The 57,671-nt window shown below is 64.3% G+C and carries 44 protein-coding genes and 1 riboswitch (2 of these 45 cut by a window edge); of the genes, 25 read left to right on the forward strand and 19 right to left on the reverse strand.

Features of this window, described 5'->3' with window-relative positions; all coding sequences use genetic code 11:
- From aceB to ACIQLF_RS08135, 3 genes are all read right to left on the reverse strand, one after another.
- Positions 1 to 1,235, reverse strand: the 5' portion of a protein-coding gene (aceB, locus tag ACIQLF_RS08125; RefSeq protein WP_400296622.1) for a malate synthase A. Its footprint begins 403 nt before the window's first position; 1,235 of the gene's 1,638 nt are visible here — the first part of the coding sequence; the start codon lies at positions 1,233 to 1,235; its stop codon lies off the left edge, out of view.
- A gap of 136 nt (positions 1,236 to 1,371) precedes the next feature.
- On the reverse strand, positions 1,372 to 2,673 hold the full coding sequence (gene aceA, locus ACIQLF_RS08130; RefSeq protein WP_400296625.1) for an isocitrate lyase: 1,302 nt from the start codon (positions 2,671 to 2,673) through the stop codon (positions 1,372 to 1,374).
- Between the two features lie 406 nt (positions 2,674 to 3,079).
- A complete protein-coding gene (locus tag ACIQLF_RS08135; protein WP_400296628.1) occupies positions 3,080 to 3,703 on the reverse strand; it encodes a dTMP kinase in 624 nt (207 codons plus the stop codon).
- A 544-nt stretch (positions 3,704 to 4,247) separates the two neighbouring features.
- A riboswitch (glycine riboswitch) is annotated at positions 4,248 to 4,345 on the forward strand.
- Positions 4,346 to 4,506: 161 nt separating this feature from the next.
- Between ACIQLF_RS08135 and ACIQLF_RS08140 the strand changes: the two genes are divergently transcribed.
- From ACIQLF_RS08140 to ACIQLF_RS08185, 10 genes are all read left to right on the forward strand, one after another.
- The gene (locus ACIQLF_RS08140; RefSeq protein WP_400296631.1) at positions 4,507 to 4,710 is read left to right on the forward strand and encodes a hypothetical protein; all 204 of its coding nucleotides are present in this window, start codon (positions 4,507 to 4,509) and stop codon (positions 4,708 to 4,710) included.
- A gap of 55 nt (positions 4,711 to 4,765) precedes the next feature.
- The gene (cycA, locus tag ACIQLF_RS08145) at positions 4,766 to 6,250 is read left to right on the forward strand and encodes a D-serine/D-alanine/glycine transporter (protein WP_400296634.1); all 1,485 of its coding nucleotides are present in this window, start codon (positions 4,766 to 4,768) and stop codon (positions 6,248 to 6,250) included.
- 578 nt (positions 6,251 to 6,828) lie between these two features.
- Positions 6,829 to 8,328 (forward strand): helix-turn-helix domain-containing protein, encoded by a 1,500-nt coding sequence (locus tag ACIQLF_RS08150; RefSeq protein WP_400296636.1) that lies wholly within the window; start codon positions 6,829 to 6,831, stop codon positions 8,326 to 8,328.
- 124 nt (positions 8,329 to 8,452) lie between these two features.
- Positions 8,453 to 9,349: a universal stress protein gene (locus ACIQLF_RS08155; RefSeq protein ID WP_400296638.1), complete on the forward strand. Its 897-nt coding sequence runs from the start codon at positions 8,453 to 8,455 to the stop codon at positions 9,347 to 9,349.
- A gap of 18 nt (positions 9,350 to 9,367) precedes the next feature.
- Positions 9,368 to 10,876, forward strand: coding sequence for a PLP-dependent aminotransferase family protein (locus tag ACIQLF_RS08160; protein WP_400296641.1), 1,509 nt, complete (start codon positions 9,368 to 9,370; stop codon positions 10,874 to 10,876).
- Positions 10,877 to 11,051: 175 nt separating this feature from the next.
- Complete coding sequence (alr, locus tag ACIQLF_RS08165) at positions 11,052 to 12,233, forward strand: alanine racemase (RefSeq protein ID WP_400296644.1); 1,182 nt, start codon at positions 11,052 to 11,054, stop codon at positions 12,231 to 12,233.
- Positions 12,234 to 12,392: 159 nt separating this feature from the next.
- The gene (locus ACIQLF_RS08170) at positions 12,393 to 13,784 is read left to right on the forward strand and encodes an aspartate aminotransferase family protein (RefSeq protein ID WP_400296647.1); all 1,392 of its coding nucleotides are present in this window, start codon (positions 12,393 to 12,395) and stop codon (positions 13,782 to 13,784) included.
- A 21-nt stretch (positions 13,785 to 13,805) separates the two neighbouring features.
- A complete protein-coding gene (locus ACIQLF_RS08175; protein WP_400296649.1) occupies positions 13,806 to 14,819 on the forward strand; it encodes a phosphotransacetylase in 1,014 nt (337 codons plus the stop codon).
- Positions 14,820 to 14,894: 75 nt separating this feature from the next.
- On the forward strand, positions 14,895 to 16,454 hold the full coding sequence (locus tag ACIQLF_RS08180) for an APC family permease (protein ID WP_400296652.1): 1,560 nt from the start codon (positions 14,895 to 14,897) through the stop codon (positions 16,452 to 16,454).
- Between the two features lie 368 nt (positions 16,455 to 16,822).
- Positions 16,823 to 17,122: a hypothetical protein gene (locus ACIQLF_RS08185; protein ID WP_400296655.1), complete on the forward strand. Its 300-nt coding sequence runs from the start codon at positions 16,823 to 16,825 to the stop codon at positions 17,120 to 17,122.
- Positions 17,123 to 17,170: 48 nt separating this feature from the next.
- Here ACIQLF_RS08185 and ACIQLF_RS08190 read toward each other — a convergent pair whose 3' ends face one another.
- Genes ACIQLF_RS08190 through ACIQLF_RS08200 form a run of 3 tightly spaced genes read right to left on the reverse strand, consistent with a single transcriptional unit; the run spans position 17,171 to position 20,724 of the window.
- The gene (locus tag ACIQLF_RS08190; RefSeq protein WP_400296658.1) at positions 17,171 to 18,898 is read right to left on the reverse strand and encodes a cobalt chelatase; all 1,728 of its coding nucleotides are present in this window, start codon (positions 18,896 to 18,898) and stop codon (positions 17,171 to 17,173) included.
- A 4-nt stretch (positions 18,899 to 18,902) separates the two neighbouring features.
- The gene (locus tag ACIQLF_RS08195; RefSeq protein ID WP_400296661.1) at positions 18,903 to 19,880 is read right to left on the reverse strand and encodes an AAA family ATPase; all 978 of its coding nucleotides are present in this window, start codon (positions 19,878 to 19,880) and stop codon (positions 18,903 to 18,905) included.
- A 4-nt stretch (positions 19,881 to 19,884) separates the two neighbouring features.
- Complete coding sequence (locus tag ACIQLF_RS08200; protein WP_400296662.1) at positions 19,885 to 20,724, reverse strand: IclR family transcriptional regulator; 840 nt, start codon at positions 20,722 to 20,724, stop codon at positions 19,885 to 19,887.
- Positions 20,725 to 20,916: 192 nt separating this feature from the next.
- Between ACIQLF_RS08200 and xsc the strand changes: the two genes are divergently transcribed.
- Entirely contained in the window at positions 20,917 to 22,722 is a 1,806-nt protein-coding gene (gene xsc, locus ACIQLF_RS08205) for a sulfoacetaldehyde acetyltransferase (RefSeq protein ID WP_400296665.1), read from the forward strand.
- A 25-nt stretch (positions 22,723 to 22,747) separates the two neighbouring features.
- Positions 22,748 to 24,217: an FAD-dependent oxidoreductase gene (locus tag ACIQLF_RS08210; RefSeq protein ID WP_400296667.1), complete on the forward strand. Its 1,470-nt coding sequence runs from the start codon at positions 22,748 to 22,750 to the stop codon at positions 24,215 to 24,217.
- A 406-nt stretch (positions 24,218 to 24,623) separates the two neighbouring features.
- On the opposite strand, the gene ACIQLF_RS08215 is transcribed toward ACIQLF_RS08210, so the two are convergent.
- The gene (locus tag ACIQLF_RS08215) at positions 24,624 to 25,838 is read right to left on the reverse strand and encodes a M20 family metallopeptidase (protein ID WP_400296670.1); all 1,215 of its coding nucleotides are present in this window, start codon (positions 25,836 to 25,838) and stop codon (positions 24,624 to 24,626) included.
- A complete protein-coding gene (locus tag ACIQLF_RS08220; protein WP_400296673.1) occupies positions 25,835 to 27,256 on the reverse strand; it encodes an MFS transporter in 1,422 nt (473 codons plus the stop codon). The genes ACIQLF_RS08215 and ACIQLF_RS08220 overlap by 4 nt, the downstream gene beginning before the upstream one ends.
- 127 nt (positions 27,257 to 27,383) lie before the next feature.
- Between ACIQLF_RS08220 and ACIQLF_RS08225 the strand changes: the two genes are divergently transcribed.
- The 3 genes from ACIQLF_RS08225 (at position 27,384) to ACIQLF_RS08235 (ending at position 30,712) form a co-directional block, all read left to right on the forward strand.
- Positions 27,384 to 28,385: an AsnC family transcriptional regulator gene (locus tag ACIQLF_RS08225; RefSeq protein WP_400296675.1), complete on the forward strand. Its 1,002-nt coding sequence runs from the start codon at positions 27,384 to 27,386 to the stop codon at positions 28,383 to 28,385.
- Positions 28,386 to 28,494: 109 nt separating this feature from the next.
- Positions 28,495 to 30,093 carry an exo-alpha-sialidase gene (locus ACIQLF_RS08230; RefSeq protein WP_400296677.1) on the forward strand — a complete coding sequence of 533 codons (1,599 nt, stop codon included), beginning with the start codon at positions 28,495 to 28,497 and terminating at the stop codon, positions 30,091 to 30,093.
- Between the two features lie 55 nt (positions 30,094 to 30,148).
- Positions 30,149 to 30,712 carry a histidine phosphatase family protein gene (locus ACIQLF_RS08235; protein ID WP_400296680.1) on the forward strand — a complete coding sequence of 188 codons (564 nt, stop codon included), beginning with the start codon at positions 30,149 to 30,151 and terminating at the stop codon, positions 30,710 to 30,712.
- 25 nt (positions 30,713 to 30,737) lie between these two features.
- Here ACIQLF_RS08235 and ACIQLF_RS08240 read toward each other — a convergent pair whose 3' ends face one another.
- Complete coding sequence (locus ACIQLF_RS08240; protein WP_400296682.1) at positions 30,738 to 33,149, reverse strand: TOTE conflict system archaeo-eukaryotic primase domain-containing protein; 2,412 nt, start codon at positions 33,147 to 33,149, stop codon at positions 30,738 to 30,740.
- A gap of 258 nt (positions 33,150 to 33,407) precedes the next feature.
- Here ACIQLF_RS08240 and ACIQLF_RS08245 point away from each other — a divergent pair, with 258 nt between their 5' ends.
- Positions 33,408 to 35,096, forward strand: a complete 1,689-nt coding sequence (locus tag ACIQLF_RS08245; RefSeq protein WP_400296685.1) for a long-chain-fatty-acid--CoA ligase — start codon at positions 33,408 to 33,410, stop codon at positions 35,094 to 35,096.
- A gap of 22 nt (positions 35,097 to 35,118) precedes the next feature.
- Here ACIQLF_RS08245 and ACIQLF_RS08250 read toward each other — a convergent pair whose 3' ends face one another.
- Entirely contained in the window at positions 35,119 to 35,784 is a 666-nt protein-coding gene (locus tag ACIQLF_RS08250) for an alpha/beta family hydrolase (RefSeq protein ID WP_400296688.1), read from the reverse strand.
- A gap of 165 nt (positions 35,785 to 35,949) precedes the next feature.
- Here ACIQLF_RS08250 and ACIQLF_RS08255 point away from each other — a divergent pair, with 165 nt between their 5' ends.
- Positions 35,950 to 37,389, forward strand: coding sequence for a glycosyltransferase family 2 protein (locus ACIQLF_RS08255; RefSeq protein ID WP_400296690.1), 1,440 nt, complete (start codon positions 35,950 to 35,952; stop codon positions 37,387 to 37,389).
- Entirely contained in the window at positions 37,386 to 37,601 is a 216-nt protein-coding gene (locus ACIQLF_RS08260) for a hypothetical protein (protein ID WP_400296692.1), read from the forward strand. The genes ACIQLF_RS08255 and ACIQLF_RS08260 overlap by 4 nt, the downstream gene beginning before the upstream one ends.
- 59 nt (positions 37,602 to 37,660) lie before the next feature.
- Here ACIQLF_RS08260 and ACIQLF_RS08265 read toward each other — a convergent pair whose 3' ends face one another.
- The 3 genes from ACIQLF_RS08265 to ACIQLF_RS08275 all read right to left on the reverse strand — a co-directional run bounded on the left by ACIQLF_RS08265 (position 37,661) and on the right by ACIQLF_RS08275 (position 41,168).
- Positions 37,661 to 39,187, reverse strand: a complete 1,527-nt coding sequence (locus ACIQLF_RS08265) for a putative bifunctional diguanylate cyclase/phosphodiesterase (RefSeq protein ID WP_400296694.1) — start codon at positions 39,185 to 39,187, stop codon at positions 37,661 to 37,663.
- Positions 39,180 to 39,632, reverse strand: coding sequence for a hypothetical protein (locus ACIQLF_RS08270; RefSeq protein WP_400296696.1), 453 nt, complete (start codon positions 39,630 to 39,632; stop codon positions 39,180 to 39,182). Before ACIQLF_RS08270 ends, ACIQLF_RS08265 begins: the two co-directional genes overlap by 8 nt.
- 543 nt (positions 39,633 to 40,175) lie before the next feature.
- Positions 40,176 to 41,168 (reverse strand): hypothetical protein, encoded by a 993-nt coding sequence (locus tag ACIQLF_RS08275; RefSeq protein ID WP_400296698.1) that lies wholly within the window; start codon positions 41,166 to 41,168, stop codon positions 40,176 to 40,178.
- 249 nt (positions 41,169 to 41,417) lie between these two features.
- On the opposite strand from ACIQLF_RS08275, the gene ACIQLF_RS08280 reads away from it, so the two are divergent.
- Entirely contained in the window at positions 41,418 to 41,573 is a 156-nt protein-coding gene (locus ACIQLF_RS08280; RefSeq protein ID WP_400296701.1) for a hypothetical protein, read from the forward strand.
- 293 nt (positions 41,574 to 41,866) lie between these two features.
- On the opposite strand, the gene ACIQLF_RS08285 is transcribed toward ACIQLF_RS08280, so the two are convergent.
- The 5 genes from ACIQLF_RS08285 to ACIQLF_RS08305 form a co-directional block, all read right to left on the reverse strand.
- Complete coding sequence (locus ACIQLF_RS08285; RefSeq protein WP_400296703.1) at positions 41,867 to 42,160, reverse strand: hypothetical protein; 294 nt, start codon at positions 42,158 to 42,160, stop codon at positions 41,867 to 41,869.
- A gap of 327 nt (positions 42,161 to 42,487) precedes the next feature.
- On the reverse strand, positions 42,488 to 43,939 hold the full coding sequence (locus ACIQLF_RS08290) for a PepSY-associated TM helix domain-containing protein (RefSeq protein WP_400296706.1): 1,452 nt from the start codon (positions 43,937 to 43,939) through the stop codon (positions 42,488 to 42,490).
- A 487-nt stretch (positions 43,940 to 44,426) separates the two neighbouring features.
- The gene (locus tag ACIQLF_RS08295; RefSeq protein WP_400296708.1) at positions 44,427 to 45,188 is read right to left on the reverse strand and encodes a hypothetical protein; all 762 of its coding nucleotides are present in this window, start codon (positions 45,186 to 45,188) and stop codon (positions 44,427 to 44,429) included.
- A 46-nt stretch (positions 45,189 to 45,234) separates the two neighbouring features.
- The gene (locus ACIQLF_RS08300) at positions 45,235 to 46,254 is read right to left on the reverse strand and encodes an alpha/beta hydrolase (RefSeq protein WP_400296710.1); all 1,020 of its coding nucleotides are present in this window, start codon (positions 46,252 to 46,254) and stop codon (positions 45,235 to 45,237) included.
- A 140-nt stretch (positions 46,255 to 46,394) separates the two neighbouring features.
- On the reverse strand, positions 46,395 to 47,633 hold the full coding sequence (locus tag ACIQLF_RS08305; RefSeq protein ID WP_400296712.1) for a hypothetical protein: 1,239 nt from the start codon (positions 47,631 to 47,633) through the stop codon (positions 46,395 to 46,397).
- A 389-nt stretch (positions 47,634 to 48,022) separates the two neighbouring features.
- On the opposite strand from ACIQLF_RS08305, the gene ACIQLF_RS08310 reads away from it, so the two are divergent.
- From ACIQLF_RS08310 to ACIQLF_RS08335, 6 genes are all read left to right on the forward strand, one after another.
- Positions 48,023 to 48,937: a LysR family transcriptional regulator gene (locus tag ACIQLF_RS08310; protein ID WP_400296713.1), complete on the forward strand. Its 915-nt coding sequence runs from the start codon at positions 48,023 to 48,025 to the stop codon at positions 48,935 to 48,937.
- A gap of 161 nt (positions 48,938 to 49,098) precedes the next feature.
- A complete protein-coding gene (locus tag ACIQLF_RS08315) occupies positions 49,099 to 50,430 on the forward strand; it encodes an MFS transporter (RefSeq protein ID WP_400296715.1) in 1,332 nt (443 codons plus the stop codon).
- A 54-nt stretch (positions 50,431 to 50,484) separates the two neighbouring features.
- Positions 50,485 to 51,762 (forward strand): M20 family metallo-hydrolase, encoded by a 1,278-nt coding sequence (locus tag ACIQLF_RS08320; protein WP_400296718.1) that lies wholly within the window; start codon positions 50,485 to 50,487, stop codon positions 51,760 to 51,762.
- Positions 51,759 to 53,219, forward strand: coding sequence for an amidase (locus ACIQLF_RS08325; protein ID WP_400296721.1), 1,461 nt, complete (start codon positions 51,759 to 51,761; stop codon positions 53,217 to 53,219). Before ACIQLF_RS08320 ends, ACIQLF_RS08325 begins: the two co-directional genes overlap by 4 nt.
- Before the next feature lie 100 nt (positions 53,220 to 53,319).
- Positions 53,320 to 54,567 carry an APC family permease gene (locus ACIQLF_RS08330; protein ID WP_400296723.1) on the forward strand — a complete coding sequence of 416 codons (1,248 nt, stop codon included), beginning with the start codon at positions 53,320 to 53,322 and terminating at the stop codon, positions 54,565 to 54,567.
- Positions 54,568 to 54,805: 238 nt separating this feature from the next.
- Positions 54,806 to 56,350, forward strand: a complete 1,545-nt coding sequence (locus ACIQLF_RS08335; protein ID WP_400296726.1) for an alkaline phosphatase family protein — start codon at positions 54,806 to 54,808, stop codon at positions 56,348 to 56,350.
- A 78-nt stretch (positions 56,351 to 56,428) separates the two neighbouring features.
- Here the strand turns inward: ACIQLF_RS08335 and ACIQLF_RS08340 are convergent, their stop codons facing one another.
- Positions 56,429 to 57,671, reverse strand: partial view of a BCCT family transporter gene (locus ACIQLF_RS08340; RefSeq protein ID WP_400296728.1) — the 3' portion only. The gene runs 503 nt beyond the window's last position; 1,243 of the gene's 1,746 nt are visible here — the last part of the coding sequence; its start codon lies off the right edge, out of view; it ends in the stop codon at positions 56,429 to 56,431.

Genomic DNA, 57,671 nt, shown 5'->3' on the forward strand with positions numbered 1-57,671 from the left:
TTCAGCAGTTCCTTGTCGTCCGGGGTGACGTCCTCACGGGTGCGGTCGCGCTGGTTCGGCTTGTCGCCCAGGACGGCGTCGAAGACCTCGCGGGCCACCGGAACCAGGTCCGGGTGCGCAACCCAGGAGCCGTCGAAGCCGTCGTTGGCCTCGCGGGTCTTGTCGGCGCGGACCTTCTCGAAGGCCACGGTGTTGATGGCCTGGTCCTTGCGGTTGGGGATGAAGGCGGCCATGCCGCCGATGGCCATGGCCCCGCGACGGTGGCATGCACGCACCAGCTGCTCGGTGTAGGAACGCATGAACGGTGCGGTCATGGTCACCAGTGCGCGGTCCGGAAGGACGAAGCGCGGGCCGCGGGAACGGAAGTTCTTGATGATGGAGAAGATGTAGTCCCAACGGCCGGCGTTCAGGCCCGCTGCGTGTTCGCGCAGTTCGTAGAGGATTTCCTCCATCTCGAAAGCCGCGGTGATGGTTTCGATCAGCACGGTGGCACGGATGGTGCCCTGCGGGATGCCCACCAGGTCCTGTGCCAGGACGAAGACGTCGTTCCAGAGGCGGGCCTCGAGGTGGTTTTCGATCTTCGGCAGGTAGAAGTAGGGACCGCGGCCCTGCGAGATCAGGCGCTGGGCGTTGTGGTAGAAGTACAGGCCGAAGTCGACCAATGCGCCGGACATCGGCTTGCCGGCAACCAACAGGTTCTTTTCCGGCAGGTGCCAGCCGCGGGGGCGGACAACGATGGTCGGCAGGTCGGTGAGCTTCTCGCCGGTGAGCTTGTATTCCTTGCCCTCCGGGGAGGTGAAGTCGATGTTGCGGTCCAGCACGGAGCGCAGGTTCAGCTGACCGTTGATGACGTTGGACCAGCTCGGGGTGGAGGAGTCCTCCATGTCGGCGAGCCAGACCTTGGCGCCGGAGTTCAGGGCGTTGATGGTCATCTTGCGGTCGGTGGGGCCGGTGATCTCAACGCGGCGGTCCTCCAGACCCGGCGCGATGGGTGCGACCTGCCAGGTACTATCCTCGCGGATCGATTTGGTCTCCGGGCGGAACTTCGGATCGGCGCCATTGGCGATCCGGGCGCGGTTCAGCTGACGGGTCTGCATCAGTTCTGCGCGACGTCCGTCGAATGCCTTGTGAAGCTGGGCCAGGAAGTCCAGCGCCTGAGGGGTGAGCACCTCCTCCTGCCGGCGAACCGGCGCAGCGACCAAAGTAATACCGTTCAGGGTGATGGGATCGTTCATGGCTGGACTCCTTCGAAAATCAAGATTTGTGGGTGGCGGTTTGCCTGGATGCTGCTGGAAAAGCGTGTAACCCTGTGGGGCCGGCTGTGTTCAACCGGCCCCACAGGACACTGAAGCGGAAACCGCCGCGGTGTGTTTAGTGGAACTGGCCGGCTTCGGTGGATCCCGCCAAAGCCAGGGTGGATGCGTTCGGGTTGAGAACGGTGGCGATGTCGTCGAAGTAGCCGGTGCCCACTTCGCGCTGGTGCTTGGTTGCGGTGTAGCCGCGTGCCTCGGAGGCGAATTCCGCTTCCTGGAGCTCGACGTATGCGCTCATGCCTTCACGGGCGTAGCCGTGGGCCAGGTCGAACATCGAGTGGTTCAGGGCGTGGAAGCCGGCGAGGGTGATGAACTGGAATGTGAAGCCCATCGCTCCGAGTTCGCGCTGGAACTTGGCGATGGTTGCATCGTCCAGGTGCTTCTTCCAGTTGAAGGAAGGGGAGCAGTTGTAGGAGAGCATCTGGTCCGGGAAGTCCTTCTTGACTGCCTCGGCGAACTTGCGGGCAAGTTCCAGGTCCGGGGTTCCGGTTTCCATCCAGATGAGGTCGGAGTACGGGGCGTAGGCCTTGGCGCGGGCGATGCATGGTTCGATGCCGTTGCGGACCTTGTAGAAGCCTTCGGCGGTGCGCTCGCCGGTGACGAACGGCTTGTCACGATCGTCGACGTCCGAGGTGATCAGGGTTGCTGCCTCGGCGTCGGTGCGGGCGATGACGACGGACGGGGTGCCCGCGACGTCGGCTGCCAGGCGGGCTGCGTTCAGGGTGCGAACGTGCTGCTGGGTCGGGATCAGGACCTTGCCGCCGAGGTGGCCGCACTTCTTTTCCGAAGCGAGCTGGTCTTCCCAGTGAACGCCAGAGGCGCCGGAGGAGATCATCGACTTCATCAGTTCGTAGGCGTTCAGCGGGCCGCCGAAGCCGGCCTCGGCGTCTGCCACGATCGGCACGAGCCAATCCTCAACGGTCTTGATGCCTTCCGCGTGCTCGATCTGGTCTGCGCGGAGGAGGGCGTTGTTGATGCGGCGGACAACCTGCGGAACCGAGTTGGCCGGGTAGAGCGACTGGTCCGGGTAAGTCTGGCCCGAAAGGTTTGCATCGGCGGCGACCTGCCAGCCGGAAAGGTAGATGGCGCGGAGGCCGGCCTTGACCTGCTGTACTGCCTGGTTGCCGGTCAGGGCGCCAAGGGCGTTGGTGTATCCACCGGTCGGGGCTTCTTCGGTGAGCTGCTTCCAAAGCTTCTCGGAACCACGCCTTGCCAGCGTGTGCTCTTCCTGTACGGAGCCCTGCAACTTCACAACGTCTGCTGCCGAGTAATCACGAGTGACGCCGTTCCAACGTGGGTTCGTTGCCCAGTCCTGCTCGATTGAAGCGATGCGGTTCTCGGTCGAATTCTGCTCGGTCATTGCCTTCTCCTTGCTGGTTGCCGGTGCCGGTCCGAGATCAACTTCATCGTTGAACCTGGTGGGTTGTTCCGGCGTTCTTTCTGCGTAGGACCTACATTTCCGCACTTTGACAGCGCTATCTAGGGTCATTTCACGGAAAGATTTGCATTTCTTCGCGTTTTCGAAAATTATGCTCACTCCGGCCAGGATTCGGCAGGCAAAACCGAAAATTGGCGGATCGAGTCTGGGAAGGGCCGAAGAAGCAGGGGATATTTCTCAGGGCTGAAGAATCCCGGATCTGCACATATCCAAGTCGGCACCGCAACCGAGGGTGGCGGCGATGGTCGGGCCTGGGTACGATGCGCTCACGCATCGGTCAGGGGCGTTGCCATGGGCAAGGGGACCGGGGAACCAGCCACCTCACGTCTCAGGCGTTATGCGAAGCGGCCTGCAGGGTTTTGAGCGCGACGTTTTCCGGTGTTTCGGAGCCGTCAATGACATGCCAGCCCTTGGATGCGGCAATCTCCAGATATGCCTCACGTGCCGAGGCCAAATAGGACAGCGTTTCGCTGTCTTCCCCGCGTGCAACGATCCGGGCATACGCAATTTCGGCGGGAAGGTCGATCAAGATGACGGCATCGGGACGGGGGAGCCGGGCCATGAGCCATGGCAGAAGGCGTCCGCGCGGCAAGCCGCGGACCGAGCGCAAGACCAGCTGGCAAGCCACGTGCCGATCCATGACGGTGGTGCCGGGAAATGTGGCGGCTCGGGCATGGGCGAGAAGGACATTGACGCATCGAACCACGGACTCCAGCCGATTGGCCCAGACCGGCGGCAATGCGGTGCCGAATCGTGCAGCCACGCGTGACATCCAGCGCCGTCCGGCCGGATTACGCAGCAGCTGGGCCCGAATCCCGGTGGCGCGGACGCCGGCAACAAGAGCGGTCGCGGCAGTTGTCTTGCCGGCCCCATCGATACCCAGCAACACAATCGTCCGGCGGCGCGACGGAACATCTGATCGGGTAGTGGCGCGCCCGGTACTTGGTGGCATGACGACTTCCTCGGAAGGTGTTGCATGGGCTGAAGGCAAAGGGCTCCGTTTGTTGGCTAAATAGGTTTTCTACAAGTTCCAACGAACAAGCGGGGCAATTCGATGCAGGAGCGACATCGTGCGTTTTCAGCGAACCGCGCTGGGCGCACTCGCACGGCGCGGGAACCGGCACCCGGGGACGTGGAAAGAGGGACGCTGCGAGAGCGCGCGGACATCGGCCTTTCCCGTGAATCCACGGCGGACCTGTCCGGGCCGCTGAACCACGGGTCCAGCTTCGCGTCGAGCTCGGAGGTTGCAGAGGTCTTCACGGCGAACGCCGGGAGCCCGGAATACGGCAACCGCCAGATCGGGAACATGGGCGGAAACGGGAACTCTGCTCGGACGTCTTCATGCCCCCCCTGGAGAATGTGACGCAACCGCATGGCGCATTTCACCGCATGTCAGCGGGCTGTTTCATGGACCACTGCGCCAGCGGGCGCTCCCCGAGTTGCGCCATGCGCGCGTCGGGCGTAAATTGTGACTGCAATCACATACGTATCGCCGTTTACACGTGGCGGGAGAGCCCCGTCCAATCCATGGACGGGCGCCGTAGGAGCAATTCCTCCCCAGGAAACTCTCAGGCCCCCGTACCGCCACGAAGAGGCGAATCTGGAAAGCAGCACGGTGGAATCCGTGCTCACCGAAGGAGCAAGTCCCACACCCCCTTGCGGGCAGGGATGGAAACTCTCAGGTACGTAAACAGATCGGGGAGGACTCAAGAAAAGCGCGGCATCGCCCGCGCGCTATTCGGAAGTTCCTCCAAGATGCTAACCACCCACGCCACTGCCCGGTTGCCCATCGGCGCGCCCGCTGGCCTGCTCCACGATCCCGTTCAGCGGGATCCGGAGTTCGCCGCGCGCTTCGCCTCGGGTCTCTCCTGCAAGCGCAACGGCATGGGAATGGTTGCCTCGGAGAACAATGCGCAGGACTCGATTCAGAACCTAGCCCCCGTCGGCGACTACAGCTAGGGAATCGTCCATGTCACGCCACCGAAGCACCAGCACCCATCTGGAAGGCAACAGCATGAGCAACAACAGTTCCGCACCCCACCTTGAGCGTGGGCTCTCCAACCGCCATATCCAACTGATCGCGATCGGCGGGGCCATTGGCACCGGCCTGTTCATGGGCTCGGGCAAGACCATCTCTGTCGCCGGGCCGTCAGTGATCTTCGTGTACATGATCATCGGCTTCATGCTCTTCTTCGTGATGCGCGCGATGGGCGAATTGCTGCTGAGCAACACCAACTACAAGAACTTCTCCGACTTCGCGGGGGACATTCTTGGCCCGTGGGCGGCATTCTTCACCGGCTGGACCTATTGGTTCTGCTGGGTGGTAACCGGCATCGCCGACGTCGTGGCGATCTCCCACTACGTGGCGTACTGGTGGAAGGACCTGCCGCTGTGGATCCCGGCCGTGGCCTGCATCCTGTTGCTGGTGGCGCTTAACCTGCCGAGCGTGAAGAACTTCGGCGAGACCGAGTTCTGGTTCGCCCTGGTCAAGATCGTCGCCATCGGCGCACTGATCGTCATCGGCCTGGTCATGGTCATCACGGGCTTCGAGCACAACGGCGTCACTGCCTCCTTCACGAACCTCTGGAGCGACGGCGGGATGTTCCCGACAGGCTTCATGGGCTTCGTCGCCGGCTTCCAGATCGCGGTGTTCGCGTTCGTCGGCATCGAGCTGGTCGGTACCACCGCCGCCGAGACCAAGGACCCGGAAACGACCCTGCCGCGTGCGATCAACTCCATCCCGATCCGCATCCTGTTCTTCTACGTCGGCGCATTGGTCATCCTCATGGCGGTCCAGCCGTGGAACCTGTTCAGCGCCGAGGAATCCCCGTTCGTGGGCATGTTCGCCCTGGCTGGCCTTGCCGGGGCCGCCGGCATCGTGAACTTCGTGGTGCTCACCTCGGCAACCTCCAGTGCAAACTCCGGCATCTACTCGACGTCCCGCATGATCCACGGACTGGCCGAGGAGGGCGACGCTCCCAAGGCCTTCGCGAAGCTCTCCCGGACCAAGGTCCCGCGCAATGCACTGCTGTTCTCCTGCATGTTCCTGCTCGCCGGCGTGGCACTGCTCTACGCCGAGGGCAGCGTGGCCGAAGCCTTCACCCTGGTCACCACCGTTTCGGCCCTGTGCTTCATGTTCGTGTGGTCGATCATCCTGATCAGCTACATCGTCTACCGCAAGCGTCGCCCGCAGCTGCACTCGGAAAGCAAGTTCAAGATGCCCGGCGGAACGTTCATGCCCTACGTGGTGCTGGCCTTCTTCGGCTTCATCCTCTGGGCGCTGACCACGCAGGCCGACACCCTGTCGGCGCTGCTCTTCACCCCGATCTGGTTCGTTGCACTGGGCATCGGCTACGTGCTGCTTCGCCGCCGCCCGCAGCACGCAGCGCTGCGGACCCTGCACGCGGCAAAGGTCATTGAGGAACACAAGAGCGCCGCTGAGTTCAACGCCGGCCATGTAATCGAGGAACAGGAACTCCGGGAGCCGGCCGCGAAGTAGCGATCGGCGCCACCTGAAGCGAAACGCGGCGCGGGCAGCCATGGATGTGGCTGCCCGCGCCGCGTTTCGCGTTGAATGGCGGCCGGTTCTCCTGGGCGGTCGTATTTGAGAGCCTGTCAATGCCTAAAGACCCGAGCAAGGAAGCGGCGAATCGCGCTTCGGGAACCCAAGTGGCCTTCCAGCTCCCACGGGTCCGCCGCGGCGTCCGTCAGGCGGCCGTTTTCGCCGTAGAGCAAATGCCCTGTTCCCGGGCCCGGGATTTGGGCGCCGGCCAGATTCGGAAGACCAGGGCTGGATGCCGATCCATGCAGTGCGGCAGGCCCCACTCTGGAGGTCTTCGCTGCGGAGTTTTCTGTGGGGGAATGGGTGTTTTTCATCGTACTCACCGGTCCTTCGTGCCGTACCTCAATTCTAGATTCGCGGGCTTGAACGGAGCGCTGAATCCGGTTATCAGTTTTAGGTCCGGCGTGAGCAGAATGCCGGTTCTTTTACCGAAAAACGCATATGGAGCACTTCTGCGAACGAGAAGTGGGGTCACATGCTGGAAAATAGTTTGGTTCTTCGCGTACCCTGAAAAAGTGAGCACCCCCACATGGAATCGCCCTTCAGGGCCGCAAAAGACCGAATTGTCGGTCGAGGACGCCGAAGAACTCGACGTCATTTCCCTTGGGCGCCGGATCCGACACCTGCGCAAGGCCAAGGCGATGACCCTGGATGATCTTTCCGAGGCGGTCGGAACCGCACCCAGCCAGCTGTCCTTGATGGAAAACGGCAAGCGCGAACCAAAGCTCAGCATGCTCAAGGCGCTGGCCGGCATCTTTGGGGTCGGACTGGATGAATTGCTGGGGTCCGAACCGCCGACCAAGCGCGCGGCGTTGGAGATCGAACTCGAGCGCGCCCAGCGCGGGCCGCTCTATCAGTCGCTCGGGCTGCCCAAGGTGCGCATTTCCTCCAGGCTGCCCATGGACGTCCTCGAATCCCTGGTCGGGTTGCAGGGCGAACTTGAGCGACGGCTCAACGAGCAGTCGGCAACGCCGGAAGAAGCGCGCCGCGCCAACGTGGAGCTTCGCGGGGAAATGCGCGAGCGCAACAACTACTACCCGGAGATCGAAAAGGAGGCGGCCAAGGTGCTCAAGGCCATCGGCCACGCTTCCGGCCCGCTGTCCCACCACCAGATCACCGATATTGCCACGCATCTTGGCTTCTCGCTGCACAACGTCTCGGATCTGCCGCACTCCACCCGGTCGGTGACCGACCTCAAGAACATGCGCGTCTACCTGACTCAGTCCCAGCGCTCCGAGCATTCAACGCGTTCGGTGTTGCTGCAGGCGTTCGGCCACCGCGTTCTGGGTCATGAGGCGCCGCAGGATTACTCCGATTTCCTGCGCCAGCGCGTTGCGACCAACTATTTCGCTGCCTCGTTGATGATGCCGGAGAAGGCAACCGTCGACTTCCTGCAAAAAGCCAAGAGCGCCCGCGAACTGGCGGTGGAGGACATCCGCGATGCCTTCTCCGTCTCCTATGAAACGGCCGCACACAGGTTCACCAACCTGGCGACCGAGCACCTCGGCATCTCCGTCCACTTCCAGAAGGTCCACGAGTCGGGCATCATCCACAAGGCCTACGAGAACGACGGCGTCAATTTCCCCATGGACCACATCGGGGCCATCGAGGGGCAGTCCGTGTGCAGGTACTGGACGAGCCGCGAAGTCTTCGACGTGGCGGACCAATTCAGCGCCTACAACCAATACACCGACACCACCGCCGGCACCTTCTGGTGCACCGCGCGCACCGAGCGCTCGACTGCCGGAAAGTTCTCTCTGAGCATCGGCGTCCCCTACGTGCATGTGAAATGGTTCCGGGGCCGCGACACCACCGAGCGATCCAGCTCGACGTGCCCGGACGAATCGTGCTGCCGTCGTCCTCCGTTGGACCTGCAGAAGGAATGGGCCGGCTACGCCTGGCCGAGCGCCAGGGCGCAAACTCACCTGCTCGCGGCCATGCCGCAGGGTGCCTTCCCCGGCGTGGACGAGACCGAAGTCTATTCATTCCTTTCCGCCCACGCCCAAGAGCGCTAGTGCTGCGCGTCACATAGGCGCTGCCGTTCCTGTTTGGCCTCGGATGACTGATAGGTATGGGTGGGCAGCTCGTTTTGCCCGGTCGGACAACGGCAAGCCACTTTCCCCAAGAAGGGCCCACGGAATGAAGTATGTAGTCGGGTGTACCGAGGACAAGCGCGGGCGCGAAGCCATTTCGCTGGCACTTGTCCTTGCCAAGTCGCTGGCTGCCCCGGTGCATGCCGAAATCGAGCTGGTCCACATTGTTCGCGGGGCCGCACCCGGCGATGCGCTCTCCGGCTCCGAGCGCGTCTACCAGGACTTCCAGCTGCAGTCCGCGCGGAAGTGGATGGACCGCGCACTGGCGCTGGTCCCCTCCACGATGACGGCGCGAACGCATATCCGGTTTGCGGATTCGATGGCCGAGGGGCTGCTCGGGGCGGTGTCCGATTTCAAGGCGGACCTGGTGGTCGTCGGGGCGGCCAGCACCGGCCCGTTCCGGCGTTTCACCGTGGGAAGCACAGCAAACGCCCTGCTGCATTCTTCGCCCGTGCCGGTGGCCCTGGCGCCCTCCGGATACCTTCCGCCGCGGGAAATCACCCGCATCACCTGCGCGCTGGGAACCCGCACCGGCGCGGAATCCGCGCTGGAGGTAGCCGTGGATTCCGCGGCAATCCGCCATGTGCCGTTGCGGCTGATTTCCCTGGTCGCGTTGGACTCCGACGCGCACAAGGGCAGGGGCACGGATTGGGCGCGAACCCACGCGCGGCAGACGCTGGACCGGGCCGTCGAGGGCGTGGCAAACCGGACGATCGTGACCGCGGACGTGGCCCAGGGCCGTTCCATCGAGGCGGCGATCGAGGGCCTGGAGTGGGACGAATCCGAGATCGTCATGATCGGCTCCAGCCGGCTGGCGGCCCGAAGCCGGATTTTCCTGGGTTCCACGGCCAACAAGATGCTCCGTGCGCTGCCCGTGCCCATGGTGGTTGTTCCCCGATTCCACGTGCCGGTGCCGGCTGCCGCCAGCCTGGCCCACATCTAGGCCGGCGCGAAAACACACATGACACCCGAAGCCCAGCACTTCCCTCCTGCCTTCTATGCGGAGGTCAAGGCCCCCATTGCCGTTTCCTCCGACTCCGCCGAACCCCTGTATCGGCAGCTCCGCCAGGCACTGGAGCACCAGATCCTCTCCGGAACCCTGGTTCCGAACCTGCCGTTGCCCTCCTCCCGGGAGCTGTCCCGCGAACTGGGACTGTCGAGGAACACTGTCAACGCCGCCTACCAGGAGCTCCTGGCCTCCGGCGTGATCGAGTCCCATTCCAGACGCGGCTACTTCATCAACACCCAGATGATCGGCAAACGGCGACCCAGCGGGGACGCGGCGCCCGCGGCCGGGTCGGCGGTGGACTGGTCGCGGCACATCCGTCCGCGGCTTGACCAAGACATGCCGGAAATCACCAAGGTGCGGGACTGGGCCAGCTACCCCTACCCGTTTGTGGCGGGCCAGGTCGACGAGCGCGACTTCCCCCGTTTGGGCTGGTCGCGTGCGTTGCGCGATTCGCTGGATCCGCCGCACCTCTTCTATTCGCTGCGCGACTCGGTGGACGAGGACGACCCGTACCTAGTGGAGACGCTGTGCAAGAGGGTGCTGCCCACGCGCGGAATCCACGCGAATCCCGAAAACATCCTCATCACCGCGGGTTCGCAACAGGGCCTGGACCTGTTGGCGCAGACGATGATGGGCGCCGACACGTGCGTCGGGGTCGAGAACCCCGGATACGTCGATGCCAGGCACACCTTTGTCAGGGCGGGGGCGACGCTTCGCCCGCTGCCGGTGGACGAGAACGGCCTGGTGCCGCCGGAAGACTTCGACGGGATCGACCTTCTCTACCTGACGCCCAGCCACCACAGCCCGACCAACGTCACGCTGTCGGGCGCGCGCCGACGGCAAATCCTTGCGCGCGCACGGAATGCCGGCGCCTTGGTCATCGAAGACGACTACGACAGCGAGTTCAGGTACCGAGGCAAGCCGACGCCGGCGCTGAAGGCCCTGCCCGACTCCGAACACGTGATCTACCTGGGCTCCTTCACCAAGTTCCTGGCCCCGGGCCTGCGCATGGGCTACATGGTCGCCGAGGCGGAACTCATTGCCGAGCTGCGCAACCAGCGGCGGTACAAGATCCGCCACATTCCCGGCCATCCGCAGCGGGCCATGGCCTTGCTCATCGAATCCGGCCAGTACTACCGCACCATTTCCCGCCGCAGGACCCAGTTGCAGCGCAAGTGGCAGGCGCTCACCGAGGCGCTCGAGGAATTCGTGCCCTGGGAGATCCATTGCCCGCCCGGCGGCGTGAGCATCTGGATCCGCGGCCCCGAGGGGCTGGACTGCGTCCAGCTGGCGGCCGAGGCGATCAAGGCGGGGGTCGTCATCGAGCGCGGGGATGTCTTCTTTGACGACCCCGAGTCGAACAGGAACTACTTCCGCCTGGGTTTTGCCGCCATCAAGCTCGAGGCAATCCGGCCAGGCATCCGGGAACTGGGCCGCGTGCTGGCCGGTCTTTCCTCGTAAAGGGCCGGCACGGAGCCTGGACCCGAATAACCGGTCCCCAACTGGACCTGTGCCGCGGCACCCGGGCCGGGAACAGTTGTAGCAGCGGGCGGAAGGCTCATTGTTGCACCGTGCCGTTTTTCGCGAATCGCAATCGACAAGCATCGACAAGACAAGAATCGACAAAGGAGTCGTCATGAACCAGTCGGGACCAATCACCAGCACCCTCGGCCAACGACGGGACACGGCAACCGCGCCGGTGCCCCAGCGGGCGGCGCTTATCGACACCTCGGCCATCACCGCCAACGTCCGGGCGCTTCGCGGGGTGGCCTCCGGGGCCAAGCTGCTGGCGGTGCTCAAGGCCGACGGCTACGGCCACGGGATCGTTCAGACGGCACGGGCCGCGCTGGACGGGGGAGCGGACTACCTGGGGACTGCGGTCCTCGAGGAAGCCTTCGCCGTGCGCGAGGCCGGAATCACCGCCCCGCTCTTCTCCTGGCTGGCAGCCCCGGGATCGCCCTACGCCGAGGCCATCGGGCTGGACATCGACCTTGCCGCCTACTCGGTGGGCCAGCTGGAGGAAATCGCCGCCGCCGGCGAGGAAGCCGGGAAGGCCCCGCGCATCCACCTGAAGATCGACACCGGAATGTGGCGGGGAGGCTCCACCCTTGAGGACTGGCCCGGGCTGTGTGCCGCGGCGCTGGAGCTCGAGCGGGCCGGCAAGATCCGTGCGGTGGGAATCTGGTCCCACCTGGCCTGCGCGGACGAGCCCGAGCACCCCTCGGTCGCGGCTCAGCTGGAGGTGTTCACCGAGGCTATCGGCATTGCCCGGGGCCTGGGGCTGGATCCGGAGCTGTGCCACATCGCCAACTCCGCCGCGACGCTGGCCATCCCGGCGGCGCATTTCGACATGGTCCGCACCGGCATCGCCGTGTACGGGGTGAATCCGCTGCCCCAGGAGCTGCGCGGCGCTTCCCCCGCGCTGCGCCCGGCCATGACGCTGTGCGCGGCGATCGTGCAAACCAAGCGCGCGCCGGCCGGCGCCGGGATCTCCTACGGGCACACCGAGCTCACCGAGACCGAGACGACGCTTGCCGTGGTCCCGCTCGGCTACGCGGACGGCGTCTTCCGCAGTGCCAGCTCGCTCGGGCCCGTGCATGTCGCCGGGAGCCGCTACCGCGTGCTGGGACGCGTCTGCATGGACCAGTTCGTCATCGATGTCGCCGACGATGACGTGGTTCCGGGCGACAGGGCCGTGCTGTTCGGCCCGGGTGACGGCGGGGAGCCGCACGTGGAGGCGTGGGCCGAGGCCTCGGGGACCATCCCGTATGAGGTTCTCACGCGGGTCGGGTCCAGGGTGCCCAGGATCTACCTGTAGGTAGATTTCTGGTACCTAAAAAGCCGTGGCAAATTGGGTCTGTAAAGGGAGCCAGACAACGGGCAGAGTGATATGCACCACACCGACTGATCGGGTTGGCGAGGACCCCGGCCCGGCGGCCGGCGGACCTGTCTGGAAAACTTTGAATGGAGGGGTCTCGTGACCAACTCAGATATCCGCAATCGTGCACAGCGGCATCTCTACCCACACTTCACTGCCGGTCAGGTGTGGAACGACCCGAACCTGCCGATCATCGTCAGGGGCGAGGGAAGCTACCTCTTCGACGAAGACGGCAACAAGTTCCTCGATGGCCTGGCCGGACTCTTCTGTGCCAACATCGGCCACGGTCGCCAGGACATCCCGAAGGCCGCGTACGAGCAGATGTCCAAGCTGGCCTACTGGACCAACTGGGGCTCGGCGCACCCGGCGGCCGTCGACGCGGCCACCGCGATCGCAGACCTCGCCCCCGGCGACCTGGATGTCGTGTTCTTCGTGAACTCCGGCTCCGAGGCCGTGGAATCGGCCATCAAGTTCGCGCGCCAGTACCACCGCGGCGAAGGCCAACCGGAGCGCACCAAGATCATCGCCCGCAACATGGCCTACCACGGCACCACCCTCGGAGCCCTGGCCGTCACCGGCATCCCGGCCTACAAGGAAGCCTTCGGCACGCTGATGCCGGGCGTCTTCCACGTGCCGAACACGCTGGGCGAGGTCATCCCGGAGGGCGGCACCGCGGCCGACCTCCCCTCGGTCAAGGCCATCCGCGAGGTCATCGCCCGCGAGGGCGCCCACACCATCGCGGCTCTCTTCGCCGAGCCGGTGCAGAACTCCCGCGGCGCCCTGGTGCCGCCGGTTGGCTACTGGCAGGAACTGCGCTCCATCTGCGACGAGCACGGCATCCTGCTGGTTGCCGACGAGGTCATCACCGGATTCGGCCGCCTCGGCGAATGGTTCGGCAGCATCAAGTACGACGTGGTCCCCGACCTGATCACCTTCGCCAAGGGCTCCACCTCCGGCTACGCGCCGCTGGGCGGCGTGATCATCCGCAAGCCGCTGGCCGACGCCATGCTCGCCTCCCCGCTCGCCGGCATCTTTACCCACGGCGCCACCTGGGGCGGACACCCGGTCTCCACCGCGGTTGCCGTCGCCAACCTGACGGCGCTGAAGGAGGAGAACGTCGTGGGCAATGTGCGCAGCCTCGAGCCGTACTTCCAGAACGGCCTGGACCGGATCGTTGCCGCGCACTCCAGCATCAAGGAGTACCGCGGCGCAGGCTTCTTCTATGCCATCGAACTCACGGGCAACCGCGAGTCCGGCCGCGAGCTGACCCCCGAGGAATCCAAGGCCCTGCTCACCCAGGTCATGCCGAAGGCCATGCGCGAGGTCAACCTCATCACCCGTCCGGACAACCGCGGCGCCACCATGCTGGTGCTTTCGCCGCCGCTGGTTGCCGACCAGGACGTGCTGGACGACCTGCTGACCAAGGTCGACCACGTGATGAGCGCGGCCGACAGCTTCCTCAAGGCCCCCGCGGCCCTGGCCTCGGTCTAAGGCGCGGGGTACGGAAATCACATGACCATTGCACCGGTGAGGCCCTCGGGCGTCGACGAAAACATGCTGGCACGCTTTCTTGCCGGCACCGCGCACGGCGCCCGGGGCCGCATCGTGCTGGCCGACGGCGAAGACCGCCGGGCAGTGGAAGCCGCGGCCATCCTGAACGGGTTCGGGGTGGAAACCATCCTGGTCGGCGGGATCGATGAAGTGTCGGCCAGTGCGAGGCAACACGGCATCGCACTCACCGGGGCCACCACCGTGATGGGTGTGGCCGAACTCCGCGCCGGCCCCGCCGGCGTGCACCTGGCCAAGAAGTGCGAGGCGCTGGGTCCGGAAAAGACCGCCGGCTGGATGGACGACCCGCTGTTCCTGGCCGTCGCCGCGGTCCCGGCCGGGCTGGCCGACGCGGCGGTGGCCGGGGCAACCCGTCCCACCGCGGACGTGCTGCGCGCCGCCTTGCGGCTGGTGGGCACGGCGCCGGGGTCCGGAACGGTTTCCTCGTCCTTCCTGATGCGGCTGGCCGACGGCCGCTATGTGGGATACGGCGACTGCGCCGTCATCCCCGAACCGGACGCCGGGCAGCTGGCGGACATCGCGGCCGCGACGGCCGGCACCTTCGCCACCCTCACCGGCGAGGAGCCTGCCGTGGCCATGCTGTCCTTCTCCACCGCGGGTAGCGCCGAACACGAGACCATTTCAGCGGTACGTGAGGCAACGGCGCTGGCCCGCACCCGCCACCCGGACCTCAAGATCGACGGCGAACTCCAATTCGACGCAGCCCTTCTGGAGTCGGTTGCCGCGTCCAAGGCCCCGCAGTCGACCGTGGCCGGACACGCCAACGTGTTCATCTTCCCCAACCTGGCGGCGGGCAACATCGGGTACAAGATCACCCAGCGCCTGGCCGGTGCGGAAGCCTACGGCCCGATCCTGCAGGGATTGGCCGCACCCATCAACGACCTGTCCCGCGGCGCGTGTGTGGCGGACATCGTCAACGTTTCACTGATCAGCATGATGCAATCTCAAAAATCGTGACCCAGTACGGTTCCCCAAGGACCGGTCATCACTTGCGATGGCACCCTCCGCCATCCACAGAGCAACGAGGTTCCAATGAAAACGACAACAGATAAGCCGGTGGCAAACTCCATGGCCACGAGCCTGTCCGGTGCCGGAGACGACCAGCCCGAGCGCATGGAAAAGACGCTCAAGGCCCACTGGGTCTGGGCCATTGCCCTGGGCTCCGCCGTGGGTTGGGGCGCGTTCATCCTGCCGACCGACTGGCTGGCCATGGGCGGGCCGCTCGGAGCGGTCTCCGGGTTCCTGATCGGCGGCGCCCTGATGGTGCTGATCGCCGTCAGCTACGGATTCCTGATCAAGACTTTCCCTGTTTCCGGCGGCGAGCTGGCATTCGCGCTGGTCGGCTTCGGCCGCACGCACGCCTTCTTCTGCGGCTGGTTCCTCACCCTGGGCTATACCTGCATCGTGGCGCTGAATGCCTCGGCGCTGGCGTTGCTCTTCCGCAAGCTCATACCGGATGTGGTGCAGCAGGGCTACCTCTACACGGTGGCCGGGTTTGACGTGTATATCGTCGAGGTGCTCATCTCCATGGTCGCCTTGGCAGTCTTTGCGTACTTGAACATCCGCGGCACCGCGCTCTCCGGGCGCATCCAGTTCATCGCCTGCGTCATCATGCTCATCGCCGTGGCCTGCATCCTGGTGGCAGTCATCGTCAGCCCGAAGGTCATCTTCGCCAACGCGCTGCCGGCATTCCCCGAGGGTGTGAACCCGGTCGCCGCCATCGCTGCGATCGTCGCCATCGCCCCGTGGGCGTTCATCGGCTTCGACAACGTGCCACAAGCCGCCGAGGAATTCGACTTCCCGCCGGCCAAGGCCATGAAACTGATCGTCCTGGCGCTGCTTGCCGCGGCACTGCTCTACGCGGCAATGATCGCCTCCGTTGCCATGGCCGCGCCGTGGGAGGCGCTCGTGGCCGGTGACTCGGCCTGGGGAACCGCCGATGCGCTGACCGGCGTGATGGGCGGGGCGGGCATGCTGTTGTTGACCATCGGAATCACCATGGGCGTGAGCACCGGCCTGAACGGGTTCTATGTCTCGGCCAGCCGCATCCTGCTGGGCATGGGCCGTGCCCAGATGGTCCCGAAAATGTTTGCCCGCCTGCACCCGAAGTACAAGACCCCGTACGTGGGCGTCATCTTCGTCGGCGCGGTCTGCCTGATCAGCCCGTGGTTTGGCCGTGCGGCACTGACCTGGGTGGTTGACATGTCGGCCGTCGGTGTCACCGTTGCATACCTCTACACCTGCCTGTGCGCCTACAAGATTTTCCGTCCGAGCAATTCCCCGGAGCGTCCGGGAGACCTCGAGGGCACCCGCTCGACCGCCAAGAAGGTGCTCAGCGCACTGGGTGCCGTGACGGCGCTGGTGTTCATGGCACTGCTGCTGGTGCCCGGTTCGCCGGGCGTGCTCGGTAAGGAATCGATGACGGCACTGGTCGTGTGGACCCTGCTGGGTGTCGCGTTCTTCCTGATGCGCCGCAAGCACAACAAGACGCTTTCCGATGAGCAGGTCGACTTCCTGGTTCTCGGTGGAGCACGGCCCGCGGCGACAAACTTCAAGGCGGCCCGCACCTCGGCGCAGCAGCCCACCGACTAGCAGCGGCAGCAGCCAAGCACCGTTGGCCACGTGGTGTGCCGGGTTCGCGACACGAGTCGCAACCCGGCGCACCACGTGGCTTTGCACTTGGGCGGACGGCCTCTGGTGCAGAGCGCCGCAGGTAAACTGCGGGAATCCTAAAACCTTCGGGCCGATTGGGGCTTTAGGTGAGAGCCGCTAGCAGGCTTTCACGACCATGCGCCGCCGCGGCGCCGGCCCACGCCCAAGCAACGGGGTCGTTTGGGCGTGGCTGTTTGGGCATCGTTGAAGACGATCCACCATGAGGGCAGTTCCGTCGGTCATCGCATTCTTGGCCATTGCCTGTGGTTTGCCGCTTCCGCGTATTGACGGCTTGTACACCTGGCCACGTGGCGGCCCTGGTGCTGGCCCTTGCCGTGCCCGTTGCCCGCAGCTGGATGGTACGGAAACACGGGCGCAGCGATGCCGGTGCCAGGCGATTCCTGTTCCCCGCAGTGGTGGTCCTGGCGGTGCTTTTCGCCGGTGCCGGCGCGACGATGATCGCCAGGGGCAGTGCCGAGAGCGCAGTCGGCGACATCGGCGGGATGGCGCTGTGGCTCCTGTCCACCGCAGGCCTGCTCGGACTTTCCCTCGCGGTGATCGGCTCCGGGCAGCGCCCTGCGGAGAGCCCGTCCCCACGCGACGCCTGACCCATCAGGGGTCCGCGGCCGGAATTCGGCCCGTCGGCAGCGGTCGGCTCAGTGAGCCAAGCGGAGCGATCGTTCCAGCAGCCCCAGCAAGTCGCGGACGGATTCCGAGCCGCCCAGGCGTTCCTTGTCGAGGATCAGGTTGCGCCTGAAGTACGGGCTCATGTCCAGACCCAGGCCGAGTGCCGCGATGCCGATTTCCCCCGCGGCCTCGATCCCGCGCACCACCTGGGCGAGGTCGTGCTGCAGGTAGTTTTCGTCGTTTGCGTTGGCCGTGGCCCCGTCGGCGGGGCTGCCGTCGGAAATCACAATGAGGATCTTGCGTTCCTCCTCGCGTCCGGCCAGCCTGGACGCGGCCCAGCGCACGGCCTCGCCGTCGACTCCCTCCCGGTACAGGGTCTGTTTCAGCATGGCGGCCAGTCCGTCGCGGCCGGTGCGCCAGGAGGTTTCGGCGTCCTTGAAGACCAGGTGGTTCAGCTCGTTGAGGCGGCCAGGGTTCTGCGGGGAGCCGGAGCGGCGCCAATTCTTCAGTGCACGTCCGCCGTTCCATGCCCCGGTGGTGTAGCCCAGGACCTCGCAGGGGACCTCGACGCGCTCGAGTGCGCGCACGAAGACGTCGAGGAAGGCGGCGAGCCCCTCGGTGTGTTGTTTCATGGAGCCAGAGCAATCCACCAGGAACGTGAGTGTTGCGGCTGCCCGGGGCTCGAAGCGCCGGGTCTTGAAGAGCCGGCGTTCGACGGGGGAGGCCACCAGCTGGGTCAGCCGGGAGCCGTCCAACACCCCTTCCTCCGCGCCCGAGTCGAAACCGGATTCCTCCGGCACGCAGAGCAGCGCCTGCAGGCGCTTGGCCAGGAGCTGCACGTTGACGGCCTCGGTGTGCACGCGTTCGGCGATGCGTTCGCGGTAGCCGGGCAGCAATTCCTTGCGCACCAGTTCAGCGGCCCTCAGTTCCTTGTCGTACGCCCGGGTGAAAACCGCATAGCCCCGGGCGGATCCGGAGAGCGAGGCGCTGGTGCCGGCTGCCGCGGTGCCGATTTCGGCTGCCTCGTTCTCCACGTCCAGCAACAGGTCGAACGCCGATTCCTTGGGCTTCCCGTCTTTCGGCTTGGGTCTGGGTTTATGCCGTGCCTCGAGTGCGTTGACGTTTTCGGCCACGAGCTCGGCAACCCTCAGGGCGGCGTCGGCGAAGGTGCGTTGGTCCTCCCGGTGCCGGCGCAGGGCCGGGAGCAGGTGGCCGAGGGAACCGGCGAGGTTGGCCCGGGTGGATTCGATCATGTCCTCGGATTCCTCGACGACGGGTTCGCCGGTGATCCGAGATCGGGTGACCTGGATGATCGTGTAGATCAGGATGCCGAGCGCGGTTTCGGTGAGCCCGGAGGCCAGGTATTCCTTGGACCAGCTCTCGTGGCGCAGGCGGAGGTTCGCGAGCACCCCGGGAAGGTCGGCGAGGGATTCGCAGCGGAACTGTTCGAGGACCTCGAACACCAGCCTGGCGCTGGGGGATTCTGGCATCGCCGCGCGGTGCAGTGCCGCGTCCGAATGCAGCACCCGCAGCGCCATGCCGTCGCTGGCACCCCTGAACGACTCGAAGGATGCGGTCTCGGCGGGCGGGTAGAGGTGCGGTGCGTTCAATGCCAGGATATCGGTCCCGCGGTAAACGTGCCGGCCGAGCAGGTCCAGCCGGGCGTCCTTGCCCAGGGCGCGCAGGCTGGCCGCGCACAGCTGCCGGATTTCCTGGGTCCGGCGCTCGGAGGCAAGCCGCGCGTCCGCGGCACCCACGTCGCTAGACCCCGGCCGGGACGAGCGCGTACGACTCGTCGAGTTCGGAAGCGAAGCACCGCTGGTAGTACTCGGAGATGGTGAAGCGTTCGGCCTCGTCGCACTTGTTGACGAAGGAAAGTCGGAAGGCAAGGCCCGGGTCGCGGAAGATCGAGATGTTCTCCGCCCAGGTGATCACGGTGCGCGGAGACATGAGCGTGGAGATGTCGCCGGCGGCGAAGCCGTCGCGGGTCAGCGTGGCGACCTGAACCATGGAGCGGATCAGCTCCATGCCCCGGGCGTCGGCAAGCGCCGGGACGCGGGCCGCGACGATCTGCGCCTCGTCCTCGATGGGGAGATAGTTCAGCGACGCGACGATGTTCCAGCGGTCCAGCTGGGCATGGTTCAGTCGCTGCACCCCGTGGTACATGCCGTTGAAGTTGCCCAGGCCCACGGTGTTGGAGGTGGCGAAGAGCCTGAAATGGGGGTGCGGGTGGATGACCCGGTTCTGGTCGGTCAGCGTGAAGCTGCCCTCGCGCTCGAGCAGGCGCTGGATCACGAACATCACGTCCGGGCGCCCCGCGTCGTACTCGTCGAAGATCAGGGCCATGGGCTGGACCATCGCCCAGGGCACCACGCCCTCCTGGAACTGGGTGGCCGGCTGACCGTCCCGGATGACCACGGTGTCCTTGCCGACCAGGTCCAACCGGCTGATGTGCCCGTCCAGGTTCACGCGCATCGCGGGCCAGTTCAGCCGGGCCGCGACCTGTTCGATGTGGGTGGATTTCCCGGTGCCGTGCAACCCCTGGACCATGACGCGGCTGTTGTGCGTGAAGCCGGCCAGGATGGCCAGGGTGGTGTCGCGGTTGAAACGGTAGGCGGGATCGATGGCGGGGACGTGTTCGGTGCGTTCGGTGAACTTGGCGACGCGCAGGTCGCTGTCGATCCCGAAGACCTCGCGCACCGAAACGAGGGTCTGGCCCGGGGGCGGCATCTGGTTCATTTCCTCACCACCCGACCGCGATGGGTTCGGATTCCGGGGCACCCAGGTCCGCATGGTCCTCGATGCGGGCGATGCTTTCCGCGGCCAGGCGCAGGGCCGGCAGCAGCTTGATCAGGTCGTCTGTGCTCTTGCGCATCATCGGCGCCTGCACCGCAACGCAAAGGTTCGAGCGACCCGAGGAGTTCGGGACCAGGACGGCCAGGCAGACCAGCCCGTCCAGGAACTCTTGGCGGTCCAGCGCGTAGCCGTGCAGGCGGATCTGGCCGAGTTCGGCCTCGATCGCGGCGGTGTCGGTGAGCGTGTGGGCGGTGAAGCGCTGCAATTCCCCCGTGGCCAGCACGCGTTCGCGCTGCGTGGGTCCGAACTGGGACAGGATCATCTTGCCGCTGGCCGAGCAATGGACCGGCACGCGCGAGCCCGGGCCCAGATGGACGCGAATCGGCTCGTCGGTTTCCACGCGGTCAAGGTAGATGACCTCGTTGCCGGACAGGGCCGTGATGTTGCAGCTTTCGCCGATCTCATCGACCAGGCGGCGTAGGATCGCGTGGCGCGTCCCGTAGCGGGTGTCGTTCAGCAGCACGTCTTCGGCCATGCGCCGCATGCGCGAGCCCGTTCCGTAGTGCCGGCCGTCGCTCTGCCGGGTCAGCAGGTTGGCGCCTTCCAGCTGCTGCAGCATGCGGTGCAGTGTCGGCTTGGGCAGGCCCGTCTGGTCCACCAGCGATTGCAACGTAAAGAGCTGGTCGCGGGTGGTGATCAGCTCGAGCAACGCGAACAGCCGCAGGGCCGGGGTTTCCCCTTCAACGGCACCCGCGGGTCCGAGTTCCGGTTCCGTGAGGTTTTCCATGATTGGTCCGATCTGCTGATGTGTGAAGTTTCATTAAATCGTATCAGTGAGAAGAATAAATGGAACAGGGGGTTGACGGATGTGATTTGGGTCGCATAGTTTTGTCACTAATCCCGCTTTTGGGAACAAAACGAACCATTTTTTGGAACTTTGCCCGTTGGTGAGGTTTCCATACCCCGAAGGAGAGTTGTTATGACCGAAAAGGCCGCTTCCCGCGAAGTAACCAAGGGAGCCCAGAAGATGACGTCGTCGGAAGCCTTCGTTGAGACCCTGGTGTCCAACGACGTCACCGACATCTTCGGCATCATGGGCTCCGCGTTCATGGACGCCATGGACATCTTCGCCCCGGCCGGCATCCGCCTGGTCCCCGTGGTCCACGAGCAGGGCGCGGCCCACATGGCCGACGGCTATGCACGTGCCTCCGGCCGCCACGGCGTGGTCATCGGCCAGAACGGCCCCGGCATCTCCAACTGCGTCACTGGCATCGCCGCCGCCTACTGGGCACACAGCCCGGTCGTCATCATCACCCCGGAGGCCGGAACCAACACCATCGGTCTGGGCGGCTTCCAGGAGGCAAACCAGCTTCCGATGTTCCAGGAGTTCACCAAGTACCAGGGCCACGTGACCCACCCGAACCGCATGGCGGAATTCACCGCACGCTGCTTCGACCGCGCGATGAGCGAAAACGGTCCGACCCAGCTGAACATCCCGCGCGACTACTTCTACGGTGAATCCATCACCGAGATCCCGGCCCCGCGCCGCGTCGACCGCGGCGCCGGCGGCACCAAGTCCCTCGACGAGGCCATCGAACTGCTGAAGACCGCCAAGAACCCGGTCATCGTTTCCGGCGGCGGCGTGGTCATGGCCGACGGTGTGGAGGAGTGCAAGGCCCTGGCCGAGCGCCTGGGCGCACCGGTTGTCAACAGCTACCAGCACAACGACTCCTTCCCGGCCAGCCACCCACTTTGGGCGGGCCCGCTGGGCTACCAGGGATCCAAGGCCGGCATGAAACTGATCTCGCAGGCCGACGTCGTGGTCGCCCTCGGCACCCGCCTCGGCCCGTTCGGCACCCTGCCGCAGTATGGCCAGGCCTACTGGCCCACCGAGGCCAAGATCATCCAGATCGATGCGGACCACACCAAGCTCGGCCTGGTGAAGAAGATCTCCGTGGGCATCACCGGCGACGCCAAGGCCGTTGCCATCGAACTCTCCAAGCGCCTCGAGGGCATCGAACTGGCATCGGATGCGACCAAGGCCGAACGCGCAGCGAACATCAAGGCGGAGAAGGAAGCCTGGGAGCAGGAGCTCTCCGAGTGGACCCACGAGCAGGACGAATACTCGCTCGACGTGATCGCCGAGGCCGAGGGCGAGGAAGGCAACTGGCTGCACCCGCGCCAGGTGCTGCGCGAACTCGAGAAGGCCATGCCGGAAAACGTCATGATCTCCACCGACATCGGAAACATCAACTCGGTGGCCCACAGCTACCTGCGCTTCGAGAAGCCGCGCAGCTTCTTCGCCCCGATGTCCTTTGGCAACTGCGGCTACGCGCTGCCGACCATGATCGGCGCCAAGGCCGCGGCCCCGCACCGTCCGGCCATCGCCTACGCCGGCGACGGCGCCTGGGCCATGAGCATGGGCGAGGTCCTCACCGCCGTCCGCCACGACATCCCGGTCACCGCGGTCGTCTTCCGCAACCGCCAGTGGGGCGCCGAGAAGAAGAACCAGGTGGAGTTCTACAACCGCCGCTTCATCGCCGGCGAGCTGGACAACGGCGAATCCTTCGCGGAGATGGCCCGCAGCATGGGTGCCGAGGGCATCGTGGTGGACAAGCTGGAGAACGTCGGCGCCGCGCTCAAGGAGGCGCTGAACAACCAGATGGTCGACGGCAAGACCACCGTCATCGAGATCATGTGCACCCGCGAACTGGGCGACCCGTTCCGCCGCGATGCACTCTCCACCCCGGTCCGCCACCTGGACAAGTACAAGGACTACGTCTAAACCCTGACGTCTTCCAGCAAGAATCGTGACGGGGCCGGCCTGGCTTAGTGGGACCGGGCCGGCCCCGTCACGGCCACCCCAAGATTTTCCCGGCCGCGGGAGCACAGCGAGGTGCCGTGGCGGCCGCAACCATGAATTCAGATTGGAGCCAGAGATGGGTACTACGCAGACCCCTGAGCATGTTGTTGTCATCGGTGCGGGCATGGTGGGGCTTTCCACCGCCTGGTACCTCCAGGAACGCGGCGTCAAGGTCACCGTCGTCGACCGCGAGGGCGTGGCCGCGGGATCTTCCTGGGGCAACGCCGGCTGGCTCACCCCGGCCCTCACGCTTCCGCTCAGCGAGCCGTCGGTGCTGACCTACGGGCTGAAGACGATGTTCGATCCGGCCTCGCCGCTGTACATCCCGCTCTCGGCCAAGCCATCGCTGATCCGCTTCCTGCTTGGCTTCGCCCGGCACTGCACGCCAGGGAAGTGGCGCGAGGCCATGGCCGTCTTCAGCGAGATCGGCGCCACGGGCCTGGACGCCTTCGATGAACTTGCCGAGGGCAGCACCATCACCAAGAGCGCCCGCAACTCTGCGGAGGCCAATGCATGGGGCGCGGATCCGGGAGCCGGCTCGGTGGCGCTGTCCACGGGCATGAGCGAAAAGACCAAGCCCGCCGAACCGTTCCTCACCGGCTTCAAGAACCTCAAGGACCGCGACGCCCTGCTGCACGAATTCGAGGGCATCCGCGCCTCCGGCGGCAAGGTCGAATTCGACCTGCTCAGTGCCGACGATATCCGTGCCATGGAACCGACGCTCGGCGACGGGGTCAAGGCCGGCGTGCAGATCCACGACCAGCGCTTCATCAACCCGCCGAAGTTCATGGACTCGCTTGCCGACTCGGTGGTGGCGCGCGGGGCCGACATCGTCACCGGCTTCGACGTGGTCGACATCCGCGAGCACGCCCACGGCGTGGAGGTGGTGGATGCACAGGGCCGGATCCAGCACGCCGACTCGGTGGTCATCGCCTCCGGTGCCTGGCTGGGCCAGCTCGCCAAGAAGTTCGGCGTCAAGCGCGTGGTCCAGGCCGGCCGAGGGTACTCCTTCACGGTGGTGCCCGAGGTCATGCCGACCCACCCGATCTACTTCCCGGCGCAGCGCGTGGCCTGCACCCCGCTGGGCGACAGGTTCCGCGTGGCGGGCACCATGGAATTCCGGGATGCCGACCACCCGCTGGAGCCCAAGCGCATCGAGGCCATCGTCGCCGCGGCCTCCCCGTTGTTCACCGGCATCAACTGGGAGGACCGCCAGGAGGAATGGGTCGGATCCCGCCCCTGCACCACCGACGGGCTGCCGTTGATCGGCGCCACCCGCTCCTCCCGCGTGCACGTTGCTGGCGGGCACGGCATGTGGGGCGTGGCGTTGGGCCCGCTGACCGGCAAGATGCTTGCCGCATCGATCACCGGGGAATCGGTTCCGGCCGTGATGCGGCACTTCAACCCGTTGCGTTAGATCGCCGTCCGGCGCAACGACGACGAGGGCGTGGCCGCGGATCCGCGGCCACGCCCCCATCGGGCTTTACATGGATGGCGTCGGCGGCGGGCGCATCGTGGCCATGGGCTTCCGGTTGCTGCCTACGTATGTGCGCCGGCGGTCCTGCCCGTGGAAACCTGGACCGTGGCGCCCCCTTGAGGCCGTGTGCCCGAGCGAGCCAGTCAGCGCCAAACCGGTGTGCTTAATGCCGGCCAACATCAACGAAAACCTCGAGACCGACAGCGTGGTCTACGAAGGCCTGTCGGGGTAGAAGCAGGCGCCTCCGTGCGCAAACAACGCCGTTGGCGGTTGCCCGTATTTAATACGGGCAACCGCCAACGGCGTTTAGTCCAGGTGCCCGGATTTGATCCGGATGGTGGCCGGATCAGCCTTGGGGGTTGCTGAGCAGCCGTTCTCGTTGCCGGGGATCGGCTGCCGCTGCGCTGGCGGCCATGGCCAGGCCGAAGGCGCCGTCGAGCACCGCCCTGTCTGCGGATGCCGACACCCCGTGGCTGGCAAACTCTGCCGTGTGATGGACGGCGCCGCCCACGTCGTACCCCAGCAACGGGTGAATGCTTGGCACCAAATGGGAGACGTTGCCCATGTCGGTGGATGCCACTGGTTCCGTGCTGAAAAGGACGTCCCGCCCCCGGGCAGCCATCGACTTGCGGTAGGCCTCGGACAAGTAAGGGTCCTGCCGCAGTTCCACAAAGGGGTGGCCTGTGGGGGTAATCGTGAGGGAACTGCCGCTGGCATGTGCACCGGCCTCCATACAACGCCGCACCCGTCCCTCGATGATGCGCAAGCTGGCCATGCTGGGCGATCGCATTTCCACGCTGGCCCGGGCGCGTTCGGGGATGACGTTGACCGCGCTCCCGCCCTCCGTAACAATCAGCGACACGATGGACCCCTGCGGAAGCTGCTGCCTCGCCAGGGCGACTGCGGTTTGCGCGACAACCAATGCGTCCAGGGCATTGATGCCCTCCTCCGGTGCTGCTGCTGCGTGCGAAGGGCGGCCCTCGTAGAGTACGTCCCACATGCACACGGCCAATGAGCTGCCACCCACCACGTCCTGGGAACCGGCATGGGCCATCATCGCCATTGAGACATCGGCGAAGAAGCCTTCGTTGATCAGGTCCACCTTGCCGCCGGTGGTCTCCTCGGCCGGCGTGCCCAGCACCTTGACGGCGATGCCAAGCTCCACGGCCACGGCAGCCAGACCCAGGGCAGCACCCACGGCGGAAGCCGCGTTCACATTGTGCCCACAGGCGTGTCCAATGAACGGCAGGGCATCGTATTCGACGCAGAGCGCCACCACCAGCTCCCCGGACCCAAACCGCGCACTGAAAGCGGCCGGCAAGTCGGGCTGGACCGCATCGAAAGTAAAGCCGGCCTTCTTCAGCAGCGTGGAGACCCGGTCCGCAGCACGAAACTCTTCCCCGCTGGGCTCGGGATCGGCATGTATCGCATGGCTCAAGCCAAGAACATCGGATTGCCAGTGCTCCAAGGCTGCTGCCACTCTGCCCTCGATCCCGGCGTCCAAGGCCGGGATCACTTCCGGCTTCTGGGGAAAATCGGTTGGCTGGACAGATGCGCTCATGCCAGGACCCCGGAGGCCTTGCGCTTGGGATAGCTGGCGGAGGCTGCCGCTGCGACCAGTGCGGCAACGGCCAATGCTCCCCAGATTGCGATGAGGCCACCCTCGCTAATGTGACCAGAGACGGCGAACGTCGATGAAATCATTTTCACCACGGCCGCACCAACCGCAATGCCCACTGAGAGCGCCAGCTCATTGAGGCCGGCCGCGGTAGAGGTCTCCTCCAGCGGCACACCCTCAACCGAGAGCGATCGAGTCGCCGCCTGGTACATCCCCAAGCTGAGGTTGAACATCGCAAACCCGACACAGTACGCCACAAAGGAAGCATGTGCCACGGCCATGACCGCGAAGCCGCCTGCCAGCTGGAGGCCTGCGAAGACCAGGGTCGAACGCTCGCCGAATATCCTCAGTAGCGGTGCGGTCGACAATGAGGAGATCAGTGAGAACACCGATGCAACGGCAAGGACGATAGCAATCATGAACGGACTAAGAGCGAATCCGTAACCCGCCTTGTCCGGGTTCGCGTGCAAGAAGATCCCGTTCGTGCCGAAGTAGCTGATGGACGCGAAGCCGAAGAAGAACGTGGCCAGCGATACGGCGCGGATCCGCGGGTTCGCGAGCATGCGCAGGTCCATGAACCTCTTTCCGCCACCCGGGTTCCGGCTGTCAAGCACGACCCAAGCCGCCAGCAACGCCAGCCCCAGCAATCCGCAACCGATGGTCCGGATGTCCCGCCAGCCCCAATCCGGGCCCATCGAAAGTGCGACCACAAAGCCAATCAGTCCCAATGAACAAGCCAGCAGCGGTGTGACGGCGAGCCCCTCCCTCGTGGGTGTCCCGGCATCGGGCAGTAGGAAGGAGCACACCAGTGCCGCTACGGCAAACGGGACCGCTACCCAGAAACCCAGAGTCGGATCGGTGACGCCGACGATTCCGGCCAGCAGACCGCCCGCGCCAACCATGATCATCAGCACACCGATCATGACGCTGACTCCCGTGCGGGTATATCCCGGGCTGGTGACTCTCAAAATGCCCATCATGAGCGGGATGAACCCAACGACGCAGGTGAGCATGACAACGCCCACCGTCACTGTCCACAGAGACGGCCACAGGGCCATCAGGAGCACCCCAAGCGTGACAGCGCCCGTCGACCAACGAAGCACAAGCCGGTATCCATAGCTGTCGCCGAGCCGCGAGATAATCGGCGTGAGCACGGCAAAGCTGACATTTGAGATCAGGAAGATGCCGTTGATCGTCGGATCGTCGATCGAAAAAACGGGCCCGAGCGCGGGCAAGATGGGATTCAAGTATCCCTGGGTGACGCCGCTGAGCGATTCGATCAGGGCCATCGCCACGATCATGCCCAAGATGGTTCGTCGCGCAATGGCCGCCGCGGCCGGTGGCGCTGTCTTGTTTACCATGCGATTCCTTTTGGTTTGGGACGCTTGCGCCCGAGTGGCGCGAGTCACAACGCTATCTTTGCGTCCGCATTGCGTTCCCAAACTGTTTGAAATCACCAGATGGACTACCAATATGTAAGAATCGACCATGATCTCAGAACTTGACCTCGAAATCGTCAATGCATTGCAGGTCAATCCCCGCGCTGACTGGTCCAGGGTCGCCGATGCGCTCGGCCTTTCCGCTCCCACCGTTGCCCGTCACTGGAACGCCCTCTCGGAGCAGGGGCTGGCCTGGATCACTCCCGCTCCGGGGCCGCGATACCCCAGCGTGGGGTGGTCGGCGTTCATTTATGTGTCCTCGGTGCCCGCTGAGCTCGAGGCCATTGTCAGCCGCCTCTGCGCAGAACCGGCTTTCGGCACGGTATCCCTGGTGTCGGGGTCGCACGATCTGTTCATCGACTGCTTTGCGTCGAGTCATGAGGCCTTGATGGATATTCTCACGGGCGCATTTGCTGATTTACCGGGGGTCACACAAAGAGAGATCGTCTTCATCACCAAGCTATACAGGCAGGCCGCCGACTGGCGCAGCGGCACCCTGGAACCCGGGCGCGCGCAGCTCATTGCCGCCAGCGCCCAGCCGCCGCCGCCCGAGTTTCAACCAGACGGGCTCGATGCGCTCTTGTTGGAGGAACTCGCCCGCGATGGGAGGGCCACTTGGGCGGAAATGGGTGCCGCTTGCATGGTCTCGCCACAAACGGCCAGACGAAGGCTGGAACGCTTCCTCGCAGCCGGCTACATGGCGCTCAGGTGCGATACGTCGATGGACTTTCAACAAGGCATGCGGGAGGTGACGCTCGTCCTCAACGTTCCCGCCACCCATGTTGACGCGGTGGGCCGGTATTTCTCGGAACTGCCAAGTTGCCGCCTCAGCGCACAAGTCTTGGGCGCCCAAAACCTCGTGGTGACGTTGTGGGTTCGCGACTATCTGGAAGTCCAAGGCCACGAGCGGGAGCTGGCAACTCGCGCTCCGGGAAGCACCGTGATCTCTCGGCAGGCGGTAATCCGCTACTACAAGCGGCTTGGTCACATTCTGGATGAGGCGGGAAGAAACAGTGGGTTGGTTCCTCTGCCGCTGTGGCGCGGAGAATAGCCAGCGGCGCGGCGCTGGGCCACGTCCTTTGATGGGTGGCCCACGTCAACGGCCCGTAACCAAGCCGAACCAACTTGGTTCCAGGTTCCGACAAGGGTAGATCTGAAGGATGCCCAATGCTTCCCACGGATTCTCCCACCAGGTTCTCGCCGCACGCGGCGTCGGCGGCCACCGCCAATACCGGATTCCCGCGCTGGCGGTTTCCACCCGCGGGACCGTCCTGGCCGCCTACGACGGACGACCCAACCTCGACGACCTGCCCAACACCATCGACCTTTTGCTGCGGCGCAGCCTCGACAACGGACTGAACTGGGAAGTGCAGCGCGAGATCCGCACCGGCACCGGACTGCAGGGCTTCGGCGATCCGAGCCTGCTGGTGGACCGGGTCACCGGGCGGATCTTCTGCTTCCACGCGGCGGGCACCCACGCCGGGTTCTTCGAGGCGGTCGAGGGCCTGACGCCCGAGGACGCGGTGCAGCACGTCGACGTGTCCCATTCGGACGACGACGGCCTGAGCTGGACGCACCGCCGCATCACCGGGCAGCTCAAGCGCGCGGGCATCACCGGCCTCTTTGCCGCAGCCGGATCCGGGATCCAGCTGCAGGAGGGGCCGTGGGCGGGGCGGCTGGTCCAGCAGATGGTCATCCTGCTGCATGGCGAAATCCGCGCCGCCTCCGCCTACTCGGACGACCACGGCGAAAGCTGGACGCTCGGGGAGGCCATGGCCGGCGAGGCCAACGAAAACAAGGTCGTCGAGCTTTCCGGCGGTCGCGTGCTGCTGAATTCGCGCGCACACGGCGCCAGGTTGCAGGCGCTGTCCACGGACGGCGGCCACAGCTACGGGCCGCCGGCGCCGGTGCCGAGCCTGCCGGATCCCAGCGACAACGGAAGCGTGTTCGGGCTTCCGGGGCAGGGCGCCGGCCCCGGCGTGCTGCTGGCCACCAACAACAGGGACGCCGACCTGCGCCGCAACACGGTGCTCAGCATGTCTCTCGACGAGGGCGCCGAATGGCGGCCGGTGGCGGCGATCTGTCCCGGGTCCAGCGCGTACTCCACCGGCGCCGTGCTCGCGGACGGGTCGTTCGGCGTTCTCTTCGAGGCCAACGGCTACAGCGAAATCGTCTTTGCCAGGCTGGATTCGGAAGCCCTGACGCCTGCATCGTTGCGGGCCGCGGCCGAATCGTATGTCGATGACGACGGCGGGGAATTTTCGATGGTGCTGCGCTCGATCACCCCCGGCCGTCCTGAGACCTGGACGAGCGTCGGGGAATCCCACGTCATTTCCGCGGAACCTGCCCAGTGGGGCGTGCACACGTGGAAGGAAATCGGGCAGGGATACGGGGACGGGGACCAGATCCTGGGGACCCGCGAGGCCCAGGACGCGAACTACGGACCCGCCGCGCCCGGACTTCGGGCCGGGGACATCCTGGCCTTCACCGGTCGCTTCAGGAACCACGGCAGCGAAACGGTCGAGGCGACGCTGGATGGGAACTTCGACGGCGACCTGGCTGCCGGCTTCCCCGCCGCAAGAGTGGACGCCGGGAGCCAAGCCCTGTATTTCACGCCGACCTACACGGTGACCGCCGCGGACGTGGAGCGTGGCCGGGCCGAAATCCGCTGCGTGCTCGAGACGGGCGGGCGGCGCTGGGAACAGGCATTCGGTGCAGACACCGTGACCGGTTCCGTGGTGCCCCTCGACGCCGGGTAGTTCGCGGGGCGTCGCGAAGTGGCGGCCCGGGGACGCGCGGGCAGAGAATGAACCCATGAAACTAGGATTCATTCGCCATGGACAGACCAACTGGAACGCCGAAGGTCGCCTGCAGGGCTCCAGCGACATCCCGCTGAACGACGTCGGGCGGCAGCAGGCCCGCGATGCGGCGGCGGTGCTCGGTGCGGGGCAATGGGACGCGATTGTCAGCTCGCCCTTGTCCCGGGCGCGCGAGACTGCCGAAATCATCTCCGCCGGACTGGGCATCGAGCTGGGCCGGAGCTATGACGAGCTCATCGAACGCGACTACGGCCAGGCCGAGGGCATGCGGGACGAGGACTGGGAGGTACTGTGGCCAAACAAGGACGGCGGCGGAATTGAAGTGCTTGACTCGGTGGTGGCCCGCGGACGCAAGGCCATCGAGCTGATCGCAGCGGACTTGCCCGGCAAGAACGTTGCCATCGTCTGCCACGGAACCATCATTCGCTACACACTTTCCGCGCTCGCCGGATACAAATTCGACACGATCCTCAACGGCTCGGTCTCCCTGCTCGACAACGACGAGGGGCCCTGGACGGTGCGTAGCGTCAACGGCGAAGCGGTGGTCCAAGGCCGCTGAACACCGGCCCGGTGCGCGATCCGGCTCAGGCTTTGGGCAGCGTGAAGCCCATGTCCGCATAACCGGCCCGGCGCTTGGACCACGAGGAGGCAAGCACCGGGGTGAGCACGTCGTGGTAGTCGTGCACCACCGCAACCTCCTTGCCCGGATGGCTGCGCGTCACCCGGCCCACGTACTGGACCAGCCTGCCCTTGAAGGATATGGGTGCGGCCAGGAACAACGTGTCCAACGCGGGGGCGTCGAAACCCTCGCCGATGAGCGACCCGGTTCCCAGCACCACGATGGGCGACTCCGCGGCCGTGGCCTCGATGACTGCAACCGCTGCGGTCCGCTCCCGGCCCTTCAACGCGCCGGTCAGGATCACCGGTTCGATGCCCCGCTCCCGCAGGCCGGCCGCCAGCAAGTCGAGGTGGCGTTTCCACGTGGAAAGCACCAGTGCCTTGGCTCCGCCGGCGTACGCCGCGCACACGTCGTCAACGATCTGCGCCAGACGCCCGGGATCGGCCATGAGGTCCCTGTAGATTTCATGGAGCCCGCCGGGTTCCCCGGCAACGGCGTCCCCCGAGTAGTCGTAGGCGGTTTCGTGGAGCCGCAGCTCCAGGGACGGCGCGGGAACCTGTTCAACGGCATCGGGTAGCTGGCCCGGCAGGACCTTGGTGAATTCGTGGGTATGGGTGCCCAGCTGGTGGAAGATCAGTTCCTCCAACCCGTCCCGGCGGTACGGGGTGGCGGTCAGCCCGAGCCAGCGGGCGGCGGGGATCTGGTTCATGACATGTGTGAATGCGGCGGCCGGAACGTGGTGGCATTCATCGACGATGACCTGCCCGTACCCGGAGCACAGCTTGGCCACGTCCTTCTTGCGGGCCAGCGTGGGCAGCAGCGCCACGTCGATGGCACCGCGCAACTTGGTGCGCCCGCCTCCCAGCTGTCCGGCCTTGACGCCCAAAAGGGCAAGCACCTGGGCGCGCCACTGGTCGGCCAGCGCCTTGCGGTCCACCAGGATCAGCGTGCTGGTGTTGCGCGCGGCGGCCACCGCCAGGGCCATGACGGTTTTCCCGGAACCCGGGGCGGCAACAATGAGCGACAGGTCGTGCTCCAGCGCGTGGGAGACCGCCTGGCGCTGGCCGTCGCGCAACTCCCCGAAGAAGGAGAACTGCTGGGCGGTGCCCTGGTCCCGGTGGTCTTCAAGCTGCAGTGTGCTGCCGGCGCTGTGCACCAGTTCCTCCAGCAGGGGGCGCACCCCGCGCGGCAGGATCAGGTCGCCGTCGAGGGTTTCGTCGTAGCTGGTGAGGAAGCGCGGGGTGTCCCAGGTGGAGCGGCGCTGCCGTTGCTTTTCGTAGAACATCGGGTTGGGCAGGGAGGCCGCATGTTTCAGCGCGCTGACCATGGCCGGGCCCAGGTCGTCGGCGCGCACCGTGATGCGGGAGCCGATCTCCGCATGGACCAGCGCGGCGGTCCGCGGCACGATTTTCGTCGCGGCGGGCGCCCGGAATCGGGTTTTCGCGCCGGTGACGGGCGCCGGAAGCCTGCGGACCATCCGGCCGAGCTCGGCCGGGCTCAACCTCCCCAGCGTCGATAGATAGGCCCACTGGTCCGCATAGGGTTCCAGCGTGCCGGTGTCCAGAAACAACGTGGCTCCGTGCTGCCGGCGCTTTCCGTTGAGCGGGGCGGCAATGAGGTTGCCCATGCCCTTGCCTGTGTGACGGTCCTGGGAGGGGAAAAGCCTGTCGTAGGACTTCAACGACATCGACCCGCGGATGTTCATGGCCTCGGCGAGCAGCCCGCTGGCCAACGCACGGGCGTCGGCGGCCTGCACCTCCTGGGTGAAGAAGATCCAGACGTGGGCCCCGCGCCCGGACTGCGAAATTTCGAGGGCCGCGGGGATCTGGAAATAGCGGGCAGCCTTGGTGTAGGCCAGGGCGTCGAGCAGGGCCGCAGCGCCGTCGAAGTCTGCCGCGACAAAGTAGCAACCGTCGTTGTTGGTCAGCGGGTACAGGCCAAGGTGTTCGGAACCGCGCAAGTGCGCCTCGACGGCGGCGGGGGTCAACCGCAGGTAGTCGGCGTTTTCCCTGTCCATCCACTTGCGCCAGCCTCCGGCGACGGCAGGCACCCAACCCGAACTCCCGGCCTTGGCGTTTTCCCAGCGCAGGGCGTAGATATCGGAGCGGGCGCGGAAAAGCGACTGGTAGAAGGCAACCTTCGTTTCTGCGGGGGAGCGGCTGGTCACCGGGCCGTCGGCGTGAAGTGCCAGCTCGGGTTGGGCCTCGCGCGCTGCATGCGATTCATGGTCGCTGATTTCCAGCAGCCGCCGGAGCCTGGCGTTTTCGGCACGCAGTTCAGCCAGCTCCCGACCGGGAAGCGCATGCCCTTCGTCGGGGGCGTCCGCATCCGAAAGTGGCAGCTGATCTTGGATGGGACCGGCCTTGTGCGTCGTCACGTTCCCATTGTCCATGATTCGGACCGTTATGGTTCGAAAATTTGGACTAATTGTTGCCATTTGGCCCCGAATTTCCGCGCCTGCGCAGAAACCGGGAGCGAACCTGGCAACCACAGCAGGGGTCTCCCGGTGCCTAAAGCCAGGCACCCGGTCGCCGCGGGTTTGCCTTGCGAAATTGATCCGACGGCCGGCCGGGCCGAGAGCGAAACTGCAACTCGGGGGCGAAACCGCGGCCTGGAACGGTGGAATGATTGGGGGATGGAGAACAAAGATATGCAGCCCTGGGTGAAGAACTACCAGCCGGGTGTCCCAGCGCAGATCGATCTCCCCACCGAACCGTTGAGCAAGATGTTTGAGCACTCCGTCGCCGAGGCCGGCGACAGCCCCGCCACCGAATTCTTCGGCCGCCGCACCAGCTACTCGGAGCTGGGCAAGCAGGTCGCCCAGGCTGCGGAAGGCCTGCGCCGGCTGGGCGTCAAAGCGGGGGACAGGGTCGCCCTGATCCTGCCGAACTGCCCCCAACACGTCGTTGCCTTCTATGCGATCCTGCGCCTTGGCGCGGTTGTCGTCGAACACAACCCGCTCTACACCTCCCGTGAACTGGCCGGCCAATTCGAGGACCACCAAGCGCGGGTGGCAATCGCCTGGGACAAGACGGTTGCGGCCATCGAGGAATTCCCCGAGGGAAGCCAGCCCGACCACGTGGTCTCCGTGAACCTGCTGGACGCCTTCCCCTCCATCAAGCGCCTGGTCCTGAATCTGCCGGTGAAGTCATTGCGCACCACCAGGGCCGCGCTGAGCGCACCCGCCCCGGGAACCACCACGTGGAAGTCGCTGCTGGGCCATGGACCGCTCGATGCCGGCCACGCCCACCCCGGCGTCCAGGACCTGGCGGTCATCCAGTACACCTCGGGAACCACCGGGCGCCCCAAGGGGGCGATGCTCAGCCACTTCAACCTGCACTCGAATGCCCTGCAGGGCGAAGCGTGGATGCCGGGTGCCCGGCCGCGCGAGGAAATCTTCTATGCGGTCCTGCCGATGTTCCACGCTTTCGGCATGACCATGTACCTGACGTTTGGCGTGCGTAAGCAGGGGCTGCTCGTGCTCTTCCCGAAGTTCGACCCGGACCTGATCCTGGCCGCCATGAAGAAATCCCCCGTGACGATCTTCAGCGCCGTGCCGCCGGTCTACGAGCGCACGGTTCTTGCCGCCCGGGAAAAGGGCGTTTCGCTGCGCTCGGCCAAGTACTGCATCTCCGGCGCCATGAACCTGCCGGTCGATGTCGCTCAGTTGTGGGAGTCGGTTGCCGGCGGACCGCTGGTGGAGGGCTACGGGATGACCGAGACCTCTCCCGTTGCACTGGGCAACCCGCTGCACACCACGCGGAAGCCCGGAACCATCGGCCTGCCGTTCCCCTCCACCCTGATCAAGGTCGTGAAGCTGGGCAACCCGGAGATCGAGGTCGCGCAGGGCGAGCCCGGCGAGCTGCTGGTCAAGGGGCCGCAGGTGTTCAGGGGTTACTGGAACAACCCCGAGGAAACCGACGCGGTGCTGCTGCCCGGCGGATGGCTGCGCACCGGGGACGTGGTGACTGTGGATGCCGACGGATTCGCGACGATCGTGGACCGGGCCAAGGAACTGATCATCACCGGCGGATTCAATGTCTCGCCGACCGAGGTCGAATCGGTGCTTCGCCAGCACCCTGACGTGAAGGACGCGGCAGCGGTGGGAAGGCCCCTGGAAAACGGCGGGGAAATGGTGGTCGCCGCGGTGGAGCTCGAGCCCGGCGCAACCCTGGATGAGACCGCCCTGCGCGAACACTGCCGCGGCGCGCTCGCCGGCTACAAGGTTCCCAAGCGGATCGTGGCCATCGACGACTTGCCGCGCTCGATGCTCGGCAAGATCCTGCGCAAGCAGGTCCGGGACCTGGTCGTGCCGATGCTCTAGTGCGGGTTTCCTCACCGACCGCTCAGCTGTTGGCGAGGACGAACTCCGCCACGGAACCGGCCAGCCCGGCGCCGTCCTGCTCGGGCGTGCGCTTTGACCGGGCAACCTTGAAGGAATGGTCCCCTCCTTCGAACCACTTCATGACGGCGTTGGGTCCGATGCGTTCAACCACCGGTTCCAACTCGCCCGGCAGGGCAAACGGATCGCGCGTTCCCTGCAGGAAGAGCATGGGCACGTCGAGCCCGTAAAGATGCCCGTCGCGGAGCTTTTCGGGCTTGCCCGGCGCATGCAGCGGGTAGCCCAGGAAGACAAGCCCGGCCGTTTCCATGCCCTCGGACACCGCCATGGAAGCCATGCGCCCGCCGAACGACTTTCCCGCGGCGAAGACCGGTTGTTCGGCGGCCCGCTGCTTCGCGGCATCCATGGCGGCATTCCAGGTGGCGATCGCGGTCGGCGGCCGATCGGGAAACTTCTTTCCCGCCTCGCTGTAGGGAAAATTGAAGCGCATCGTGGCTATGCCGTGTTCGTTCAGGGCTCCTGTAAACCCGGTGAGGAAGGGATGGTCCATGCCGGCACCCGCTCCGTGTGCCACGACGACGGTTGCCACGGATCCAGCAGGGTTGGCGAAAACGGCAGAAACCCCTGTGTCGCCGACGGCCATGGAAAACGTTTCCTCGATTGCGCTCATGCACCCAATCTACGACAGGACCATGCGGGAAAATGAGGGGACCTGCGTGGATTGCTGCCCAAGTCGTGGACACATGCGACTTTTCCCGTCACATACTGAATACCCAGTGGTCAAAGTCGGGGACACGGCAGGGAAAGCACACGGGCGTCCACTAGGATTCCACGCGTGAACAAGTCGAATTTCAGCCGCTGGGCAGGTGTCATCATCGCCGTGGTGGTCGTTGTGGCCGCGGCCCTGTTGATGTTTGCCGTGGCAACCAAATTGCACGCGGACGAGGGCGTCACCACCAGGGGGACGCTTTTTGGCTTGTGGAGCATCCTCTACGATTCCCAGGCCCCCGACCAAGCCATCATGTACACGGCCATCGCGCTGGCATTGTTGCTGGCGGCCGGCATTGCCATTGTCGAGCGCCGAATCGCCACGCGCTATCGGCGCTCCGGCGACGTGACTGCAACCCCGTTGGCACCCAAGCTGATCATGAACAAAACCCGCGGCGTATTTGCCGGTCCCATCACGATCACCGTGCTGCTTCCGGCGCACAACGAGGAAGCCTCGCTTCCGGGCACGCTTGATTCGCTGTTTTCACAGTCGCACCCGCCCGATCGAGTCATCGTGGTGGCGGACAACTGCACCGACGGCACCGAGCGCATCGCCGTAGAGCGCGGTGTGGAAGTCATGCCAAGTGTTGGCAACTCCCAGAAGAAGGCCGGGGCCCTGAACCAGGTGCTGTCGACCATACTTCCCTTCCAAGGCGACAACGACATTGTCATGATCATGGATGCCGACACCCAACTTGACGACGGCTTCCTGGAAGTGGCAGCTTCACGATTCGCCAACGACCGGGCGCTGATGGCCGTAGGCGGCCTGTTCTACGGGGAACCTGGCCACGGATTGATCGGGCAGTTCCAGCGCAACGAATACATCAGGTATTCACGCGAGCTGAAGCGCCGCCGCGGCCGCGTGTTCGTCCTGACTGGTACAGCCTCGTTGTTCAGGCCGGTTGCCCTGCGCGCAGTGGCCGCGAACAGGGGAAGTGCGCTGCCGGGAATCCCCGGCGACGTCTACGACACCGCTGCTCTGACCGAGGACAACGAACTGACAATTGCGCTGAAATCACTGGGTGCTTTGACTGTCTCCCCTTCGGAATGCACAGTGGTCACAGAACTGATGCCGACCTGGCGCACGCTGTGGAACCAGCGCCTGCGTTGGCAGCGGGGCGCCCTGGAAAACCTCGGTGCCTATGGCATGACACCGCAGACCCTGCGCTACTGGGCACAGCAACTGGGCATCGGCTATGGAGTCATCGCACTGTTTTCCTATCTGGCGCTGCTGCTTGTCATGGCACTGGCGTTGGACAGCTGGATTTGGTTCCCATTCTGGCTGGGCCTCGGGGTGGTGTTCACCATTGAACGCTTGGTCACGGTGTGGAAGGGCGGGTGGCGCGCCCGATTGCTGGCATTGCTGCTGGTCCCCGAGCTCTGCTTCGACATGTACTTGAACGTGGTTTACGTCAAGGGCATCATCGACAGTGCCGTGGGCCGCCGGGCAGCATGGACGCACCTGCAGCATGAATCAAAAGCCGAAGTGAAAGTGGACGCAGCATGAGTCTGGCACTACCCACAGGGTTGGTTCTCCCCGAATCCCTGCTGCACAGCGAATGGTTTGCCGTTTGGGCAACCTTCGTCGCCATCAATACCCTGATGTATGCGGCGCTGTCCGTCTCCAAGATCCTGCCGAAGATCTATCCTTCGGACTGGGTCCATGGCAGGAACCGACGCACGGAAACACGCAGCATCTATCCGGACGCGGACGTATAGCCTGAGCTGCGGTCCTGTTCCGCAGGCGCGCGATCCAAGCCGGGATCCTTGCCAAGTGGTCAGGCCGACAGCAGCGCCGTGAAATCCTCACTGCTCATCGGCTTGCCGAAGAGGTATCCCTGGGCGTACTCAAAGCCCATTTCCCGAAGCTTGTCTGCTTGCCCGCGTGTTTCCACGCCTTCCACGACGCACGCCAGCTCGCACGCTTCGATCAGGTACGAGACGGCCATCAGCAATTTTTCCTGCTGGGGGTCGGTGTCTGCATCGTCGACCAGCGATTTGTCGATCTTCACACCCGCAACCGGCAACTGGCGCAGGTAGCTGATGGAGGAATATCCCGTCCCGAAATCGTCGATGTACACCTCCACACCCATCTGCCGCAGCGCCAGCAAGGTGTATTTATGCAGCCGGTCGCCCGTCATGAGCTTGTCCTCGGTGATTTCCAGGGCCAAGGTGGAGGCGGGCAAGCCATGGCGGCGAAGCGCGTCGCGAATGATGTCGGGGAACCCCAGGAGATGCAGTTCCCGTGAACTCACATTGAGATGGACCGTGAAATCATCGTCGACCAATCCGAGCGTGCGCCAGCGGCTGACGTCCTTCAACGCCTCATCCAACAGCTGTTCCGTGATGGCACCCATCATGCCGGCTTCCTCCGCGACCGCGAGGAATTCGCCGGGTGGAGTCAATCCGTACTCGGGACGCTCCCACCGAACCAGAAGCTCTGCGCCGAGGATGATTTCGTCCTGCAGGGACACCAGCGACTGGTAGTGCGGAAGGATTTGTTCGGTGCCCAGGGCTTTGCGCAGGTCCGCAACCATGATGGCCTTTTGCTGCCGCTCAAAGAGCATGTAGGGCTCGAATTCGTGGACCTTGGACGTGCGGGACTGCTTGGCTGTATACATGGCCGTGTCCGCTTCGAGCAGGAGACGGTCGGCATCCTGCCCGGCGACTGCCACCGCAATGCCCAGGCTCGCGCCGGGTGCAAGACTGATGCCGTCCACAACCATTTGTTCATTCACGGTGCGGACGATTCGTTGCCCCAGTTCGAAGGCCCCGTGGTCCTGGGAACGAAGAAGCACTGCGAATTCGTCGCCTCCCAGCCGGGCAATCAGGTCCTGCGACCTGACACTGGAGCGTAGCCTGGCGGAAAGTTCGCGCAGGACATGGTCTCCGACGGCATGGCCATGGGTGTCATTGATGCTCTTGAAGGCATCCAGGTCGAGGAGCAACAGGATTGGAGCGGGCCCGCCGTCCTCCAAGTCCTGCAGTGCGATTTCGATGTCGCGCATCAGCGCGGAACGATTCGCCAGTTGGGTCAGTGGGTCCGTGTATGCAAGCAGCTCCATTTGGTCGCGGGCCTTTTCCAGCATGCTCGTCCGGACCTCCACGCGATGGTCAAGCGTCGTGTATGTCAGTTTGAGTTCGGAGGCCATGGCGTTGATGCCCATGATGATCGCATCGATCTCATCACGACGCGGGCCGGGGCGCAGCCCGGTGTCGAAGTCCATGTCGGCGATCTTCAAGATTGCCGCCACAATTTGGTCAATGCGAGGGTCGATGCCCTCTGTCGGAAATTGGTTAGGCACTTCGAAACACGAACTCCACGGCGTCGCTCCGACGTTCGAAATAGGCGCAGGTGCGGTCGCCATCCAGCTTGCGCATGAAGAAACGGGCCAGGACCTGGTCAGCCGGTCCGGACCCCAGCATGGCCACCCGCAAGTTTCGGCTCAGCGCGTTGAAAAGCGACGGCACGTCCGCATCCACGTCGTCGAGGCCCGAAATATCGATGATGAGGTGCGGGTGAACCTCATCGGCCCGTTCCTCGTAGTATCCCAACATTTCTTCCAACGTTGACAGAGCCAGGATGGTCCCCGGCTGGAAGCAGACTTCGAGGACGTGATCCTCGAAGAATGCCATCCGGGCTTGGGATCCGGACCATGTCCACAGGCATGGCGGGTTGCCATGCCGGGCCGCGGGAGTCTCCGGGCCTGCCTCGTCGATGACCGCACCTGAAAGTTCGCTCTTAGACACCTGCATACCTCCATCGATCGCAGCGGCGGCGAAGACCCTGCTCGCGGAGCCTGAGGTCTTGGTTCAGCGACGCTGAACGGCCAGCGTTCTCCGCGGCGGGCTCCGGATGGCTCGCCAGCTTCTGGGAAACCGCTACAGCTCGGCTCGCAACGTAACCGAAGAAGACGGATGCACGGTCGGCACGTCCCTGGACGGTCCTGCACCGCGACGCATCGGAATCGACGACCGATGTCGGCTTGGATTGACTTCCCGTTCCCAGCTGAAGCTCTCCATGTTCGCCAGTGACAGTGGAAACCGCCTCGCATGGTCGCGCTCCGACGGCAGGTGTGGTGCGAACCTCCTCAACTTCTACCGTCAAAATTTCCTACCCCCACGGAATGAATGCATTGAATCAGTGTAGTCAATGTCACATTTTGAGCCAACTTCCCGACTCTTGCGGCATGGCCCCACGCTGATGGGTCAAACCGTGTGGGCGGAGCCCACGCGAGGTTTCGTTCTTGCTATGGCAGGTGAAACATTCCTGAGTCCTGTTGCCCGATGGCGCTAGTTTCGGCCTTGCTCGGCCAGGCCCTGCAGGTGGGTGGCCTTGTCGCGTTCATGCTGGGCTTCGACCTCGCGGCCCAGCTCGGTGAGGATTTGTGCCCAGAGCAGGTGCGCCGAAATGTGCTCGGAATCGTCTTCGACCGACGCTGAGTCAAATGCTTCCTGCAAGACTTCCGAGGCCTTTAGCGGTTCGCCTGCGGCCAGGCTCCAGCGCGCCCGTGTGACGGCCAAACCCATCAATTCAGGCTCGCTGCCACCGATGATGTCGTAGGCCAGCTTGGCGCGGTCAATGCAGTCGAGCGTTTGTTCGTTGGCAATCCCGGCCTGTAGTTGCACATCGGCGGTCGCCTTGTTGAATCGCGCCCACGCATGCATGTCGTTGGTCGGTGCCAGTAGCTCGCTGGCGCGGTCGTGGTAGTCCAGTCCCTCTGTGTGCCGTCCGTGGGCCAGAGCAAGATTGCCCAACGTCCAGTATCCACTGCTGGCGACTTTGGAGTTGCTGATGCGATCGAGGATCGCTTTCAAGTCTTCCCTGAGGCTCCATGCATCATCGATCATCCCGGCTTCCACGAGGCTGGCGATGAGCCCTTGGTAAGCCTCCGCATGGATGCCTAAATGGCCGTCGATTGTGTTCAATGCGGTCAGCGCGTCACGGGCGGCGGCGATCGCGGGAACATGTTGGGATTTGTTGCGCAGCGCGGATGCCCGCATGAGCAGCGCCCTAGCCTTCAAATCGGCGTTTGATGCTGAAACGGGGGAACCCAAAAGGAGCTCGGAGGTTCGCAAAGCCGCGCTGTATGCCCCGGATAGAATTTCGGATTGACCGAGTATGTAGATGAAATCCCATTCTTTTGACGTCTCGCCCATTGCCGCATAGGCGCGGGCGCAGGCTGCGGCGGCATCGGCAATCAGGTGCTGGTCCTCGGCTAGCCGAGCCTTTCGGAAGAGTGCCTCGCAACGGAACGCTTCGGCTTCTAATGAGCGGGAGTGCATTGTTCAATTATGGTCCATGTGCGGGCATTACGGTGCTGCAATTGGAACGGTTACTTCCGGCCTCGGCTCCTTTCTGCCGGATAGGGATGTGCATAACTTCTAAGAAATCTTGATTCATTTTTGTGATTAACGCCCCATATGTTCAGGTGGGAGCTAGGATTTGATTTTGGGGCGGCCGACCTTGTGAAGTGTCGGTGGAACGGGCGAAGCCTCGAAAGTGCCCACAATATCGATAGAAATGGAGTTCCCTTGAAGAAGCTCATAGGCGCAGCGCTTGCAACGATGGTTCTGGCAGGCGGCGTGTTCCTTGGCGGCGTAACGGCCGACCAGACTAACCAGCAGGATGGCGCCAGCCAGGCCGGCGGCTTCGGCCAGGTCACGACTTACAACAACTGGCCTTTCTAAAGCTGGATGCATCGGGGTGGTGCCGTCCCATGGGTGGTACCACCCCGTAATGCGGCGCCATAGGCGCTGCAGGGCGGACACCGCCAATTACAGGTTGCCCATCAGGATCCGGCAGCCCCTGGACCCGGCTGTGATCCACGCCGACACTGCCAATTCCCCGCGGTGGTCATCTTGGTGAAGGCAAGGCCCATTTGGTGACGATCGGGGAGTGTTCTTCTTCCCGGCAAGTGCCGAAAGAAACAAGGTCTGGGCGATTCCTGCGTTCGTGCGGCCCCGGCCAACAGGCAATGCACCTAGAGTTCCCGCCGCATGAGTGCGGCCAGCGGGTCGGTGCGCGGTTTGCTGAATGCCGTTGAGTCAATCTCCGGATCCAGCGCGACCCCGCCGGAGTGGATCCGCTCCAGCGCATCCATTATTACTTCGAGCCGGGCAATGCGGTCCTTGAGCACGAAACCAGGTACATCTGCCCCTGGAGCCATGGCTCCAGCCGACAGGTCGGTGGCATAGGCCAGCTCAATGTCTTGGGAGAGCATCAGGATATCGATGTGCCGGTGTCGGGGGGAGAACCGTTCAACTGCATCGCTCAATTCGACCCGGTTCGGCCTGGCGTCGAGGACCTTGCGTCCCGGCTGGCCTGAAATCGATCGGTTCCCCCGAAATCCAGAGTTACGGTTCAAATAGTCAGCGACTGATTCCTCCGGATTGTCTCGCTTCAGTCGCTCCACACCGTCGGGCCCGGCCTTTCGCCCGAAACAATTGAGTGACCGAAACAATTGATTGACCAAAGAGTGTGAGAGGAAGCGTAGGTTTTCCGGCAGTGGCGCGTGAAACCGGGTGTCGTCCCTCGAATCGAGATTTGGAGGAACGACACCCGCTGGTTCCAGTGGTCGCGGATTAAATTGCTACGCAATACCTCAGGTGAGTGGCTGTAGAGTTTTCCTCTTGCTTCTGAGGCCCATGAGGATGAGATCCACGAGCACGAACGCTGCGAGGCTGATCCCCATCAGGGGTAGGAACAACCCGACTCCCAGCGCCACGGCAAGAACAAGTACGGTTCCCCACCAAGGGGCGCGTCGCAGCGCGCCTCCTGCCGGCGGGTTGCCCATTCGTTGCGCCGGGTTCTTGGTGGGGCGCCGCTTCCACCACATGATGTACCCAAGTACGACCATCGCGGCGATGGATGAGGCCACCAGGAACAGGATGATCTGGTTGGGGAGCCCGAACATGGATCCCATGTGGGTATCGATGCCCCAGCGGGTTAGTTTCGACGCAAGGTTGAAATCCTTGAAGTCGACACGGTCGACCACGTCCAGGGTTTGCCCGTTGATGGAGACCGCGTCAACTTCGGTGGGGTAGGAACGCTGGATTTCCTGGACGACCCAGGCCTTGCCTTCGGCTGTCGGCGGTTTGATTTCCACCCGTCCGGTGTTGACGTTCACTCCACGAGCGATGGATAGCATCGTGTCGAAGGCAGCGGGGTCCACGGCTCCTGTAGAGGGTGCCGAAGGCGCCTGGTGATGCGAGTGTTCTCCACCGGAGGCTTGGGGAGCCTCGGTGAGGTTGGTGCTCACCGAGGGGGTCTTCCAATTGAGCGCGGTGCGAAGGCCGCTGACGTTGGCGCCGCCGTAGGTCGACCAGGTGATTCCGGTGACCGAGAGGAAGAGCACAAAAACGAGGATCCAAATGCCGAGGGAACCGTGCCAGCTGACCAGTCGTCGGTATCCCTTGGCCTTGCTGTTGGGGCGAAGGAGATCCTTTTTCCTGTTGGTTCTGGTGAATCGCGTGATCCAGAGGCCCAGGCCGGCCAGAGCGATGATGCCCAACCATGACGCGGCCAATTCGCTATACAGGCGTCCCGGTTCGCCGAGTTGCAGGTTGCTGTGCAGCTGGTCGATCCATGTCCGTAGCGGCAGCGCCCCACTCGATCCGTAGGCGGTGAGATCTCCACGGACCTCAGCGGTGGCGGGGTCGATGAAGAGGGCCCTGGTTTCACTGGGACCGAGGTTTTCCCCGGCATACATCACCCGCGTGGTGTCCCCGGGCTTCGGTGCGGGACGCACGGCCACGGGGCTTTCCGCGTTGTTGAGGTATGCGTTGGCCGCCTCAACCTGGGCCGCCAAGGGCAGGTAGGCCTCGGCGGTGGGTGCGTGGAGTTCCTTTGCGTACACGACCTGTTCCACTTGCGGGGCCAGAGCGTAGAGTGCGCCGCTGAGTGCGGCGACGAGGATGAACGGGCCGATGAAGATTCCTGCATAGAAGTGCAGGCGCAGCAGGAATTGGCCGAACCATCCCTTGCGGGAAGCTCCCGTTGAGGGTGCAGGTTGTGGTGCCCCGGGTTCCGGGGTTGTCGCGTCCAGGAGAGTCATGAGAAGTCCTTGAAGTGGGAAGAATTTAAGTGGAGAGGGTTTCGCCGATGCATTGGCCCTGGGGCGCATCCCGGCGGAATGAGAAACGTTGCGGAGTTGACGGCAATGTTTCTTCCGCTCAGGAGGGCAGCACGAATGGACCCCGGGATCAGGGCTCGGCGAGGGGAAAGCATGAGTCAACGGTTGCTGCAACTGCAACTGCGAGTGGCGGAGGCCAGCCACGACCAAGCGTCGTCGCATCGAGGGTGCGAACACTCGCGACTTACACGCCGATGCGGCTGAATGGACGCGGCTAGGAGCGACGAAGGCCGATGTCACGGTCATGATGCGTCGGCACTAGCAAGGAGCCAAGGCGCTCGGAAACAATCAGGCCCGGGAGGGGCCGACAAATCCGGGACCACGCAGAAGGAGTCGCTGGGCGCAGCCCAAGGACGGCAAACGATTCATGTCCAAGCCATGGGCATGGCAACAAGAATCGCTGGTTGAGTCACACCAGCAAAAGGGCTGGAGGCCCTCGTCTTGCCACGCAATTTACATAGACAGCCGAAATGAATGCCAGCGGTTCCGTCCGACGCACGAGGGGGCGCCGGGACACCACGGGGATGCGGATAGCGGCGATCAAGAACCGCAGAAGTCCCAGGAAGAACAGGTCAACCAAGCCGGCGAGACTGAACAGTATCGATTCGCCGCGGTGGAGCACTAGTACCGTGGCGATGGCGGCGACCACGTGGGCCAGCAGCATGGGGTCGCCATGTGTAAGGTGGCTTGCCTCCAGGGCAATTGGCGACGTCGTGGTGGCAGTGTGCATGAGATGTTCATGTTGTGCGGCCATTGCCGTGCCGTTACTCTGGCCAGCGCCCAAGGAGAACAGCCCGTGGAAGAAGAACTGGCTAAATGCCACGGCAAGCGACAACCTGAAGATCGAAAAACGTCGCCCGCTCAGCAAGATACACACCTGGACGGAGACCGCCAACGGCAACATGACGCCCAGGAGATCCGGCACCTGGCCACCAGCCAAGACATGCGAACACAGAGCCACCATTGTCGCGAACAACGCGGCAACAGCACCTCTCAACGCACGATCTGAACGGGACGACTTCTGCACCCGGACAGTATTCCAGAAGATCGGAATGGCTCGTGCATTGATTTCGAAACAAAGCGAGTGGACGTGGTCGGTTTTTCTGGGAAAGGCCGAGCGCGACGAATCCCATCTGTCTTTTACCGAGGTCTGCCAGAAATGCCGCCGCATGCAATATGGGATTCCCCGCCCGGGGGTCACCCTGGCTGTTGTCGGTTCAGCCTCCGGCTGTCTGGGAGACGGAAAGGTCGCTCCACAAATCGCGGCGGGTTGAATCCAGGGTGTCTTGCGCCCACCTGCCCATGGTCGAGTAGGCAGCGTCGCGGATGCCGCTCGGGGAGAGGAAGATGTCGTGGAAGGCCCCGTCGATGCGACGGATGCAAACTTCCCGGCCGAGGTCCACGGCGCGCGCCGCGACCGCCTGGACATTTAGTGCCACGTCTGCGGCTTTGGCGTTCTCGCTCCAGCGCGGCTGGAGGTAACTCTTTTGCGAAAGCATCACCAGGGCCGGGCAGTCCAGATTCAGTCCGCGGGCCACCCGGGCCTGTGCGGTGAACACTGCGTTGAGGAACCCCGGGGTCAGCGCGAAACCCTGTTCGGGACGCCACGCCAAGTCATAGTCCCACTCGCCGCCAAAGGCGGTGGATACGGCGCGCGTGTAGATCCCGGGATCAATGGTCGGCAAGGGCCTCGTGGGATTGATCCGGGAACCGGCGGCCAGCCACGGGGCGACGGCGGCCCGGACAATGCCGCTGGCCTGGAACTCGAGCCAGGGGCTGTTCAGTACCAAGGCGCTGACGCGTCCCGGATTGTTGCCCGCCCACAGGCTTGCAGTCAGCCCGCCGGTTGAATGCCCCAGCAGGACGAGCTCCCTGTCGTTTTCCCCGCCGCCGGCATCCTGACCCATGACGTGCAATGCTGCATCGATTTCCTCCCCGTAGTCGGCGAGGTCGGTGATGAATCCGGGGATCTGGCCGGGACGCAGGCTGCGCCCGTAGCGCCGCAAGTCGAGAGCGAAGAACCTGGCCCCGCGCGATGTCCAGAACCTGGCGAGGTCTTTTTGGAAGAAGTAGTCCGACCAGCCATGGATGTAAAGCACATCGATGTCCTGGAATTGATGCACCGGCGCCGTCGGGGCATCGGTGCAGCGAACCAACGTCGCCTCGTCGCCGCCAGGCAGAAGCAGTGTGTGCTGTTCGAACCCGGGGCCGAGCACATCGGCTATCCACTGAACCATGTTCCCTACCCTATGGCACCGGTGGCGGCATTGCCCGAAACCGGTTCGATTGCGCCGATGACGTGCAATTGCCCAATGGGGCGTGCCGGGGCGTCGTCAGCGGGAATCCCCGAACATGTGTTGGAAAGCCGCCTGAAGATTCAGGTGTCGTCGTCTTCCTGGTCGTCGGAAGCATCAAACTCGAACGCCACGGCCGATGGTTTGGCCAGTTCAAGCACCAGCGGCTTAAGCAAGACGGGTGGAACCGAAAGCCTGTTCCCGATGGCAACCAGGCCTTCATCGCGGAGGCTCTCCAACCGCCGCCAAGCCTTGGCAATGACCTGTGGGTCTCCACGTGGATCCGAATCATCGAGACCGCGTACCGGGTGCCTGAGTATCTCCACACTCAGGGGTTCGACGCCGGCCTCGAGCAGGAAGTAGCGGGTGAGATAGCCCAATTCCAAGGTGGTGTCGCGGTCATTGGTTTCCTCCGCCACGGACCGGTACATGTGCCGCGCCACCGTCCGCACGGCGGCGATGACATCGTCGGGGTTTCCCGCAAGGAACCTTTCACCGTGTTCGGTGGGGTAGGCCCGTGTCGGCGTCAAGCGGATGAGCTCGGCACCCACCAACGCATCCCAATACAGTTTGAGCCGCGCCACATGGTTGGCGTTCTTGAATACGACCGGGCCGTTTTGGGGGCGTGGCCAAGTGGACGGCGCCATTGCATCGTCCACGGCAACGACATCCAGGCTCGCGGCGGCTTCCTGGACGTGTTTGCGGTGCAGGACCCTGGTGGAGGTTGTTTCGCGTTTGTCGCCAAACCACGTCAAGAACGACCGCATCCGCGATGTTAGCTCGAGTTCCTTGACCGCTGACAAGGCTTGTTGGTCGGTAAGCCGGGGAATCTTGATCAGCGCGGCTTGGAGTTCCGGAATGCCGGAATAACGCGGGCCGGGATCGGGAATCAGGAGGCGGTCGAAGTAGCTCTTGGTCCGGCGAAACTCTTCGCTGGTGCCGCTCCATGTGCCCGTGGTACTGAGAAAACGAAGATAGGCTCCGATGACTCTCGACATGTCCCGAAAGTCACCGGGTTTCTTTGAGAACATGAAGTCGTCGATCGCGGTGGCAAATGGGTACAGGTTCAGGGCTGTGAGCTTTCGATCGCCGTTGATCGCTGCGTAGCGCCGAAGAAAGTTCGTTATTGATGACCTGAGCAGATCTTTCTGGATTTCCAGCTTCTCTTGTGTGCACCATTTCTCAAATGCACCGAGAACCCGGGGTAGCTCGCGTCGAATGCGGATGTCATCGATTGAGATGACGGCATCGGATAGGCGCCCACTCGACAGATGATCTCGGGCTGATTGGTTTTTTGCGGATTTGGGATCTTTGTCCGACATTGGCATTCCACGGGTTGAACGTAGCGGGCCAGCCCGTCAATGAAGCCCGGCCGGTGTTGCCTAGAGCGTACTGGCACGAGGTTGCAGATGGAACAGTGCGGTGGATTTTCACGCTCTTGGGCGGTCTTGCCGAAGGTGCCGTCTTTGCGTTTCGTCCTCGGCGCATCAACGGCTGGGGTCGATTCATGCCAGGATCTACCGCCTGGCGGTCTCGACTCCGGCCAGCGGGGGAGTGCCATGAATCCATCGAGCGGGGTGAAAAACAGCCTCCTACTGTGACCCGGGAACAGGGACCATCGCCGGACCGGCCCATAAGTTTCAGCGTCGAAGCCGATGTCCCGAAACCTTGGAGCGTCGGAGTGTGGCACGGGACACGCAATAATTCACTCATGACCAAATCGTTCACGCTGGTGCAGCTGAGGTATTTCGGGGCCGTGGCCAAGTTGGAGAACATGACTGCGGCCGCCGCCGAGCTAAACGTCACCCAGTCCACCCTCTCTTCGGCTCTGGGCCGCCTCGAACAGGAGCTGGGAGCCTCGCTCTTCACCCGTCTCTCCAGCAAGGGGTTGCGGTTGACGCCGGCCGGCAAACGGTTGCTTCTTGGCTCGCAGGCGTTCCTCGAGGATGCCGAGCTGCTCTACCAGTCGGTGCGGGATGAAGGGGAAGCCCTAGCCGGTGAGCTTGTGGTGGGCATCTACTTGCCTCTGGCTCCCTTCAAGGCTCCCGTGATTCTGCAGGCATTCGAGGCCGCCTATCCGAACGTGAAAGTCAGCTTCCATGAGGGGGATCAGGAGTCGCTGCGCCAGGCGCTGCTGGACGGTGTCTGCGAACTGGCGCTGATGTACGACCTCGGGGTGGGTCCCGAGTTCGGGCGTCGCGTTCTGGAACGGGTCCCTCCGCATGTGTTGGTGTCGGCGGAGCACCCTCGGGCGGCCGCGCCCGGGGAACCTGTCAGCCTGTTGGACTTTGCCGGCGAGCCGTTCATCCTGCTGGACATGATGCACACGCGGGAGTACTACCTCGACATGTTCAAGCGCGTCGGCATCAGTCCGTTGGTAAGGCATAAGGTTTCCGGCTATGAGACGGTTCGTTCGTATGTGGCCCGCGGCCACGGGTTTTCGTTGTTGAACCAGCGGTTGCTCCACGATTCCACATATGCCGGTGGCGCGGTGGTGCCGTTGCGCATCATCGAGGACCTGCCGCCGATCGAGGTGTCGCTGGTTCGTCCCCTGGGAGCCAAGCCCACCAAGAAATCAATGGCCTTTGAACAAATCTGCGAAAAGCTCTACGGGCATGGAAGCTGACCGGCGCAGGGTGGCGCGTTGATCTTCGATCGATTTTCTCGATTGGGGTAACCGAAATTCTCCGTTGGAACAATGTGACTGTGGTCACGATGATGGATGTAGGAACCTTAGAGATCGCACCGGAGGTCCCCCCTTCCGGTACCGCAGATTCAGGAGTGACGATGCAAACCAAGACCGAGCAGCCAGACGCACAACCAACGGCGGTCGAAGAACACAGGCCCGCCTCCGGAATGCAGAAGAGGGTGCTCGCCGGCGGCAGCATCGGCCAGTTCATTGAATTCTACGACTTCACCCTTTACGGGCTCTCTGCGGTCGTCCTCTCCCAACTGTTCTTCCCAGGCACCAGCGCCCTTGCAGGCCTGCTGGCCACGTTCGCCACCTTCGGCGTGGCCTTCCTGGTCCGTCCGCTGGGCGGACTGTTCTTCGGCGCATTGGGCGACAAGATCGGGCGCCGCAAGGTCCTGTTCATTACCCTGCTATCCATTGGTGCAGCCACCGCGACGATCGGGTTGCTGCCCACCCACGCGACCATCGGCGCTATGGCGCCGGTGTTGCTGGTGCTCTGCCGCATGATCCAGGGATTCTCCGCCGGCGGGGAATCGGTCGGTGCACCGGCGTTCGTGTTTGAACATGCCCCCATCAACAAGCGCGGCTTCTGGTTGAACATCACCCTTGCGGCAACGGCGCTGCCCTCGGTCTTCGGCGGCGCGCTGATCCTGGTGCTCTCGAGCTCCATGTCCTCCGAGGCCTTCATATCCTGGGGCTGGCGAATCCCGTTCCTCATCGCGCTGCCCATGGCTCTGTTCGGGCTCTGGATCCGCGCCAAGACCGAGGAATCGGACGCCTTCAAGGCGGTCCTGGCCAAGGAGCAAACCAAGGAATACAGCCCGCTCCGCGAAGCGTTCGCCGAGAACAAGGTCCGCATGCTGCAGGTGATCTTCGTGATGGGGCTGACCGCCATGGGTTTCTACTTCCTCTCCGGCTACTTCGTCTCCTACGTCCAGACCACCGGCAAGCTCAGCCGCGAGCACTCGCTGCTGGCCAACGCCGCGGCCATGCTCCTCTACGCGCTGTTGCTGCCCATCGGCGGGATGATCGGCGACAAGGTCGGTCGCAAGCCGATGCTCATCGCCGGCTCCGCGGCCCTGGCCCTGCTGGCCATCCCCTGCTTCATGCTTGTCACCAGCGGATCGCTGCCGCTGGCGATCGCCGGCCAGCTGCTCTTCGTCATCCCGATGTGCATCTACGGCGGCGGCGCGTACACCTTCTTCGTGGAAATCTTCACCACCCGCACACGATTCACCTCCGCCGCCATCAGCTACAACGTCGCCTATGCGATCTTCGGCGGATCCGCCCCGTTCATCGGCACTTTCCTGGTTGCGCAAACTGGCCTGAGCGCGGCACCCGGCTACTACATGGCGGCGGCCGCGGTGATCGTCTTCCTGCTGCTGACCCTCACCAAGGTTCCCGAAACCCGCCGCCGCGTCGGCTAGCCAAACCTGCACCACCTGCACAAACCCCTGAACCACCGCTAGGAGCACCACCCCATGAGTGACACAACATTCCTCACCGATTTCCACCACGTCGCCACCTTCGGGGCCACGGACAACAACGGCGTCGAGCGCCAGGCCGCCACCGCCGAGGACAAGCTCAGCCGCGACTGGTTCGCCGGGTTCGCCGGGGAACGCGGGTGGGAGGTGCGCGTCGACGGGATCGGGAACATGTTCGCCTTGATCGACCTGGTTCCAGGCGCCCCGTACATCCTGCTCGGCTCCCACCTGGATTCCCAGCCGCTGGGTGGACGCTTCGACGGGGCCTACGGCGTGCTGGCGGGGCTGCACGCGGCCGAACGAGTCGCCGAACAAGTGGCTGCCGAATGCTCCATCCCGGAGTTCAACCTTGCGGTGGTGAACTGGTTCAACGAGGAGGGCGGGCGCTTCGCCCCTTCCATCATGGGCTCCTCGGTCTTTGCCGGGCTCATGGACCAGGACAAGATGCTCGCGGTCAAGGACCTGGCCGGCACCACCGTCGCCGAGGCGCTGGAATCCATCGGATACCTGGGCACCGACGAACGCCCGGAACTGGCGGGCTACGCCGAGATCCACATTGAGCAGGGCCGGATCCTGGAACGCGAGGGCATCACGCTCGGTGCCGTGGACTACTCCTGGTACACCCAGAAGCTGGACATCGAGGTCCTGGGCGAACAGTCCCACACCGGGGCCACGGCCATGGCCGACCGCCACGACGCCCTGGTGGCGGCCTCCAAGGTGGTGCTGCTGGTGCACGACGTCACGGCGAAGTTCGCCGACGAGGCTCTGGTCTCCTCGGTGGGCCAGCTGACCCTGGAACCGAACTCGCCGATCGTGGTGGCGCGCCGCGTGCACCTGGTTGCAGACCTCCGCTCGGCCTCGCCGGAAATCGTCGCCGAGGCGCGGGCCTCGCTGCTGGCCGACATCGCGCAGATCGCCAAGGACCACGACATCCGCATCAACGTCAACGACTTCGACGTCCGCGGGATCCAGTACTACCCGGAGGAGGGGCTGGAGCTGACGGAAAAGGTCGCTGCGAACCTGGGTCTGGGCGTGCGCCGCATCCGCACCATGGCGGGACACGATTCGGTGGCGATGAACAGGATCGTGCCCACGGTCATGATGTTCATCCCCTCGGTGGACGGGGTCAGCCACTGCGAACGCGAATTCACGACCGACGCCGACATGGTCGCCGGCCTGCGGGCGCTGGGCGAGGTGGCCTGGGAAATGGTCCACGGGGCACTGGCCGGCGCGCCTTCCCGCGAACAGGAACCCGCACAGGCGGGCGCGGCATGAGCCCGGGCGCAAACACGGCCGTGGACTCGCTGGCCCACCTGTCCGCGACCGATGCATTGGCGGGATTCCGTGCCCTGGAGCTATCCCCGGTGGAGGTCCTGGACGCACAGATCGAACGCATCGAGGCCCACAACGGGGACAGGGACACCGGGATCAACGCCTTCACCGAGACGCTCTTCGCCACCGCCCGGCACCGGGCGGCCATGGCGGCCGACGAATACGTGCGCCTGGCCAGGGACGGCGGCCCGGTTCCCGCGCTGCTGGGCCTCACCGTGGCCGCCAAGGAAAAGCACGGCATTGCCGGGCTGAATCTCGAACAGGGGCTGGCGGCCCACCGCGGCCGCCTTGCAGAGACCGACCACCCGGTGGTGGAACGGGTGAAGATGGCGGGCGGGATCATCCACGCACGCACCACCAGTCCCGAATTCAGCTGCGCCACCACCACGCATTCGCCGATGTGGGGGACCACCCGAAATCCGTGGAACCTGCAGGCCTCGCCGGGCGGCTCCTCCGGCGGATCGGGCGCGGCATTGGCCGCCGGTTTCACCACCCTGGCCACCGCCTCCGACATTGCCGGTTCCACCCGCATCCCCGCTGGTTTCACCGGGACCGTGGGCTACAAGGCGCCCTACGGCCGGATCCCCGGATTCTCGGCGCTTGCCGCGGACTGGTACCGCGGGGACGGGCCGATGGGAAGGACCGTTGCCGACACCGCGCTGCTGGCCTCGGTCATGTCCGGCCGCCACGCGGCCGACCACGGCTCCTGGGGCGAGAACGGGATCAACCCGTTCGCCGGCGGATCCGTCGAGGGACTGCGCGTCGGGCTTTCAATCACCCTCGGCGACTACCCTGTAGCCCCCGAGATCCGCGAGAACACCCTTGCCGTGGCACGTGCGCTGGAAGCGGCCGGTGCGATCGTTGTCCCCGTCGACCTGCCCTGGACCACGGGCCGGGTCACGGAAACGACCTTTGCCCATTTCGGGCACATCCTGGGTCCGGCCATGGCCGTGGAGACCGCCGGAACCGAGGACCGGCTGGCGGCCTACACCTCGCGCTTCATGGCGGATTCCGCGGCCGCCGCCAGACGGAACACGCTGGTGGAGTCCCTCGGCATGGATGCAGCGCTGCAGGCCGAACTGGCGGCTGCCATGGCCGGTCTCGATGTCCTGCTCTGCCCGACCTCGGCCGTGACGTCGCTGGCCGCGGACGGGGACTACCTGGACGGGATCGACACAGCCGAACGTCATTTGGGCCACTACTGGGAGGCACACATGACCAGCCCCTTCAACGTGGCCAACCGCTGCCCGGTGCTCTCTGTGCCCAGCGGCATGTCCGCCGACGGGGTGCCCACCGGGATCCAGGTAGTCGGGCATCCGTTTGCCGAAGCCATGGCCTTCCGGGTGGCGGCGGTCGTCGAATCGCTGGTTCCGTCCCTGGGCAGCCCGGTGCTCGCCTAGGAACCGCGTATGCGGGTTGGGGCTGCTGCAGCGGCAGAATTCACTGTTTGTTAACCTCCCGGTGGTAATGATGATGGATGCATAATCGGGTTGAGGAAAAATGAGTTCCGGGCTGCAGCGAAGGCTGGGCACGCACGACGCGGTCATGATCGGGCTGGGATCGATGGTCGGTGCCGGACTCTTTTCCGCATTCACGCCGGCGGCTGCCTCGGCAGGGTCTGCGCTGTTGGTGTCCCTGTTCCTGGCGGCGGCACTTGCCTACGCGAATGCCCGTTCCAGCGCCCAATTGGCGGCACGGTACCCCACCTCCGGGGGGACTTACGCCTACGGCCGGGAAGTGCTCGGCCCTTGGCCCGGTTTCATCGCAGGCTGGGGCTTCGTGGTGGGCAAGACTGCCTCGGCGGCTGCCATGGCGCTCACCTTTGCCACCTATGCCGTGCCCGAATCCTGGGTCAAGCCAGCGGCCGTTGCTGCCGTGGCGCTGCTTGTTGGCGTCAACTACATGGGGGTCACCCGAACGGCGGCAGCCGCAAGACTGATCGTGACGTCGGTGCTCGCGCTTCTGGCGATTGTGGTGATCGCGATCCTCGGCGGCACCCAAGACGGGTCGACGGCCGTGGCTGGCGGGAACCCGGGCTTACTCGGGATCCTGCAGGGTGCGGGACTGCTCTTTTTCGCCTTCGCGGGATACGCACGTATCGCAACCTTAGGCGAAGAAGTGCGAGACCCCGCGAAGACAATACCTCGAGCCATCGGGTTGAGCCTCGCGATCGTTGTGGCTCTCTATGCCATTGTGGCCCTGGTGTTGCTGCATAGCCTGGGCGCCGGTGGTATCGCGGGGACCAGCAAACCGCTGGCCGCGGCGTTGGGCCAATCGTGGGCTCTGCCACTGGTGCAGGTTGCGGCGGCCTTGGCTTCGCTGGGGGCCTTGCTCGCACTCGTTGCCGGAATTGGGCGGACGGCCATGGCCATGGCTCGGGAACACGACCTGCCGCATGCATTGGCTGCCGTCCATCCGCGTTTTTCGACGCCGCACCGAGCCGAACTGACAGTGGGTGTGGCCATCGTGGTGCTCATCCTGTTTTTCGATTTGACCACGGCGATCGGATTCTCATCCTTCGGAGTGCTGGTCTACTACCTGATCGCCAATCTTTCAGCCGTCAGGCAACCGGCCGGAGAGCGGCAGAGCCCTCGGTGGGTCGGTATCGCCGGAGCCATCGGTTGCACCGTTCTTGTGGCCACGCTTCCCACCAACGCCGTCATCGGCGGTCTGATCATGTTTGCCGCTGGCGTTTGCTACAGGTTCGTGCGGCTGTCCATACAGCGGCGGGGTATCACGCTGCGGTAGCTCGATCGGGGAGATACCTCGTATATACACAAGTCGAAGGGGTGCTCCCGACCAAATCAGCCAAACTTTTCATGTATTTCCGATGACCAGAACGGTCGGAACATGAGCGAGTGTGAACGTTGTCTGAACAAGCGCATGTTGTCATTGAACCGTGCCTGAATGGGCAGAGAAGATGGTCGTGTCCGTTCGGGAAAACCCGAAAATGACCGCTCCTTTCTGATCACCCAAGGAAAATACCGTGCATTCTTCGCCACGAATCCGTAGCTCTGTTGCAGCAACCGTACTGGCACTGGCTGTTGTTGCTCCCACAGCTGCCATGGCAACGCCAACCACACCCCAGGCTCCCGTCGAAGCCAAGAAGTCCACGCAGAATTACAAGGAACTTCCATCCGGCGTCAGCAAGAAAAAGACGCTCGTCATCGGTCTGGACGGCGCCGCGGCGGCGCAGATCAACGAGACAAACACCCCGAACCTGGCCTCATTGGTCAAGAACGGCATGATTGCGAAGTCGAACCTGTACGCCAACACGATGGCGCCCACCGTTTCCGGTGCCGGCTGGTCGACGATTGCCACGGGTGTCTGGCCGGACAAGCACAAGGTACCGGATAACTCCTTCTCCAACCCGAACTACGCTCAGTACCCGGACTACCTCACCCGTCTGGAGACCGCACGCGCGCAAAGCTCAACCTTGGTTCTCGGCACCTGGTCCCCGATCCCGCAGAAGGTCTTCGGGGAGAAGACCGACCTGCGTATTGCCGGCGGGAACGATGCGGGCACCACTGCCAAGACCGTTGACTACCTGAAGAACGGCAACCCGGACAGCACCTTCGTACACCTCGACGAGATCGACGGCGCCGGACACAGCAGCGGAAGCTCCTCGGCCGCCTACGCCAAGGCTCATGCCACGGCCGATGCGCAGATCGGGCAGATCCTTGCGGCAGTTGATGAGCGCAAGACCAAGAAGAGTGAGGACTGGCTGGTTGTCATCACGGCCGACCACGGTCACACTCCCGGTGGCGGCCACGGCGGCAGCAGCACCGGCGAACGCGCGACGTTCGTGATCGCCCAGGGCAAGGGCATCGAGGCCGGCTCCGTGCGCCACGACGTCAAGATCTCGGATATCGCCCCCACGGTCTTGAAGCATCAGGGTGTTCGCATCGAAGACGAATGGCAGCTGGACGGCCAGGCAATCGGCACCATCAAGGCCGACGACTTCGATTCGTTGCGACCGCACCTCAGGACCGGTATCGATGAAACGAAGCCGGGCCCGACCACCACGGGGTGGACTACGACGGCACCGAGTGGTTGGTCGATCGACAATTCGGCCATGCCTTCCGGTGGCGTGACCGAATGGCAGGGCTGGTCGTTCGCCACTGACGAGTTCTGGACCAACACCGACCTGAACCAAGGCCGGGAAACCAGCGTGCACAACCGCAATGTCTTTGCCGTGGCCGATTCCGACGAATGGGACGACAAGGCACACGCAGCCGGACAGTTCGATTCGACGTTGATCAGCCCGAGCTACAAGGTTCGTGGCGGCAAGACTGCAACGCTGAGCTTCGCCTCGAACTACCGGATCGATGGACCGCAGAGCGGCGAGGTATTAGTCAGCTTCGACGGCGGGGAACCTCTCTTGGTGAAGTCCTACGAGAAGAACTTCAACGGGGTCGAGACCCTCGACGTCGAGGTTCCCAAGAAGGCCAAGAAAGCCAAGCTTTCCTTCCGCTACACCGGTACCAACAGCGCCTTCTGGACCGTGGACCAGGTAAGCCTGAAGAAGTAGCCGGATCCGCGGGTTGAGGGGTGCCATCCTCCGATGGCGCCCCTCAACCCGCGCTTCCAAATTCGGGAAGCCGTCGTTCTACTCGGGATTGCTTTCATCCACCGGCGACTCAGGTGGGGGAGTGCTCTTCACCCGGCTCATTGGCCCGTGCTGCCGCTGGGCCGAGGGAACCGCCCGACGCAATCTGGCGGTGAACTTCCGCAGATCCAGCAACTGTGATTCCTGGTTTGCCGCTTCGACTTCCAGCCCATAGAAGTCGCCGATGTGATCGACGAACGCCATCCTCCGGGCCTTTTCGTAGACGCGAACCTCGCGGGAGAACGCCCGATACGTGGCCCAGCAAATCAGGACCAGGACAACGCTGAAGGGCAATGCGATGATGATCGCGGCAGTCTTCAGCGCCTCCAGCCCGCCGGACAGCAAGAGCGACGCCGCCAGCAAGGACGTGGTGAGCGTGAAGAAGATCCGGATCCAGTTCTTGGGCTCGACCTCGCCACCGGTGGCGATCATGCCCATGACCAGTGCGCCGGAGTCCGCCGAGGTGACAAAGAAGATCACGATCATGATAATTGCCCCGACGGTCAGCACCGCGCCTGCGGGCAACTGGTCAAGCATGCCAAAGAGCGCGCCGGCGGTATCTACCGTCCCGTCCGGCCCGATGAGGTTTCCGGTGCCCTGCAACTGGCCGTAGATGGCAGTTCCGCCCAACACGGAGAACCACAGAATCGTCACCGCTGTCGGAACCAAGATGACGCCGGCAACGAATTGTCGGACGGTGCGTCCGCGTGAAATGCGCGCGATGAAGATGCCCACGAATGGTGCCCACGACATCCACCAACCCCAGTAGAAGGTTGTCCAGGTGCCTTGCCAGGCTTCGCCCGCCTCACCGGTGAAGGCGCTGACGTTGAACGACATGGCGAAGAAATTCTGGAGGTAGTTGCCTGTGGACTGGACGACGTTGCGCAACAGGAACTGGCTTGGCCCGACGACAAGCAGGAACAAGACGAAGACCCCGGCCAGGATGAGGTTGGTGTTGGACAGCCACTTCATGCCCTTGCCGACGCCGGAGAGCACAGAGAAAAGCACCATGGCGGTGACGACGGCGATGATCATGAGGTCGAGAAGCGTGGATTCCTCGACCAACCCGACGCTTTGGAGTCCGGCGCTGATCTGCAGCACACCAAAGCCAAGCGAAGTGGCAACGCCGAAAATGGTGCCAACGAGCGCGATGACGTCGATGGCATTGCCGAGTCCGCCGTGGACCTTGCGGCCCAACAGTGGTTCCAGGGTCCAGCGAATGGAGATCGGGCGGCCCCTGCGG

Origin of the sequence: Paeniglutamicibacter sp. NPDC091659 (assembly GCF_044756805.1) — a bacterium.
GTDB lineage: Bacteria > Actinomycetota > Actinomycetes > Actinomycetales > Micrococcaceae > Paeniglutamicibacter.

Coding starts and splice junctions, on each gene's coding strand:
- aceA (WP_400296625.1), bottom strand. CDS start 2,673: ATGACCGAGCAGAATTCGACCGAGAACCGCATCGCTTCAATCGAGCAG.
- ACIQLF_RS08135 (WP_400296628.1), bottom strand. CDS start 3,703: ATGCCACCAAGTACCGGGCGCGCCACTACCCGATCAGATGTTCCGTCG.
- ACIQLF_RS08140 (WP_400296631.1), top strand. CDS start 4,507: ATGCTAACCACCCACGCCACTGCCCGGTTGCCCATCGGCGCGCCCGCT.
- cycA (WP_400296634.1), top strand. CDS start 4,766: ATGAGCAACAACAGTTCCGCACCCCACCTTGAGCGTGGGCTCTCCAAC.
- ACIQLF_RS08155 (WP_400296638.1), top strand. CDS start 8,453: ATGAAGTATGTAGTCGGGTGTACCGAGGACAAGCGCGGGCGCGAAGCC.
- ACIQLF_RS08160 (WP_400296641.1), top strand. CDS start 9,368: ATGACACCCGAAGCCCAGCACTTCCCTCCTGCCTTCTATGCGGAGGTC.
- alr (WP_400296644.1), top strand. CDS start 11,052: ATGAACCAGTCGGGACCAATCACCAGCACCCTCGGCCAACGACGGGAC.
- ACIQLF_RS08175 (WP_400296649.1), top strand. CDS start 13,806: ATGACCATTGCACCGGTGAGGCCCTCGGGCGTCGACGAAAACATGCTG.
- ACIQLF_RS08180 (WP_400296652.1), top strand. CDS start 14,895: ATGAAAACGACAACAGATAAGCCGGTGGCAAACTCCATGGCCACGAGC.
- ACIQLF_RS08195 (WP_400296661.1), bottom strand. CDS start 19,880: ATGAACCAGATGCCGCCCCCGGGCCAGACCCTCGTTTCGGTGCGCGAG.
- ACIQLF_RS08200 (WP_400296662.1), bottom strand. CDS start 20,724: ATGGAAAACCTCACGGAACCGGAACTCGGACCCGCGGGTGCCGTTGAA.
- xsc (WP_400296665.1), top strand. CDS start 20,917: ATGACCGAAAAGGCCGCTTCCCGCGAAGTAACCAAGGGAGCCCAGAAG.
- ACIQLF_RS08215 (WP_400296670.1), bottom strand. CDS start 25,838: ATGAGCGCATCTGTCCAGCCAACCGATTTTCCCCAGAAGCCGGAAGTG.
- ACIQLF_RS08220 (WP_400296673.1), bottom strand. CDS start 27,256: ATGGTAAACAAGACAGCGCCACCGGCCGCGGCGGCCATTGCGCGACGA.
- ACIQLF_RS08225 (WP_400296675.1), top strand. CDS start 27,384: ATGATCTCAGAACTTGACCTCGAAATCGTCAATGCATTGCAGGTCAAT.
- ACIQLF_RS08230 (WP_400296677.1), top strand. CDS start 28,495: ATGCCCAATGCTTCCCACGGATTCTCCCACCAGGTTCTCGCCGCACGC.
- ACIQLF_RS08235 (WP_400296680.1), top strand. CDS start 30,149: ATGAAACTAGGATTCATTCGCCATGGACAGACCAACTGGAACGCCGAA.
- ACIQLF_RS08245 (WP_400296685.1), top strand. CDS start 33,408: ATGGAGAACAAAGATATGCAGCCCTGGGTGAAGAACTACCAGCCGGGT.
- ACIQLF_RS08250 (WP_400296688.1), bottom strand. CDS start 35,784: ATGAGCGCAATCGAGGAAACGTTTTCCATGGCCGTCGGCGACACAGGG.
- ACIQLF_RS08260 (WP_400296692.1), top strand. CDS start 37,386: ATGAGTCTGGCACTACCCACAGGGTTGGTTCTCCCCGAATCCCTGCTG.
- ACIQLF_RS08275 (WP_400296698.1), bottom strand. CDS start 41,168: ATGCACTCCCGCTCATTAGAAGCCGAAGCGTTCCGTTGCGAGGCACTC.
- ACIQLF_RS08290 (WP_400296706.1), bottom strand. CDS start 43,939: ATGACTCTCCTGGACGCGACAACCCCGGAACCCGGGGCACCACAACCT.
- ACIQLF_RS08295 (WP_400296708.1), bottom strand. CDS start 45,188: ATGCGGCGGCATTTCTGGCAGACCTCGGTAAAAGACAGATGGGATTCG.
- ACIQLF_RS08300 (WP_400296710.1), bottom strand. CDS start 46,254: ATGGTTCAGTGGATAGCCGATGTGCTCGGCCCCGGGTTCGAACAGCAC.
- ACIQLF_RS08305 (WP_400296712.1), bottom strand. CDS start 47,633: ATGTCGGACAAAGATCCCAAATCCGCAAAAAACCAATCAGCCCGAGAT.
- ACIQLF_RS08310 (WP_400296713.1), top strand. CDS start 48,023: ATGACCAAATCGTTCACGCTGGTGCAGCTGAGGTATTTCGGGGCCGTG.
- ACIQLF_RS08315 (WP_400296715.1), top strand. CDS start 49,099: ATGCAAACCAAGACCGAGCAGCCAGACGCACAACCAACGGCGGTCGAA.
- ACIQLF_RS08320 (WP_400296718.1), top strand. CDS start 50,485: ATGAGTGACACAACATTCCTCACCGATTTCCACCACGTCGCCACCTTC.
- ACIQLF_RS08325 (WP_400296721.1), top strand. CDS start 51,759: ATGAGCCCGGGCGCAAACACGGCCGTGGACTCGCTGGCCCACCTGTCC.
- ACIQLF_RS08330 (WP_400296723.1), top strand. CDS start 53,320: ATGAGTTCCGGGCTGCAGCGAAGGCTGGGCACGCACGACGCGGTCATG.